The sequence below is a fragment of the Phocaeicola faecalis genome (genome assembly GCF_021730445.1).
GTDB lineage: Bacteria > Bacteroidota > Bacteroidia > Bacteroidales > Bacteroidaceae > Phocaeicola > Phocaeicola faecalis.
In genome coordinates, this window is the sequence record NZ_JADNRM010000015.1 from 57672 (window position 1) to 111337 (window position 53666).

At 43.9% G+C, this 53666-nt stretch carries 45 protein-coding genes and 1 pseudogene (1 of these 46 only partly in view); 17 read left to right on the forward strand and 29 right to left on the reverse strand.

What is annotated here, in order from left to right; translation table 11 throughout:
* Positions 1 to 2348: the 3' portion of a S41 family peptidase gene (locus IR173_RS13420; RefSeq protein ID WP_237040104.1), read on the forward strand. It extends 907 nt beyond the left edge of the window; only the last 2348 of its 3255 coding nucleotides appear in the window; its start codon lies beyond the left edge, outside the window; its stop codon occupies positions 2346 to 2348.
* 222 nt (positions 2349 to 2570) lie between these two features.
* On the opposite strand, the gene tyrS is transcribed toward IR173_RS13420, so the two are convergent.
* From tyrS to IR173_RS13465, 9 genes are all read right to left on the reverse strand, one after another.
* Positions 2571 to 3863: a tyrosine--tRNA ligase gene (tyrS, locus tag IR173_RS13425; protein ID WP_237040105.1), complete on the reverse strand. Its 1293-nt coding sequence runs from the start codon at positions 3861 to 3863 to the stop codon at positions 2571 to 2573.
* Positions 3864 to 3942: 79 nt separating this feature from the next.
* Entirely contained in the window at positions 3943 to 4572 is a 630-nt protein-coding gene (locus IR173_RS13430) for a TatD family hydrolase (protein WP_237040106.1), read from the reverse strand.
* A gap of 13 nt (positions 4573 to 4585) precedes the next feature.
* The gene (gene yidD, locus IR173_RS13435; RefSeq protein WP_005945203.1) at positions 4586 to 4807 is read right to left on the reverse strand and encodes a membrane protein insertion efficiency factor YidD; all 222 of its coding nucleotides are present in this window, start codon (positions 4805 to 4807) and stop codon (positions 4586 to 4588) included.
* Positions 4804 to 5193 carry a ribonuclease P protein component gene (gene rnpA, locus IR173_RS13440; protein ID WP_237040107.1) on the reverse strand — a complete coding sequence of 130 codons (390 nt, stop codon included), beginning with the start codon at positions 5191 to 5193 and terminating at the stop codon, positions 4804 to 4806. The genes yidD and rnpA overlap by 4 nt, the downstream gene beginning before the upstream one ends.
* Positions 5194 to 5293: 100 nt before the next feature.
* Positions 5294 to 6043, reverse strand: coding sequence for a uroporphyrinogen-III synthase (locus IR173_RS13445; RefSeq protein ID WP_237040108.1), 750 nt, complete (start codon positions 6041 to 6043; stop codon positions 5294 to 5296).
* 4 nt (positions 6044 to 6047) lie between these two features.
* Complete coding sequence (locus tag IR173_RS13450; RefSeq protein WP_237040109.1) at positions 6048 to 6860, reverse strand: DUF4271 domain-containing protein; 813 nt, start codon at positions 6858 to 6860, stop codon at positions 6048 to 6050.
* Positions 6857 to 7444 (reverse strand): LOG family protein, encoded by a 588-nt coding sequence (locus tag IR173_RS13455; protein ID WP_237040149.1) that lies wholly within the window; start codon positions 7442 to 7444, stop codon positions 6857 to 6859. The genes IR173_RS13450 and IR173_RS13455 overlap by 4 nt, the downstream gene beginning before the upstream one ends.
* A 114-nt stretch (positions 7445 to 7558) precedes the next feature.
* Entirely contained in the window at positions 7559 to 8851 is a 1293-nt protein-coding gene (metK, locus tag IR173_RS13460) for a methionine adenosyltransferase (protein ID WP_237040110.1), read from the reverse strand.
* A 298-nt stretch (positions 8852 to 9149) separates the two neighbouring features.
* Entirely contained in the window at positions 9150 to 10130 is a 981-nt protein-coding gene (locus IR173_RS13465) for a hypothetical protein (protein WP_237040111.1), read from the reverse strand.
* A gap of 162 nt (positions 10131 to 10292) precedes the next feature.
* Between IR173_RS13465 and IR173_RS13470 the strand changes: the two genes are divergently transcribed.
* Positions 10293 to 11669, forward strand: a complete 1377-nt coding sequence (locus IR173_RS13470; RefSeq protein ID WP_237040112.1) for an MFS transporter — start codon at positions 10293 to 10295, stop codon at positions 11667 to 11669.
* 248 nt (positions 11670 to 11917) lie between these two features.
* Here IR173_RS13470 and IR173_RS13475 read toward each other — a convergent pair whose 3' ends face one another.
* Positions 11918 to 12061 carry a hypothetical protein gene (locus IR173_RS13475; protein WP_237040113.1) on the reverse strand — a complete coding sequence of 48 codons (144 nt, stop codon included), beginning with the start codon at positions 12059 to 12061 and terminating at the stop codon, positions 11918 to 11920.
* Positions 12062 to 12535: 474 nt separating this feature from the next.
* Here IR173_RS13475 and IR173_RS13480 point away from each other — a divergent pair, with 474 nt between their 5' ends.
* Entirely contained in the window at positions 12536 to 14365 is a 1830-nt protein-coding gene (locus IR173_RS13480) for a metallophosphoesterase (protein ID WP_237040114.1), read from the forward strand.
* A 15-nt stretch (positions 14366 to 14380) separates the two neighbouring features.
* Complete coding sequence (locus IR173_RS13485) at positions 14381 to 15523, forward strand: acyltransferase (RefSeq protein ID WP_237040115.1); 1143 nt, start codon at positions 14381 to 14383, stop codon at positions 15521 to 15523.
* Here the strand turns inward: IR173_RS13485 and folK are convergent.
* The 7 genes from folK to IR173_RS13520 are packed head-to-tail and all read right to left on the reverse strand — an operon-like array spanning position 15466 to position 20611.
* On the reverse strand, positions 15466 to 15966 hold the full coding sequence (folK, locus tag IR173_RS13490) for a 2-amino-4-hydroxy-6-hydroxymethyldihydropteridine diphosphokinase (protein ID WP_237040116.1): 501 nt from the start codon (positions 15964 to 15966) through the stop codon (positions 15466 to 15468). The genes IR173_RS13485 and folK overlap by 58 nt on opposite strands.
* 23 nt (positions 15967 to 15989) lie before the next feature.
* Positions 15990 to 17045, reverse strand: a complete 1056-nt coding sequence (gene queA / locus IR173_RS13495) for a tRNA preQ1(34) S-adenosylmethionine ribosyltransferase-isomerase QueA (protein ID WP_237040117.1) — start codon at positions 17043 to 17045, stop codon at positions 15990 to 15992.
* A gap of 11 nt (positions 17046 to 17056) precedes the next feature.
* Positions 17057 to 17761: a tRNA pseudouridine(55) synthase TruB gene (truB, locus tag IR173_RS13500; protein WP_237040118.1), complete on the reverse strand. Its 705-nt coding sequence runs from the start codon at positions 17759 to 17761 to the stop codon at positions 17057 to 17059.
* Positions 17762 to 17779: 18 nt separating this feature from the next.
* Complete coding sequence (locus IR173_RS13505) at positions 17780 to 18583, reverse strand: undecaprenyl-diphosphate phosphatase (RefSeq protein WP_237040119.1); 804 nt, start codon at positions 18581 to 18583, stop codon at positions 17780 to 17782.
* Between the two features lie 14 nt (positions 18584 to 18597).
* Entirely contained in the window at positions 18598 to 18831 is a 234-nt protein-coding gene (locus IR173_RS13510; RefSeq protein WP_022506966.1) for a DUF3098 domain-containing protein, read from the reverse strand.
* An 11-nt stretch (positions 18832 to 18842) separates the two neighbouring features.
* Positions 18843 to 19712: a cell division protein FtsX gene (locus tag IR173_RS13515; protein WP_237040120.1), complete on the reverse strand. Its 870-nt coding sequence runs from the start codon at positions 19710 to 19712 to the stop codon at positions 18843 to 18845.
* A gap of 2 nt (positions 19713 to 19714) precedes the next feature.
* Entirely contained in the window at positions 19715 to 20611 is an 897-nt protein-coding gene (locus tag IR173_RS13520) for a class I SAM-dependent methyltransferase (protein ID WP_237040121.1), read from the reverse strand.
* A 136-nt stretch (positions 20612 to 20747) separates the two neighbouring features.
* Here IR173_RS13520 and IR173_RS13525 point away from each other — a divergent pair, with 136 nt between their 5' ends.
* Complete coding sequence (locus tag IR173_RS13525) at positions 20748 to 20984, forward strand: PspC domain-containing protein (RefSeq protein ID WP_237040122.1); 237 nt, start codon at positions 20748 to 20750, stop codon at positions 20982 to 20984.
* A gap of 11 nt (positions 20985 to 20995) precedes the next feature.
* Here IR173_RS13525 and IR173_RS13530 read toward each other — a convergent pair whose 3' ends face one another.
* Positions 20996 to 21397: an FKBP-type peptidyl-prolyl cis-trans isomerase gene (locus tag IR173_RS13530; protein WP_237040123.1), complete on the reverse strand. Its 402-nt coding sequence runs from the start codon at positions 21395 to 21397 to the stop codon at positions 20996 to 20998.
* Positions 21397 to 22767, reverse strand: coding sequence for a tRNA (N6-isopentenyl adenosine(37)-C2)-methylthiotransferase MiaB (gene miaB, locus IR173_RS13535; protein WP_237040150.1), 1371 nt, complete (start codon positions 22765 to 22767; stop codon positions 21397 to 21399). Before miaB ends, IR173_RS13530 begins: the two co-directional genes overlap by 1 nt.
* 378 nt (positions 22768 to 23145) lie before the next feature.
* On the opposite strand from miaB, the gene IR173_RS13540 reads away from it, so the two are divergent.
* The 4 genes and pseudogenes from IR173_RS13540 to IR173_RS18310 form a co-directional block, all read left to right on the forward strand.
* The gene (locus tag IR173_RS13540; RefSeq protein WP_237040124.1) at positions 23146 to 23505 is read left to right on the forward strand and encodes a hypothetical protein; all 360 of its coding nucleotides are present in this window, start codon (positions 23146 to 23148) and stop codon (positions 23503 to 23505) included.
* A 39-nt stretch (positions 23506 to 23544) separates the two neighbouring features.
* A complete protein-coding gene (locus IR173_RS13545; protein WP_237040125.1) occupies positions 23545 to 25038 on the forward strand; it encodes an acetyl-CoA hydrolase/transferase family protein in 1494 nt (497 codons plus the stop codon).
* A gap of 274 nt (positions 25039 to 25312) precedes the next feature.
* Positions 25313 to 25456, forward strand: a complete 144-nt coding sequence (locus IR173_RS13550; RefSeq protein WP_449580398.1) for an AAA family ATPase — start codon at positions 25313 to 25315, stop codon at positions 25454 to 25456.
* A pseudogene (locus IR173_RS18310) lies at positions 25452 to 26206 on the forward strand (PD-(D/E)XK nuclease domain-containing protein); the annotation flags it as partial. The gene IR173_RS13550 and the pseudogene IR173_RS18310, both read left to right, overlap by 5 nt.
* 32 nt (positions 26207 to 26238) lie before the next feature.
* On the opposite strand, the gene IR173_RS13565 reads toward IR173_RS18310, so the two are convergent.
* The 6 genes from IR173_RS13565 to IR173_RS13590 all read right to left on the reverse strand — a co-directional run bounded on the left by IR173_RS13565 (position 26239) and on the right by IR173_RS13590 (position 33790).
* On the reverse strand, positions 26239 to 27165 hold the full coding sequence (locus tag IR173_RS13565; RefSeq protein ID WP_237040129.1) for a hypothetical protein: 927 nt from the start codon (positions 27163 to 27165) through the stop codon (positions 26239 to 26241).
* 15 nt (positions 27166 to 27180) lie between these two features.
* Positions 27181 to 28410 (reverse strand): acyloxyacyl hydrolase, encoded by a 1230-nt coding sequence (locus IR173_RS13570; protein ID WP_394800674.1) that lies wholly within the window; start codon positions 28408 to 28410, stop codon positions 27181 to 27183.
* A 4-nt stretch (positions 28411 to 28414) separates the two neighbouring features.
* Positions 28415 to 29380 carry a hypothetical protein gene (locus IR173_RS13575; protein WP_237040130.1) on the reverse strand — a complete coding sequence of 322 codons (966 nt, stop codon included), beginning with the start codon at positions 29378 to 29380 and terminating at the stop codon, positions 28415 to 28417.
* A 124-nt stretch (positions 29381 to 29504) separates the two neighbouring features.
* Positions 29505 to 31103 carry an ABC-F family ATP-binding cassette domain-containing protein gene (locus IR173_RS13580; protein WP_237040131.1) on the reverse strand — a complete coding sequence of 533 codons (1599 nt, stop codon included), beginning with the start codon at positions 31101 to 31103 and terminating at the stop codon, positions 29505 to 29507.
* Positions 31104 to 31943: 840 nt separating this feature from the next.
* A complete protein-coding gene (locus tag IR173_RS13585; RefSeq protein ID WP_237040132.1) occupies positions 31944 to 32225 on the reverse strand; it encodes a putative quinol monooxygenase in 282 nt (93 codons plus the stop codon).
* A 32-nt stretch (positions 32226 to 32257) separates the two neighbouring features.
* Positions 32258 to 33790, reverse strand: a complete 1533-nt coding sequence (locus tag IR173_RS13590; RefSeq protein ID WP_237040133.1) for an arylsulfatase — start codon at positions 33788 to 33790, stop codon at positions 32258 to 32260.
* 164 nt (positions 33791 to 33954) lie between these two features.
* On the opposite strand from IR173_RS13590, the gene IR173_RS13595 reads away from it, so the two are divergent.
* The 5 genes from IR173_RS13595 to IR173_RS13615 all read left to right on the forward strand — a co-directional run bounded on the left by IR173_RS13595 (position 33955) and on the right by IR173_RS13615 (position 42806).
* Positions 33955 to 37191 carry a S41 family peptidase gene (locus IR173_RS13595; RefSeq protein WP_237040134.1) on the forward strand — a complete coding sequence of 1079 codons (3237 nt, stop codon included), beginning with the start codon at positions 33955 to 33957 and terminating at the stop codon, positions 37189 to 37191.
* A 169-nt stretch (positions 37192 to 37360) separates the two neighbouring features.
* Entirely contained in the window at positions 37361 to 37969 is a 609-nt protein-coding gene (locus IR173_RS13600) for a hypothetical protein (RefSeq protein ID WP_237040135.1), read from the forward strand.
* A gap of 143 nt (positions 37970 to 38112) precedes the next feature.
* Entirely contained in the window at positions 38113 to 40947 is a 2835-nt protein-coding gene (gene leuS / locus IR173_RS13605) for a leucine--tRNA ligase (RefSeq protein WP_237040136.1), read from the forward strand.
* Between the two features lie 99 nt (positions 40948 to 41046).
* Positions 41047 to 41943, forward strand: coding sequence for a YitT family protein (locus IR173_RS13610; RefSeq protein WP_237040137.1), 897 nt, complete (start codon positions 41047 to 41049; stop codon positions 41941 to 41943).
* 17 nt (positions 41944 to 41960) lie between these two features.
* A complete protein-coding gene (locus tag IR173_RS13615) occupies positions 41961 to 42806 on the forward strand; it encodes a BRO-N domain-containing protein (protein WP_237040138.1) in 846 nt (281 codons plus the stop codon).
* 159 nt (positions 42807 to 42965) lie between these two features.
* Here the strand turns inward: IR173_RS13615 and IR173_RS13620 are convergent, their stop codons facing one another.
* The 3 genes from IR173_RS13620 to IR173_RS13630 all read right to left on the reverse strand — a co-directional run bounded on the left by IR173_RS13620 (position 42966) and on the right by IR173_RS13630 (position 46990).
* Positions 42966 to 43238: a UPF0158 family protein gene (locus tag IR173_RS13620; RefSeq protein WP_237040139.1), complete on the reverse strand. Its 273-nt coding sequence runs from the start codon at positions 43236 to 43238 to the stop codon at positions 42966 to 42968.
* Between the two features lie 145 nt (positions 43239 to 43383).
* Entirely contained in the window at positions 43384 to 45861 is a 2478-nt protein-coding gene (locus IR173_RS13625; RefSeq protein ID WP_237040140.1) for a DEAD/DEAH box helicase, read from the reverse strand.
* A 244-nt stretch (positions 45862 to 46105) separates the two neighbouring features.
* Positions 46106 to 46990 carry a hypothetical protein gene (locus IR173_RS13630; RefSeq protein ID WP_237040141.1) on the reverse strand — a complete coding sequence of 295 codons (885 nt, stop codon included), beginning with the start codon at positions 46988 to 46990 and terminating at the stop codon, positions 46106 to 46108.
* 797 nt (positions 46991 to 47787) lie between these two features.
* On the opposite strand from IR173_RS13630, the gene IR173_RS13635 reads away from it, so the two are divergent.
* Both IR173_RS13635 and IR173_RS13640 read left to right on the forward strand, forming a co-directional pair.
* Positions 47788 to 48288: a helix-turn-helix domain-containing protein gene (locus tag IR173_RS13635; protein WP_237040142.1), complete on the forward strand. Its 501-nt coding sequence runs from the start codon at positions 47788 to 47790 to the stop codon at positions 48286 to 48288.
* A gap of 44 nt (positions 48289 to 48332) precedes the next feature.
* Positions 48333 to 51041 (forward strand): hypothetical protein, encoded by a 2709-nt coding sequence (locus IR173_RS13640; RefSeq protein ID WP_237040143.1) that lies wholly within the window; start codon positions 48333 to 48335, stop codon positions 51039 to 51041.
* Positions 51042 to 51360: 319 nt separating this feature from the next.
* Here the strand turns inward: IR173_RS13640 and IR173_RS13645 are convergent, their stop codons facing one another.
* Positions 51361 to 51525 carry a hypothetical protein gene (locus IR173_RS13645; RefSeq protein ID WP_237040144.1) on the reverse strand — a complete coding sequence of 55 codons (165 nt, stop codon included), beginning with the start codon at positions 51523 to 51525 and terminating at the stop codon, positions 51361 to 51363.
* Between the two features lie 580 nt (positions 51526 to 52105).
* Between IR173_RS13645 and IR173_RS13650 the strand changes: the two genes are divergently transcribed.
* The coding region (locus IR173_RS13650; protein WP_237040145.1) for an ATP-binding protein at positions 52106 to 53666 on the forward strand (1561 nt) is incomplete at its 3' end.

Sequence of the window (53666 nt, forward strand, 5' to 3'; positions counted from 1 at the left end):
GTGACGACCAGGACAAGATAGCTGATTTAAGCTTTACTAAAGGTGCTACTTCGGCCACGGCGTCACCCGATGGAAAACAGATTGCATTCATCGTACGCGGAGAAGTCTTTGTCACTTCGGCTGATTACACTACTACCAAACAGATTACCCACACCCCGGCACGCGAAGCAGGGGTAACCTTTGCACCCGATAACCGCACACTGGCATACGCCAGCGAGAGAAACGGTAACTGGGAATTGTATCTGGCTAAAATAGCACGCAAGGAAGAAGCAAACTTCCCGAATGCCACTCTTATCGAAGAGGAAGTGTTATTGCCGTCCGCCAAGGTGGAACGCGCCTATCCCCAGTTTTCACCGGACGGCAAGGAGTTGGCCTTTATCGAAGACCGCAACCGCTTGATGGTGATGAATCTCGATACTAAGAAGGTACGCCAAGTGACGGACGGCTCCACATGGTACAGCACCGGAGGAGGTTTTGACTATGCCTGGTCACCCGACGGCAAATGGTTTACATTGGAATTTATCGGGAACAGGCATGACCCGTATTCAGACATCGGCTTGGTTAATGCGCAAGGAGGAGATATCATTAATATTACCAATAGCGGTTACACCAGCGGTTCGCCCCGTTGGGTGCTCGATGGCAATGCCATCCTGTTTATCACCGAACGCTATGGTATGCGCAATCATGCTTCATGGGGCTCATTGAACGATGTCATGCTGGTGTTCCTCAATCAGGATGCATACGACAAGTTCCGCTTGAGCAAGGAAGATTATGAATTGCAGAAAGAACTGGAAAAGGAACAGGATAAGACCAAAGAAGACGAGTCGAAGAAAGACAAGAAAAAGGATAAGGATAAAAAAGAGGATACCAAAGAGGAGAAAATAAAGGATATTGTGGTCGAACTGAAGAATATGGAAGACCGCATTGTGCGCCTTACTCCCAATTCCTCGGACTTAAGCAGCGCCATCATCTCCAAAGACGGTGAGAAGCTTTATTATCTTTCTGCTTTTGAAGGCGGATTCGACCTGTGGAAACTGGACCTCAGAAAGAAGGATACCAAGTTGCTCCATAAGATGAATACCGGTTGGACAAACATGGAAATGGATAAGGAAGGAAAAGAAATCTTTGTCTTGGGCGGAAGCACCATGCAGAAGATGAATGCCGACTCCGAAACATTGAAGCCCATAAGCTATAAGGCGGATATGACGATGGACTTGGCAGCAGAACGCGAATATATGTTCAATCATGTCTATAAACAGCATCAGAAGCGTTTCTACAATCTCAATATGCATGGGATAGACTGGGATGCCATGAATGCCGCTTATCGCAAATTCCTGCCGCATATCAGCAATAACTATGACTTTGCCGAGATGCTGAGCGAATGGTTGGGCGAACTCAATGTGTCGCACACCGGAGGACGTTATTATTCCAATCTAAAGGGAGATGCCACAGCCAATCTGGGACTGCTGTACGACTGGAACTATGACGGCAAGGGGCTGCTCATTTCCGAAGTGGTGGAAAAAGGACCGTTCGACCATGCCCGCTCCAAAGTAAAAGCCGGAGACATTGTAGAGAAAATAAACGGAAAAGAAATTACTGCCGAAGCAGACTATGCGGCACTATTCAATAATTTAAGCCGGAAGAAGACGCTGGTTTCTCTTTATAATCCTCAGACCAAAGAACGCTGGGAAGAGGTGGTGGTTCCTATCAGCAACGGTGCTCTGAACGGATTGCTTTACACGCGCTGGGTGAAACAGCGTGCCGCTGATGTGGACAAATGGTCTGGCGGACGTTTGGGCTATGTACATATCCAGTCGATGGGTGATGACAGTTTCCGCTCTGTCTACTCGGACATCTTGGGCAAATACAATGACCGCGAAGGAATTGTAATCGACACTCGTTTCAACGGCGGAGGCCGCTTGCACGAGGATATAGAGATACTATTCAGCGGCAAGAAGTATTTCACTCAGGTGGTACGCGGACGTGAAGCGTGTGATATGCCGAGCCGTCGTTGGAACAAGCCGTCCATCATGCTGCAATGCGAAGCCAATTACAGTAATGCACACGGTACTCCGTGGGTTTACAGTCATCAAAAATTGGGCAAGCTGGTGGGTATGCCTGTACCGGGCACCATGACGAGTGTATCGTGGGAGACGCTTCAAGACCCCTCACTGGTATTCGGTATTCCTATCATCGGTTATCAATTGCCGGACGGAAGTTATCTGGAAAACAGTCAGTTGGAACCGGATATCAAGGTAGCCAATTCACCGGAAACAGTCGTTCAGGGCGAAGATACTCAGTTGAAAGTGGCTGTGGATGAATTGCTGAAGGAAATAGATGGGAAATAAAATACGAATATAGAGTTATAAGAAGGAACAAAAAAGCGGGAGTGTGTCAAAACTAAACCAGCCTATCCAATCGTCAGTTGTAGGGGCAGGGTTTGCCTGCCCGAAGACACAAAGTAAACTGTTTTCGGGCGAGTGAACCTCGCCCCTACGAACGAAACGACAGCATTATCCACGTTTTGACATACCCCCGTCTTATATCTATCAAAAAGAATCTCTCTTTCCTTACTTGGCAATCACCAGATAATAGTTCTTCTTACCGCGTTGAACCAGCAGGTATTTTTCATCCAGCAGGTCGGCAGTCGTAATCACTTGGTCAAAGGCATTTAGTTTCTCTTTATTCAGCGAAACGCCTCCACCTTGAACCAACTTACGCATCTCACCTTTTGAAGCGAAGACAGCAGCGTTATCGACGAATAAATCTACCGCTTTCACACCTTCTGCCAATGCATCACGTGATACCTCAAACTGGGGAACACCTTCGAATACGGCCAGCAACGTGTCTTCATCCAGTTTCTTCAATGCCTCCGAAGTAGCATTACCAAACAGAATGCCTGATGCCTCGACAGCCGCATTGTAGTCTTCTTCCGAATGAACCATAACAGTCACTTCCTTGGCCAGACGCTTCTGCAATACACGCAAATGTGGAGCTTCGGCATGTTCTGCGGTCAATGCTTCCACTTCTTCCTGACTCAGTGAAGTAAAGATTTTGATGTAGCGGGCAGCATCCTCATCACTTACATTCAACCAGAACTGATAGAATTTGTAAGGAGAAGTATAACGGGGTTCCAACCAGATGTTACCTGATTCAGTCTTACCGAACTTGCCACCATCGGCCTTTGTAATCAACGGACAAGTCAAAGCAAATACTTCGCCACCGTTGGTACGGCGAATCAACTCGGCACCGGTAGTAATATTACCCCATTGGTCAGAGCCACCCATCTGAAGTTTACAGCCTTTTGTTTCGTATAAGTGCAGGAAGTCATAACCCTGCAACAGCTGGTAAGTAAATTCTGTAAATGACAAACCGTCACGGGCTTCACCGTTCAAACGTTTCTGTACAGAATCCTTAGCCATCATATAGTTCACTGTGATATGCTTACCTACCTCACGGGCAAAATCAAGGAAAGTAAAATCCTTCATCCAATCATAGTTATTCACCAATTCGGCTTTGTTGGGAGCATCGCTCTCAAAGTCCAAGAACTTGGCCAGCTGCTTCTTGATGCAAGCTACGTTGTGACGCAAAGTCTCTTCTGTCAGCAGATTACGTTCCTGCGATTTACCGGAAGGGTCGCCAATCATACCGGTTGCACCACCTACAAGAGCCAACGGCTTATGGCCGCAACGCTGGAAATGACGCAGCATCATCACACCACACAAGTGGCCGATATGCAAAGAGTCAGCAGTAGGGTCGATACCCAGATATGCTGTAACTTGTTCTTTAGCCAATAACTCCTCGGTGCCCGGCATCATTGTATGCACCATTCCACGCCATGTTAATTCTTCTACAAAATTCATCGAATGATTAATCTATTTAATTGTTTGATTTATACTTTAATGCCACAAAAGTACGACTCTTTATCTGAAGAAACAACTCTTATCGCCGAAAAAAGATTTTTCCCGTATTTTCGGCTATCTGCATGGAAAGCTCTTCTACGGTCACCCGCCGCACTTCGGCAATGCCCTTTATGATGTCACGGACGGGCATCCGGCTTTCATCCGTCTCGGTCAGCAAGCACTCCAAAGGAATCTCCTGCAACACAGGTAGTTGATACTTCTCTCCTATCGAAAGACGAATGTCCTCGCGCAGCAACATCCGGGCTATATTCACATTATTACGGAAGCCGTGTACCACCCACGGCATGCTTGGACGGAATTTTCTTTTCAGCTCCACCAACTCGTTAAAGGCTTTCACACAATGAATGACCAACGGTTTGCCTATCTCTTCCGCCAACAAGATTTGTCGTTCAAATACTTCTTTCTGAAGCATCGGATTCGTCGAGGTCATTTTATCGAGCCCTGCCTCGCCAATAGCCAGCACAGCAGGATGTGTCACCGCTTTGCGCAGCAGTTCCCACTCTTCCTCCCACCTGCCTCCCACCCTCCACGGATGAATGCCCACAGAATAATAATTTCCCTCTATGGGACAGAAAGCGGCAGGTTCTACATTCCGAATGCTTTCGCCCGCTATCGGAGCCGCATAATGAGTATGGATATCAAGTAACATAAAATGCTATAGTTTAAGGGACAGGATCGTATCCCGAACCACCCCACGGGTGGCAACGCAACAAACGGCGGACGGCCAGATACAAACCCTTAAAAGGGCCATGTTTCTTAATCGCCTCGATAGCATATTCGGAACAAGTGGGAACAAAACGACAGGAAGGCGGAGTCATGGGAGAAATATAACCCCGGTAGAAATAAATAGGGAGTAGCAGAAGACGTGAAAGCAGCTTTTTCATTCTATTTTTTCTATTATATGAAACAGTAACCTCTTCACCTTCTCCTCTACCTCAGCCGAAGGATGGATTTCGTTGTCCAACCATATAAAGGCTAAAACCAGTCTTTTGTCCTTGGCAACCAGTGCATCTGTCAGTAGCCGTTTATTCTTGCGGTATGCTTCACGCACCTGGCGTTTCACCAAATTGCGTTTTACCGCCCGCTTGAAGCGTTTCTTAGGGACACTTATCAAGATAGAAGCAGGTGCCTCCCCCTCCGAAGCATCCAGCCACATATACACCACACGCAAGGGGAAAGCCGGAAAAGATTTGTTTCCACCGGCAAAAAGACGTTCTATCATCGCCTTGCTGTTCAATCGTTCCGCTTTGCTAAGTGTATATTCTGCCATAGTTTTACTTTTCCATATAAAAAGAAACCGAGGGTTTCGAATCACAAAGTTATAACTTTTTGATACAAAACCCCCGATTTCGGGCTATAAACTAAAAAAATTAATCTTTGTTACGTTCACGGATAAACATATCCAGTGCAGCCGTCATTGAAGGAGCTTCCACAGTAGGAGCTTCCAGGTCAAGACGCAAACCGGCTTCTTTGACCGCTTTAGCCGTTGCAGGACCAAAACATCCGATGGCAATCTCTTTTTGGTCGAACTCAGGGAAGTTTTTCATCAATGAGTTGATTCCGGCAGGACTGAAGAACAGCAACATATCGTAATCAAAATTTTCTTCGGGAGTGAAATCGTTGCTTACTGTGCGATACATCACTACCTCAGTGTGTTGAATCTTCTTGCCGTCCAATGCATTTCTAATCTCGTCATTGTGCACGTCCGACATCGGAACAAGATACTTCTCAGTGCCATGTTTAACAATGGATGGAAGCAAATCCGCAAATTTACCGGTCGCCCCAAAGAACACTTTGCGTTTACGATACTGCACATACTTCTGTATATACAAGGCAATTGTTTCGGAAGTACAGAAATACTTCATTGTCTCGGGTATGGTAACACGTAATTCAGCACATAGGCTGAAAAAGTGATCAATAGCGTGTCTTGAAGTAAATATCACTGCTGTATGATCAAGAATAGAGACTTTTTGTTGTCTGAACTCTTTGGCCGACAAGCTCTCAACTTTGATGAACGGGCGAAAATCAATTTTCACACCGTACTTCTCAGCTATATCGTAATAAGGCGACTTCTCAGAAGTCGGTTTCGGCTGAGATACGAGGACTTTTTTTATTTTCAATGTACTAAAAATTTAAAACCAAAATGTTGTTCGCTATAACTATCCCCTTCCACAGTATCAGGTCAGGGAGAATTTCTAGGGCACAAAAGTACAGAATTAAATGGAGAATGCCATGAATTCTGTTGAAAAAGTTATTAATGCACTTATAAAACAGCAGAATTTTAGCAATTATTATAACAAAACCGATAAAATAAGGCGCAAGTTGCGGTGATAAATCAAAATAGACAATCAAAAGGACAATGGGAAAAAGCAGAAAACCGGCTCCGATTATCACGTTAAAATACGATTCTATCCAAATCATATTCTTGATTTTGTTAAAAAATATCCAATTCACAAAGCTATATGCCAGCCACTTAAACAACAAGAAGACAACCACACATCCTATGAAAATACTCAATAACAGATAGTGGGGTACAACGCGGAATAAGAGCAAATCGTGGTCCGAAAAATAATCATATACACAGAAACCGGCAAGGATGCAGGTCTGGAAAATCAGGCCTAGTGTATAACGGACATCCGAGGCAGTGGTATCGTCAAACAAGCTGGCACGCTCTTTCGACAAGGAGAAATTCTTAAACTGTTGCTCCAGATGTTTCTTTCCGTGGGCAAGGACGTAGGACACCAGGATGAAACACAGAAACAAGACACTGGTCACCATCCAATCCGACCGAAGCTGATAAGGTATTTGTTCTCCTCTCATCCCTTCTTGTCTGGTGACATGATGTACCTTTTGCGTCAAAGTCGTATCCACACGGCTTTGTTCTTCGGCATATAGCTGAAGCAGGTATTCTATTCCGGGATGACAGTTTTCGCTCATATCGCTGCAAATTTACGGATTTCTTTGTTCCAGACAGGTGTTGTATAGAGTAAATTGACGGCCTCTTCGGGTTCAGAAGCTACTTTCCAGATAGCGCCATGCTCTTTTCGCATAAAGTTCTCGTCTACTGCCCTTTGCATCATATCCAACAGGGAGTCATAAAAGCCGTTGATATTCAAGATAATAATGGGATTGAGATAGAGTCCCAATTGCTTCCATGTAATGATTTCGAGTAGTTCTTCTAATGTTCCGCATCCGCCCGGCAAAGCAATCACTCCATCCGACAAATCGGCCATCATCCGTTTGCGTTCATGCATGGTCTCGGTTTCAATCAGTTTGGTCAGCCCGGTGTGATGCCATCCCTGTTCTACCATGAAATGCGGGATAACGCCTGTCACAGTACCACCGGCAGCCAATGCCGCATTGGAGGTTGCGGCCATCAGACCGATACAGCCTGCGCCATTAATCAGATTAATCCGCTTTTCCGCCAAAAGACGTCCCAGTTCTTCGGCAATATCGAAATATGCTTGGGCTATTTTTGTGCTGGACGCACTATATACACATACACTTTTTATATCGTTCATCATTGCAAATCCTAAGGAGAAACATATTCTATCCGCCTCTGCGGTGAGAGGGGGTTGTGTCAAAACGTGGATAATGCTGTCGTTTCGTTTTGACACACTCCCCATCTATTCTTTTTACAAGCCGAATGCTTCTTTCACCTTATCCACATAATCCAGCTTTTCCCAAGTAAACAACTCCACTTCCAGTGTCTTGGTCTCATGATACATAGATTCATAAGTCTTGGTCACCACCTTCGGTTCACGTCCCATGTGACCGTAAGAAGCTGTTTCTTCATAAATCGGGTTACGCAGTTTCAGACGTTCTTCGATAGCCTTCGGGCGGAGGTCGAACAACTCGTCTATTTTCCTGGCTATTTCGCCGTCGGTCATCTTCACATTGCTGCGACCGTAAGTGTTCACATAGATATTGATAGGACGGGCCACACCGATGGCATACGAAACCTGAACCAGCATTTCATCGGCTACACCGGCTGCCACCATATTCTTGGCAATGTGACGGGCGGCGTATGCAGCACTGCGGTCTACTTTACTGGGGTCTTTACCCGAGAAAGCACCACCACCGTGAGCGCCTTTTCCACCGTAAGTATCAACAATAATCTTACGTCCGGTCAGACCGGTATCTCCGTGAGGGCCACCGATAACGAATTTGCCGGTAGGATTCACATGATAGATTATCCGGTCATTGAACAGAGCCAGCACGTCTTCATTATGAATTTCTGCAATGACGCGGGGCATCAGGATTTCAATTACATCTTTCCGAATCTTCGCCAGCATCTCTTCATCAGCCTTCTGCTGGGCTTCTTTAGAGCCGTCGGCGGGAGTAACAAACTCGTCGTGTTGGGTAGAAACCACAATGGTATCGATACGGACAGGTTTTCCGTTATCGTCATATTCGATAGTCACCTGACTCTTCGCATCGGGACGGAGGTAAGTCATTACCTTTCCTTCGCGACGAATTTCAGCCAGAACCATCAGCAGTTTATGTGCCAGGTCGAGTGACAACGGCATATAATTTTCTGTTTCATTGGTAGCATAGCCGAACATCATTCCCTGGTCGCCGGCACCCTGATTCATCGGGTCTTCGCGTTCCACGCCACGGTTGATGTCTGCGCTCTGCTCGTGAATAGCCGAGAACACACCGCACGAATTTCCTTCGAACATATATTCGCTTTTGGTATAGCCGATGCGGTTAATCACTTCACGTGCAATACGTTGCAAGTCTACATACGCTTTTGTTTTCACTTCTCCAGCCAGCACCACCTGTCCGGTAGTTACCAGGGTTTCGCAAGCTACTTTCGAACTGGGGTCGAATGCCAACAGTTTGTCAAGCACAGCGTCCGATATTTGATCGGCCACTTTGTCGGGGTGTCCTTCTGACACCGATTCGGATGTGAATAAGTATCCCATTTTGAATATAAAATTAAGAATTTAAAACTAAAAGTTAATTCGTTATCAAACGAGGGAATTAAATCAGAGTAGAAATTATACGGAAGAAAGTCAATGTATTATTTTAGCATTTTTTTCTGTGGTTGCAAGCTACTCAAATCTCTCCACTGTTTTTAACGGCCGCAAAGATAAGCATTATTCTCCAAGCCGCATACTATTTAGCAACTCTTTAACACAGGTTCCTTAATTATTTAGAAGAAATTAATAGCTTTGTCCCTGTTCATCCGACACGTTCGAGGAAAATAAAAAAATGAAAGCCTTATTCATCTTCTAATTCAATCTTTTCGATAGCACAAGGATTATTACAAATCGCATATAGATAATCAGAAGAGACACAAATCGATTTATAGTGCTTCCCGGGCAATATAAAGTAACCAACAGGTTTCATCGTTTTGCCGGTTACGTCAATCTTCAATATGGTATTACAACGATAATAATCACCAAAAGACGGACACAATAAATATAAATAGCTTTCGGACAAATATGCATCTTCTATTTGTATAAAATAAGACTTAGGGTCAAGAGGCTTTGTAGCTGTATAGTCCAAATTCGCTTTTATAAAAGAAATATCGGACATATCAAGAGTTTCTAAATGTTTACCGGACTTTGCATCATATTTATCTATAAAAGGATAGCTCTCTGCTACGGTAAACAATACTCCATTATCATAAAACAGATGTTTATCATTTAAACGTATAGTTCTATCCGCATCTCCCTCCTTGACGACTTTTCCCCTAAAAAAATATTTTGCCGTATCAATTCTTGAAATATCCAAATAACAAGAGCTATCTGTCGGAAGAGACAAAAATAAAGAAGATTCACTAACGGCCATCCGCTTTTCATTGAATCTAAAGAGCCTGAAGTTGTCAACCAACTTTCCCTGAGTATATATTTTCAAGGAATTAACCGCACCTACATCACAAATATAAGCCGTATCCTGCCGGACAGTAAAGGAAATAGGCATAACCAAATCTATTTCAGAATGTCGTGCTACATAATCCATCTGCTTAAAGTCTTCGCTCACCCAAACAAGGTCTCTTCGTTCCGCATCCAACAAATAAAGTTTCCCATCTTCATATTCTGCATGCCGTATGTCGGAAAAGAAAGTAGAATCAGGATATTCTTCTAATTGCCCCACTACTTCATAAGGTATTTCCCGTAGCTCCTTTACTTGGGAAGTACAAGAACATAAGCTCAGCAAAAAGACAACCAAACTAAACGAAAAGATTATTTTTTTCATCTATTCCTCCACCATTTAATCTTGTGCAAAGAAAAATAAAAGAAATGGTTAAACAAAAAGAATCACAGGAAATCTTATATATTCTTTCCATCGCCACACCGATTGCTTAATTATTTAGAAGAAATTAAACCGAGTCTGCCCGATTTACGTTAATTTTGCAACATGAATAAAGAAAAGATTGCCTTTATACCACGACAATATTTAGCTGTAATAGCCGTATTGCTGGCTATTATGATGTCAGTTCTGGATGGGACGATTATGAATATCGCCCTGCCTACGCTAGCACACGATTTCGATGTAACACCCTCAACGGCCATTTGGATTGTCAATGCCTACCAATTGGTTATCACCATGACACTGCTTTCCTTCGCCTCATTGGGCGACATCTATGGATACAGGCGCATATTCCTTATCGGTATTTCTATATTTGTCGGTGCATCATTGGCTTGTGCCTTATCCGCTTCTTTCTGGATGCTGACGGCGGCACGCGTCATCCAAGGATTTGGAGCCGCATGTGTAATGAGTGTCAACACGGCACTTATCCGACTGATTTATCCGCCACAAATATTGGGACGCGGCATGGGAGTGAACGCCATGGTCGTTGCAGTTTCGGCAGCAGCCGGACCGTCCATCGCCGGCAGTATTCTGGCCTTGGGAAGCTGGCACTGGCTGTTTGTCATCAACATCCCGTTGGGACTGGCGGCACTCATCATCGGCCATCGCTTGCTACCGCACAATCCGCCTGCCGAAAAACGACATAAGTTCGATAAAATCAGTGCAATAGCCAATGCACTGACTTTCGGACTGCTGATTTATTCTTTGGAGGGCTTTGCACATTCCGAGAACCGCGACTTCATCGGACTGCAAATCGTGATGCTGGCCATCATAGGAACATTCTTCATCCGCCGGCAACTCAAACAAGAAGCCCCCATCCTGCCGGTCGACTTAATGCGTATCCCTATCTTTGCACTCTCCATCGGTACATCCATCACTTCATTCACGGCACAAATGTTGGCAATGGTGTCCTTGCCTTTCTTTATGCAGAATGTATTGCATTATAATGCCGTCGAAATCGGACTGTTGCTGACTCCCTGGCCTTTGGCCACGATATTGACAGCCCCTCTTGCCGGACGACTTGTAGAGCGTGTGCATCCGGGACTGTTGGGAGGAATGGGAATGGCCGTATTTGCAGCAGGACTTTTCTCACTCTATATTCTTCCCGAACATCCCGAAAGCTGGAATATTGTATGGCGGATGGCTCTCTGCGGTATGGGCTTCGGACTGTTTCAAACTCCCAATAATGTCACCATTGTTTCTTCCGCCCCTACCCGACGGAGCGGTGGCGCAAGCGGCATGCTGGGGACAGCCCGGTTACTGGGACAAACATTAGGCACTACATTGGTGGCGTTGCTTTTCCGAATATTCTCTGAAGGAGAACGTGCACAGGCTTGTTTGTTTCTAGCCATATTATTCGCTGTCGGAGCAGGGATAGTGAGCTGTATCCGAATGACACAGGCTTCGCCCGCAGGAAAGAAATGAAAGAACTCCCGAAAACCTGATACGGTATCAGGACAACCGTCAGGATATGACGGAGCCTGACACAATGACATATATACATGCAGGCTGATGCATACGTACGTGTAGCCCGATGCATATATACGTGTGGGCTTACGCGTATATACGTATAGGCTGATGCCACCGTATGTGTGAAGTGTACTGGATTTAGTTGACAACTTCGATGTGTGAGCAAAAAGACTTTGAGCTTTTCAAAAAAGACCTTGAGGTTTTCAAAAAAGATTAGGAGGTTTCTTAAAAACTTCACCATCTTTTTTAAAAAGCTCGGCATGTTTTTCATGTAGGGGCAGTTGGGAGTATCCCCTCATTAAGCCGGTCATTCCCTCTTCTCCCTTCATCCTTTCATTTTGATTCATACACACTGGTTATCAACCGGTTAAAGATGACAGCACATCCCCTCATCCTCCCTTCAGCCGCGCTTTCCAAGTCCCTTCACAATCTGCCTTCAGCAATTGTATGTCTACACATTTTTTAGCCCACCGGTTTCTGTAGGGGCAGACCCATGTGTCTGCCCGAGAACAGTCTGCTTTAAGTCATCGGGCGGACACATGGGTCCGCCCCTACCGTAAATGAAAGCGTTATAGAAAAAGTCAAGCCGGAAGAAATTCTACGAATGAAAGGAGGCTGAAAGGACAGTGACGGGATGTCCCTTCACTACCGAAACCCCCATCAGCAGAGCGTTTCAACGGTTAGTGAAAGGAGGAAGGAAGAAACAGCTTTTCGCTTGTAGGACGATAAGGCACAGTTGTTTTTAACACAAACGAGTGCCAAAATCATATTTTTTATCCTTACCTTTGAAGCGTTTCAATTTAAATAATACCGGATAAAACATGAAAAAGACACTCTTTCTGGCTGTTACAGCCCTACTGACACTCTCGGTCGCACAAGCTCAAAACACCTTAAAGTTAATGACTTACAACATCAAAAATGCCAACGGCATGGATAACGTACAGAATTTCCAGCGTGTGGCCAATGTGATAAATAATGCCTGCCCCGATGCCGTAGCCATCCAGGAACTGGACAGTATGACCAACCGCAGCGGAAAAACATACGTACTCGGCGAAATAGCTGAACGTACGCAAATGCACGCCTACTTTGCTCCTGCTATCGATTACGACGGAGGAAAATACGGCATCGGACTGCTCACCAAGCAAGTTCCTGTCTGTATCCGGACTATGGCACTGCCGGGCCGTGAAGAGGCCCGCGCACTCATTATGGCCGAATTTGAAGACTATATCTATTGTTGCACCCATCTCTCGCTGACGGAGGAAGACCGAATGACTTCACTGAACATGATAAAGGATTTTGCTGCTTCTGTCCAAAAGCCCTTCTTCCTGGCCGGAGACATGAATGCCGAACCTCAGTCCGATTTTATCAAAGGGCTCCAAAAGGACTTCCAGATACTTTCCAACCCGAAGGTGCCCACTTTCCCCGCCCCCAAACCGAAAGAAACACTCGACTATATTGTTACCCTGAAAAATAACGCCAAAGGATTTGCCGCCATCTCCTCCAAAGTGCTGGACGAACCGGTAGCATCCGACCATCGCCCGCTGGTGGTAACCCTCCGCACAGCAGAAAAAACAGAAAAGATATTCCGTACAAAACCTTATTTGCAGAATCCGGTAGGAAATGGAATCACCGTGATGTGGGAGACTACCGTTCCGGCCTACTGCTGGGTGGAATATGGAACCGACTCGACCCAACTGCAACGTGCGCGCACCATTATGGACGGACAAGCGGTGTGTAACAACAAACTGCATAAAATCCGCCTGGACGGTTTACAGCCGGGACAGAAATACTATTACCGCGTCTGCTCACAAGAAATTCTGCGCTATCAGGCTTATAACAAAGTATTCGGCAATACCGCCCAATCGGAATTCAGTGAATTCACCCTTCCTGCCCCCGACAGCGATAACTTCACTGCCGTAGTGTTCAATGACTTGCACCAACATCCCCAAACTTTCCGCGCCTTGTGCCAACAGATTCAGAATATCGACTACGATTTTGTAGTATTCAACGGTGATTGTGTAGACGATCCTGCCAGCCACGAACAGGCAACCACCTTTATCAGCGAACTGACGGAAGGAGTGCATAGCGACCGCGTACCTACTTTCTTCATGCGCGGCAACCACGAAATACGGAATGCTTATTCTATCGGCCTGCGCGACCATTATGACTATGTGGGCAACAAGACTTACGGCGCTTTCAACTGGGGTGATACACGTATCGTGATGCTGGACTGCGGTGAAGACAAACCGGATGACCACTGGGTATATTACGGTTTGAACGACTTTACCCAACTGCGTAATGAGCAGGTGGACTTCCTGAAAAAAGAACTGGCATCCAAAGAATTCAAGAAAGCCGGAAAACGAATCCTGATTCACCATATTCCCCTATATGGAAACGATTATAAGAACCTTTGCGAAGACTTATGGAAACCGTTGCTGAAAAAAGCCCCCTTCAACGTAAGCCTGAATGCGCATACGCACGAGTATGCCTATCATCCGAAAGGAAAACTGGACAATAACTTTCCTGTCGTTGTCGGCGGAGGATATGACATGGATAGTGCCACAGTGATGGTGATTGAGAAAAAGAAAGGCGAACTGAGAATAAAGGTGTTGAACACCAAGGGAGAAGTTCTACTTAATATTACCGTATAAAACGCTTGGCCACAGATGGAATTGAGAAGAAAAGAAACCATAGGTTGGATAGACCTGTTGCGCGTTATCGCCTGTTTTCTGGTCGTGTTTGCACATTGTTGCGACCCGTTTGTGGCGCGCTTTGATACAGACCGCAGCACTTTCCTGCAAGGGTGTGCTGCGGGAAGCGCGGTGCGAAGTTGTGTACCTCTGTTCGTCATGATGACCGGAGTCTTGCTGTTCCCCATACGCAGCGGCATGAGCGAGTTCTACCGGAAACGTATCGGGCGCATCGTGGTGCCCCTCATTTTCTGGTCGGTCATGCTGCCGGTGCTGTACTTCGTATATCTGAACTACATTGCCACCACCGACAACCCCACTATCGATATGTCCACCTTCACATGGCCAATGACAGTGACCAAGATATGTACCTTTATCTTTAATTTCAACTACGACACTACGCCCCTTTGGTATCTTTATATGCTGGTAGGGTTATATCTCGTTATCCCCATTTTCGGGGCATGGCTCGACCGCGCCTCGCAAAAAGACGTCAAACTGTTTCTTCGCATTTGGGGAGTATCCTTGTTTCTTCCCTATCTGAAGATGGCGGCTCCCGCACTGGGCTATATCGGCAATTGGGGGAATATGGATATTCTGGGTGTTTGTGACTGGAATGCTTTCGGTTCCTTTTACTATGTGTCAGGCTTCATCGGTTATCTGATATTAGCTTATTATCTGGTGAAATATCCCTTGCAATGGAGTTGGAGAAAAACTCTCTCCATCGGCATACCCATGTTTGCGGCAGGATATGCCATTACATTTGGAGGTTACCTTATCATGCAGGAATACTTTCCGGGCAATTATGCCTATCTGGAAATCGTATGGTTATTTGGCGGCATCAATGTATTTATGATGACCTTTCCTGTCTTTATCATTGTACAGAAAATCAAAGTTCCCTACTCTCCTGCCCTTTCCCGGCTGGCCTCGATGACCTTCGGCATCTACCTTTGCCACTTTGTCTTTGTACAAATGGGGTATGATATGTTTGCCGCATGGTTGCCTAAAGGAGTTCCGGCAGTGGTTCACATAATCTGCATAGCTGTGGTTGCCTTCTTCGTCAGTTATCTGATAGTCAGAATGATGTCGGCATCCAAGGTGACGCGACGACTGGTGGCATAAACTGAAAATATGGTTTGCTTCAATACCGGATGCACTACTTTCGGTGCTATCTCTGCCAACGGCTCCATCACAAAAAGCCGCTCATGCATAAGAGGATGAGGAAGAGTCAAAGTAGGTGTATTCAGTATTAAATCGCCATACAGCAAGATGTCAATATCAATCAAGCGGTCACTATAGTTACCGTCAACAGACTTCTTGGTACGGCCTAAGTCACGCTCTATTGACTGCGTTTCTTCTAAAACACCAAAGGGAGACAGAGAAGTCTCGACACAGCAGGCAGCATTCAGAAATGAATGTCCGGAAGAAAAGCCCCAAGGAGCAGTAACATAAAAAGCGGAAAGGGAAGTCACCTTCCCTATCCGCATATTTATCTGTTGCACAGCCGCATGCAGGTTGGCTTCCTTATCGCCCAAGTTGGTTCCAAGCCCTAAATAAACCTCCATACACAATGCTCTTTATCAATTACTTATTTATCTAAAATCAGCATGGCATCGCCATACGTTCCAAAACGATAATCTTCTTTCAAAGCGGTGTTATAGGCTTCCATAACCAAATCATAACCGCCATAGGCAGCTACCAGCATCAGCAATGTGGAAAGCGGCATGTGGAAGTTAGTAATCATGCTGTTGGCCACCGAGAAATCATAAGGAGGGAAGATAAACTTATTCGTCCAGCCTTCAAATTCTTTCAGGTGTCCGTCTGTGCCGACGGCTGTTTCAATTGCACGCATCACAGTGGTACCCACCGCACAGACACGTCTGTTCTCATCTTTTGCCTTATTGACAATGCTGCAGGCCGTAGAATCAACGAACATCTGTTCGGAATCCATCTTATGCTTGGTAAGGTCTTCCACATCAATCTCGCGGAAGTTACCCAATCCGGCATGCATGGTCACATAAGCAAAGTCTATTCCTTTGATTTCCATACGCTTCATCAGCTCACGGCTGAAATGAAGGCCCGCTGTCGGAGCCGTTACCGCACCTTCATTCTTGGCAAAGATAGTCTGAAAACGTTCTGCATCTTCTTCTTCTACCGGACGACGGATGAAACTGGGCAGCGGAGCTTCACCCAAAGCATAAAGAGCTTTCTTGAATTCATCGTGAGGCCCATCATAAAGGAATCGCAAAGTACGTCCGCGAGAAGTGGTATTGTCGATTACTTCGGCCACCATAGAGTCGTCATCACCAAAATACAGCTTATTACCGATACGGATTTTACGTGCCGGATCTACCAACACATCCCACAAGCGAAGTTCCTCATTCAGTTCACGCAACAGGAATACCTCTATACGTGCACCAGTCTTCTCTTTATTTCCATACAAACGCGCAGGAAAAACTTTCGTATCATTAAAGATAAACACATCTTTATCATCAAAATACTCCAAGATATCCTTAAATACCTTGTGCTCAATCCGTCCTGTTGCTTTGTTAACAACCATCAGACGCGACTCATCTCTGTACTTGGCCGGATGCAAAGCTATCTTCTCCTCCGGCAGTTTAAATTTAAATTGCGACAGTTTCATCTTATCTCTCCTTATTCGTTTATAACTTCTATTTCTTGTCGGTCAAGCCATTCGGGAAAATCTTCCACCTGCATACAGTCCTCCAGCTTTACTTTGCCCACACGGGTACGAACCAGACCGATGAGGTGTGCACCGCTATTCAGAGCTTCACCAATATCACGGGCCAGCGCACGGATATAAGTTCCCTTACTACACACTACCCTGATTTTTATCTCAGGAAGATTGCACTCCAATAACTCTATCTCGTCTATCACCAGCGTTTTAGGTTTCAGATTTACCTCCTCTCCCTTTCGCGCAAGATCGTAGGCACGCTCACCGTCAATCTTACAAGCCGAAAAAGCAGGCGGTATCTGCTCAATGCTGCCAATGAAACGTTTCAATGTTTCTTCCACCAACTCACGGGTGATATGCTCCGTAGGATAAGTGGCATCTATCTCTTTCTCCAAATCATAAGAAGGAGTGGTAGCACCCAATTGCAATGTAGCCACATACTCCTTAGTGTGATATTGAAATTCTTCAATCCGTTTTGTCGCTTTGCCCGTGCAAATAATCATCACCCCCGTAGCCAGAGGGTCCAACGTCCCTGCATGCCCTACCTTCAACTTCTTCACACCCAATTTGCGACAAATGTGATATCTTATCTTATTGACCACCGCAAAAGATGTCCACTTCAGCGGTTTATCGAAATATAATACTTCTCCTTCTTTAAAATTCATGCTTCTTGCCCCTACGGTTTATGCTGCCAATGAACAAGCTATCGTAATTGCCCCAACAACGGCACAATAGATAGCAAAATAAATCAACTTACCCTTCTTCACTATATTAATCATCCACTTGCAAGCAATGCAACCAGCAACAAAAGCAGCTACAAAACCTATTACCAGTGACAGAACCGAAATGTCCGTCGTTCCTGCCGCAGCTCCTTTTACTATCTTCATTCCATCCAGCAACGCTTCACCCAAAATGGGAGGAATCACCATCAAGAACGAGAACTGTGCCAGTTTAGCCTTATTGTCTCCCAGCAACAAACCGGTAGCAATGGTACTGCCCGAACGAGACAAGCCCGGCAACACGGCACAAGCCTGCGCCAAACCTATGATAAACGCATCACGCATACTAATGTTCTCTTTCACACGAGGCTTTGCATAATATGAGAAAGTAAGCAATAAAGCCGTTACCAACAGCATACAGCCTACAATCAACAGTCCCGACCCGAAAATTTCTTCTACATAGTCTTTAAAGAACACTCCTACGATTCCGATAGGTATCATAGAAACAAGGATATTCAATACATACTTTGTCTCCGCATTCATCTCACACTTAAACAGTCCACGGAAAATCCAGTCTATCTCTTTCCATAAAACAACCAGCGTACTTAATACAGTTGCCACATGTACTGCTATTGTAAATGTGAGATTGTCTTCACCTTGTATTCCAAACAAAGCCGATCCGATAGCCAAATGACCACTGCTGCTGACCGGCAAATACTCTGTCAATCCCTGGAGCAAACCAAGAATTAATGCCTCAAACCATTCCATACTCTTTTACCTCTTTATTCTTTCGTTACTTTCGGCTTTCGCACGATACCGTATATCATAAAAATAAAACCAAAGAAACAGACTGCAGGCGCTACCTTGATTCGGCGTACACTGAAAATATCCGGTTCAAAATATCCTTCTGTAGAACTAGGGCCTGTCATCAACAGGAAACCGATAATTACGACAGCCATGCCTATGGCCAGTAAGATAAAGTTTGTTTTATCAAAGGCAAATTTCTGTTTGTCCATATCCTTTTTAATTAGATGTAATAAAGCGCACCGGCTTTCATACGCAAATATTTGTTTATTGATATATAAGCACACATAAAAGTAATAATCACACCGAAAACAAAAACCGACGACATCACCAGCAACATCGTCATGGGAGTAATAATCTCTATCAATTCGGGTTCATATCTCACAAGTGCGTAAGCCATTCCGATTAATGCCGCATCAGCCATAACAGCCGCCAATACACCAATCCATATATTCCGGACCAAGAAAGGTTTCCGAATAAATCCCCAACTCGCTCCTACCAGTTTCATGGTGTGAATTAAAAAACGTTTAGAATATATAGCAAGACGTATGGTATTGTTTATCAATGCAAAGGAAATCAACGTAAGAAGTGCGGCAAGCCCCAGCAGCAAGAAACTGATTCGACGGATATTACTATTCACCGCATCCAGTAAATCTTGCGGATAATTAATCTCCATCACCTTCTTGTTGGTCATAATCTTCTCTTCAATCCAGGCTATACTATCCGAATTGGCATAATCGGCATTCAGTTTTATCTCAATGGAGGCAGTAAAAGGGTTATATCCCAAAAACTCAGCAGGGTCTGTTCCCATCGCCTCTGTTTGCTCTTTCAGGGCTTGTTCTTTAGAAATATAATAAGTTTCCTTAACGAAAGGCTCTGCATTCAGCTTCTTTTGAAACTTGATGGCATCCGCTTCCTTCATATCGTCACTGACAAGGACAGAAAAACTGATATTCTCACGAACGTACTTAGAAAGATTATTGGCTGATAACACAAAGAAGACCACCATACCCAACAAAAGCAACACCAACATAGTGCTAATGCTGGAAGTAATGAACTGCATATCGAAAAAAGACGTTGATTTCTTTCCCATAATTACTTCTTTCTGAATACATAAATCATTGAACTACTACGCCCTTTCCTGGCTAACGTGCTAAACCAAGCCAACAGTCCCGTCCACATTCCTTTCAGGAAAGAGAAACGGCTTCCTTTATATTTCTCTGTCAACATAGAAACATAAAAAGCATCAAATGGCATCGGATGTTGCTCGGCAAGCTTAAAACCATGTTTCACCCCGAATTGTTGCATAGCCGACGGTGTGAAATGCCATAAATGCCTGGGGACATCATACGCAGCCCACCATTCCTTATATTTCACCGCATCATACGAAGACGGATTGGGAACCGCAACTATCAGCACTCCCCTGTCTTTCAACAGAACCGCCAGCCTTTCCCAAGTTTCATTCAGATGTTCCAAATGTTCCATCACATGCCACAGGGTAATTGCATCAAACGAATGGTCGGCATATCCCGCCAAAGCATCTTCCGCATCTACCTCCAGTTCAAAATGCTCTTTGGCAAACGCACGTGCTTTAGCATTCTTCTCTATCGCCCGCACACGCCAGCCGCGTTCCTTCATGGCATTGCTGAAGTAGCCCGTACCTGTTCCGATATCCAACAGGCTGCCTTTACTCAGCCCAGACGTACGTTTAATCAGTTTGGCCTTGCGGGATAGCATATACTTGCGGACCTGATGATACACCCGGTTCATCAAGCCTTTATTGGTATCACTGTGTGAAATATAATCGGGAGTTTCATAATACCTGCCTATTTCCGCCTCTACCGGTGCTTCTTGTGTAAAAAGAAAGCCGCAATGGGTGCAACGCATCACCTCGAACTTTTCGCCCGAAGCATAATTATCTGTACAAGTTATTGCATGTTCTAACTGTTTTCCGCCGCACAACGGACAAGTATCTATCTTGAGTCTGTTCACTTTTAGCCCTAATTTGCTGCAAAATAACAAATAAAATGAATTACAAGAGCTTTCCTTTAAGTACTTTTAAGAGTATAAGTTAACTATACATTTGGTTTTTCCCTATTTTTGCATATAAAATTTTAATAGCTGAGAAATGGAAAACAAAAGACTGCTTCGTTCAAACAATAGAATACTCGCCGGCGTATGTGCAGGAATAGCCGAATATTTCGGCTGGGAGGTATCAACAGTACGCATCGTTTATGCTCTGGTAACCTTCTTTACCGCTTTTTCGGGAGGAATCATCTATCTAATCCTGTGGATTATAATGCCTGAAAAAAGATATCGTGACGGGTATGAAGACAGAGTAAACGAGAAGTTACACGGCAGATAACGTCAGCTGCTTCAGGCAATACCCAGCAACTCTACTTCAAATATCAAAGTGGAGAAAGCTGGAATCGGACCGCTGGTGCGGCTTCCGTATCCCAAGTGATAAGGAATATAGATAATCCATTTATCCCCTGTATGCATTTGTTGGAGTGCCAACTGCCATCCATCGATGACATCACAGAGGCGAAATGCTTCGGGACAGTTACGGCTATAAGAGTTATCAAACTCTTTCCCGGTTATCAGGCTGCCTTTATAATGAACGGTGACAATGCTGCGAACGTTGGGTGAAACCGTTCCGGTTCCTGTCTGCAACACTTTATAAAATATCCCACAGGGTAAAGAGCAGACATCTGCTTGAGTAGAAAGAACCTGCAAATACTGCAGATTCTTTTCTTTATATTCTTCTTTCTTTCCCATCAGAAAACTTCTTCTCCTTTCAGCGTGGCTGAACTGGCTTCTGTTATACGTACATTTACAAAATCGCCGATGCGGTGATTTCCACGGTCAAACACCACCACCTTATTTTGTTGCGTGCGTCCGAACAGTTGCTCTTTCGAACGTTTCGACACGCCTTCCACCATCACTTCAAATGTCTTTCCCACATCTTTGGCATTACTTTCGGCAGAAAGTTGGTTCTGCAACTCAATAATCTCGTTCAGACGACGAATCTTGACTTCTTCGGGCACATCATCCGGCAAATGTTTGGAAGCATACGTTCCGGGACGTTCCGAATATTTAAACATGAAAGCAGAATCGTACGCACACTCACGCATCAAAGACAAAGATTCCTGATGATCTTCCTCCGTCTCAGAATGATAGCCGGAAAAAATATCCGTGCTTAACCCACAATCGGGAATGATTCGGCGAATGGCCTCTACCCTGTCCAAATACCATTCACGCGTATATTTACGGTTCATCAACTTCAGTATGCGCGAACTTCCACTCTGCACGGGTAAATGAATATGTTTGCAAACGTTCGGTACTTCGGCTATCACCTGCAAGGTTTCGTCACTCATATCCTTAGGATGTGAAGTAGTAAAGCGGACACGCATTCCCGGAACAGCCTCAGCGACAGTGCGAAGCAACATCGGGAAAGTAATCACTTCATTCTCTTTCTCAAAGCGATAGGAATTAACGTTCTGTCCCAGCAAAGTCACTTCCTTGTAACCTTTATCAGCCAGGTCGCGCACCTCATTCAAGATACTCTCCACATCACGGCTGCGTTCCCGGCCGCGAGTATAAGGCACTATGCAATAATGGCAAAAATTATTGCAACCACGCATAATGCTGACAAAGCCCGAAATATGGTTTCCGCAAATACGTGAGGGAATCACGTCACGATACGTTTCCGTGGTCGACAAGTCTACATTAATCGCTTTCTCCCCCGCTTCGACAGCAGCAATCAGGTCGGGCAATGTGAGATAAGCATCCGGCCCCACTACCAAATCGACATGGTGATTCTCTATCAAATCTTCCTTTACACGCTCAGCCATACAGCCCAGCACGCCGACAATCAGGTTTCTCTTTTTGTTTTTCCTCATCGAATGGAAAAACTCCAATCGGTTCAGTATCTTCTGTTCTGCATTGTCACGAATGGAACAAGTATTCATAAACACCGCGTCCGCATCCTCCAAAGTATCACATACACTATAACCTGCCATCTGCATGATAGAAGCAATCACTTCACTATCCGCCACATTCATCTGGCAACCATACGTCTCAATAAACAGTTTCTTGTTTTCCTGTTCAGTTGCAGATTTAAAGTCTGCTCCTGTTGTTTCTTTCATCATATTCTCTTTTTATAAATTCGCTGCAAAGATATTGAGTTCCCACCAAATTCCCTCATATTCTGTTTGATTTTTGCATATTTATAGCTTGATATTCAGACAGAAAAAGGCAGAATGAAAGCCATTAAAAGCCCCAACCGTTAAATTATCATAACCAATGAACAAAAAACTCCGTTTGCGTTACCAACGTATTCAGATAATTTGCATCTTTGCTTCTGAAAAACATTAGATTTTTTCATAGTTAAGGTTTAGGTTAAAAAAATAAGGGAAGACAACTGTGAAGTTCTCTTCCTTTTTTTATGCCTTTTTGTTAGTAGGGAAAGAAATAAATTTCTAACTTTGACCGTTCGTTATCAAACCCTCTAAAAAGATAAGCCTATGGAAATTGTCCAAGTATTAATATTCGTGGTAATCATTGCAATTGCCATTGTGCAACAAATTACCAAGGCTAAAAAAGAAACAGCCACACCTTCTCCCCATGAAGTTCTTACTGATATGTTTCCCACAATCGAAGAAATAGAAGGAGAGGGGCAGACAGTTTCACCACGACCAGTGAAAAGTAAACCACAACCTGCTTATAAGAAAAAGAAAGAAACATTCAAATCGACACCGATTGTCGCTATGGATAGCAAAAATAAAGATAAGCCCTCGGACGAAAACACCCGTATCAAACTCAGTACACGTGAAGAAGCACGACGGGCCTTTATTTACTCGGAGATTTTCAATCGGAAATATTAATAACAACAATACTAACAACCAGAAAACACATTGAATATCATGGGATTTAATATCATTTCAGCAGCCGAAGCTGCCAGCTATGTAAAGCATGGCTATAACATCGGACTAAGTGGCTTTACCCCGGCAGGAACCCCCAAAGCCGTAACCCCTGAAATCGCAAAGATTGCAGAAGAAGAGCATGCCAAAGGTAATCCGTTCCAGATTGGTATCTTTACCGGCGCTTCTACAGGAGATGCAACCGACGGTATTCTGTCAAGAATAAAAGCCATCCGCTATCGCGCCCCTTATACCACAAACCCTGATTTCCGTAAAGCGGTAAACAATGGAGAAATAGCTTATAATGATATTCATTTGTCACAAATGGCACAGGAAGTCCGTTATGGCTTCATGGGCAAAGTGGACGTAGCTATTCTGGAAGCTTGCGAGATTACTCCCGATGGTAAAGTATATCTGACCGCTGCCGGAGGTATCGCTCCGACTATTGCACGTCTGGCAGATAAAGTGATTATCGAACTGAATGCCGCCCATAGCAAAAACGGTATGGGACTGCATGATGTGTACGAACCACTTGACCCGCCTTACCGTCGCGAGATACCCATCTTCAAACCGAGTGACCGCATCGGATTGCCTTATGTGCAAGTAGATCCGAAAAAGATTATCGGTGTAGTGGAAGTGAATACACCCGACCAGGCACGTTCATTTACGGCACCTGACCCCATCACCGACCAGATTGGACAAAATGTAGCCGACTTCCTGGCAGCTGATATGAAACGCGGTATCATCCCCGCCGGATTCCTGCCATTGCAAAGTGGGGTAGGTAACATTGCCAATGCCGTACTAGGTGCATTGGGACGTGACAAAACGATTCCTGCGTTCGAAATGTATACCGAAGTATTGCAGGACGCCGTAGTAGACCTGATTCGCCAAGGACGTGTCAAATTTGGAAGTACCTGTTCATTGACAGTGACCAATGACTGTCTGCAAGGTATTTATGATGATATCGATTTCTTCCGCGACAAGCTGGTCATGCGTCCGTCCGAAATATCAAACAGCCCGGAAATAATCCGCCGTCTCGGTGTTATCTCTATCAATACTGCCATCGAAGCAGATATTTATGGTAATGTCAATTCCACACATATCAGCGGAACGAAGATGATGAATGGTATCGGTGGCTCGGGCGACTTCACCCGCAATGCGTACATCTCCATTTTTACCTGTCCGTCTGTTGCCAAAGAAGGAAAAATCAGCGCCATCGTTCCTATGGTATCACATGAAGACCACAGTGAGCATGATGTAAATATCATTATTACCGAGCAAGGTGTTGCCGACCTCCGCGGAAAGAGTCCGGTGGAACGTTCACATGCCATTATCGAAAACTGTGCCCACCCGGATTACAAGAATATCCTGTGGGATTATGTAAAGATGGCTTCCAAAGGACAGACCCCTCATTGCATTTCGGCTGCATTGGCCATGCACGATACACTGGCCAAGAAAGGTGATATGCGCCTGATTGATTGGGCAGAATATAAATAACGAATTGCTGCCTTATCAAAGGCAGTTCGAACAGGGTTCAAACTACCCTAGGGTAATGGAACAATTACTATGCAGTAGTTGCCTGTTTACCCTAGGGTAGTTTAGCAATTACCGGGCAGAAATTAAATGAGACAAGAAACTTAAAAACATAATACCGCTGCAAACGTTGATTTATTGAACGGAATAAACCAACTTTGTCCTTACTGTTTTTATAAACGTTGTCAATATGAACCAAGTTAAAGGAATACCTTACGGAATATCCGATTTCAACCGTATGCGAAATGAAAACTTTTATTTCGTAGACAAGACTATGTATCTGCCGCTCATCGAAAAAATGCCAAGCTACCTTTTCCTTATCCGTCCCAGACGGTTCGGGAAGAGCCTGTTTCTGAGCATGATGCGCACTTACTATGACTGACTACAGCAAATTAAAAATGCTGGCACGCATAGACCATGACCAAACCCATGAAGGTAGTCGCATGAGCACCATCGAAGAAATTGCTGCAAAAGGAGAGATATTGGTAGACTTGCATACCTCTTTCCCATCCGAAAAGGTAACGGATATTGAAAATTTCCGCAGCCTGCTTTACTATTACGGACTACTCACCATTTGTGGCACAAGAGGAGACCGCCTGAGAATGTGCATTCCCAACAATTGCGTACGTGAACAATATTTCGGTTTCCTGCGGGATTATTATCAACAAACTCATTCGCTGAACCTTTCTCACCTGAAAGACCTGATAGACGATTTCGCCTACGACGGCCATTGGAAGCCGTTCTTTGAAACAATAGCTTGCGCTATTCTTCCATACGAAACGGTATGGAGGGCGAAAGAAATCTACAAGGCTTCTTGAAAGCTTACCTTGCACTCGCTTCTTATTATCTGGTAGAGCCTGAACTGGAAATGAATTATGGCTACTGTAATTTCTTTCTTTTACCGGATAAATCGCGTTACCCGGATGTGCAACACAGTTATATTCTGGAGTTAAAATATGCTCTCCGCACAGCTACCGATGCCGAACTCGGAGTACAAGCAGCGGAAGGACGACGCCAACTGATGCAATACAGTCCAGACAAAATAGTCACACAGCTGGCGGCAAAGACAACCCTGCACAAATTGTTGCTACAATTCAGAGGCTGGGATATGGTGAGATGTGAAGAAATATAATTGTGCAAGAAGTATATCCCGGGTATCATACATCAATCAGTGATATTTGTCAGTCCAAATAAATCCTTGTTCAAGGTGTATACAACTATTTTATCGCTTTTCAACTGCTTACCTACTTTGCTCAACCCTTTCAATGGAGTATCCCAACGACTATAGGATTTCAATATGGGATATAGAGTAGGAAGCACCATGGGAGCAAACCAACCATTCTTTGTATAAAACAAACCATTGCGATAGAACACGGCATGGATGATATGATTATAACCATTATAAAAGGCCAAAATACAGTTATTGGGAAAAACAGCCTCCTTTATCTCTTTATAACGACACGGATAAGAAGCTTCGAAGGTTAGAAAGTAATCGAAGAAAGCATTTAAATCCTCTTCACGCGTATAAGAAGCATTACGGGTAATCACCGGTTCGGTATAAATGCCATACGTTTGAAACAAAGCATCCAACGCATAAAAAATACAAGTCTGAGAATTATTCTTCAGCATAGGAAGAGGACACTCCATGCGCAACATGGAATTTTCCAACACTTCAATCATAGCCTCATCCAATCCCTCAATACAGGCAGAGAAACGGGCAAAAGGATATATTCTACTCTCTACCACTAAATTGCGTAATTTCTTTTTCAATTTATCATCATAATCATAGCCCCGATATATCTTCGGACGTACCCGATAGGTGAGTGTATCATTCTTCCAAACTGCCTGAAAAATGGAATCCGGTACAGAATTCTTCATCTGAGTTTCCACATAATATATTGTATCCAAATAATGAACAAGCGAATCTGCATAAAGGCCATTGCCAAATGTTTCAACACCATAGCGCAATGCTTCCTTCTCTCTTATAAAAATCAAACTGTCACTCATCCACTTTATCTCCGGGAATTTTATCTGAGAAGAAACAGTTGCACAGATACTTAAGATGACATATAATACACAGATTCTTTTCATAAGCCGATACGTCTATCATTTACCGTTTCCCTTGTAAAAGCGGTATCCAAATCCCAACATCAGGTTGTTGGGGTTCTTAAATTTATTCAACTGATAGCCGACATGCAAGAACAAGCGCGGTGTAATGGAAGCCTTGAGAGCCAGAACTTGATAAAAACCTTCCGTATCATCACCACTGTATATCAAATTCCGTCCGACACCGGCATTGATAGAAAAAATAGGCATGACCAGCTCTCCGCGTACAGACAGACCGACAGCAAACTGCTTGTGGAAAGGAGGGCGATGAAACTTCGCATCGCTTGATGAACTTCCTTCTACCCGATAGTCTTTGATATTGGCACTCTCATCATATTGTGCATCCATAGAGACACCGGCCCTAAAATACTTGTTGAAATTGTACATTGGATTAAAATTCAGCCCCACAACGCCAAAAGAGCCGGGCACCAGACAAACGTCATAGCCATCTACAAACCCTTTTTTACGAGTAGCACCATATACAACCAAATCATAACTGATATAAGGTTTGATGGATAACGGTTTAGCACCTTTCACAGCCACCGTCTCATCATTTCCAAAAGTACGCACAACACCTATTCTTCCGCCAATCGGATTCACTCCTGCATTGGGAAAATGTGTATTTCCATTAGAGTAATGAGTAAAATCCATACCTGCCGTCAAGCTCCATTGCGGATTAATCCGCCAATTCAGAAAAAATCCCAGATTGATATAGGCATTGATTTTTGACCCGATAACCTCATTCTGCGGATTATATATCTCATCATATTTTTTCCAGCCAAAAGAAGCACCGAAATTCCATTCATAGTCGAATGACAAACGGGGCGATAACTGCGCTATGCGTGACCCCTGAAAAGCATATACCGCTATGGGATTACCTAGTTCGGAAGGACAGAAGAACGTAGTGTAAGAAACTCCAATACCCTGATAGGCATGAGGATAGAGCCGGCCTAAAGTCGAATTCTTATCAAACTGAAAAGCATACTTCAGATGTACAGAAAGGGCCTGCCTGATGCGTTGTTGATGCATATTGTCACCATCAAAGAAATCATTGGTAGGAGTCACATAATTAGGACGTACATCCAGGCCGAGCCTATGAATCAGCTTATGGCTTGCTGTATCATTCTTTAATACATCCGGTTGCGTAGCCGTCTGAGCCATCAAATTTCCACCCATCGGACAAACAGCCAAAAGGCTGGCAATATATAATAAGAATACTTTCGCTTTCATTGTTCTAATTATTCAGCTTCTCGCACTTTATGAGGTATCTTTTAGGCATCTTGCTTTTCAAAGTACCGGTAATGACTTTCTCTTTTTTGGTTTTGGGATGAACGGCATAAAGAGTAAAATAAGTCTCAAACCATTCATATTCCAGCAGTACAGTGATACGTTGCGAAGTTTGGGCCGGAGTTATGACCGCCTTCTTTTCCGTATCAGGAAAAGGCAAAGGTAACCGTTGCATATCAGAAGCATATTGCACTCGTTCGCCGTTCATCACCAGATAACCGTCAACAATGCCGGGAATCTCAACCTCCGGTTTGCTTGCCAACAAATTAAAAGCCTCGGGATTATTACTGGTGAATTGTATCTGACGATACTCATTTTGGAAAGGAAAGATATAATTGGTTACGTTTCCATTTCCCCTGTTATCAATCACCATGCTCCTACGTTCTTCTATGTGTGTATCCGTATAACTATACATATCAAGCGAATAAGTGATATGGTCGAATATATATCTGTCGGAAGGTGTTATGGCTACATGTATTGCTTTCGTTTCATATTCATTACTTGCAATAATGGAAAACCGGAAAAGAGAAGAGCGCGCATTTTCGTTTACCGTTAACTTCACTTCCTGAGGATGAGTGCGCTCAATGGTAAAATCAACTATCTTATCTTCATAAATGACATCATCACAAACTATTTTGCCCAACCCTTCCAAAACAGGCGACTGATTCTGCGAAACTATATTACCGTCTTTATCATAAACTGAATAATATAATGAAGAGTTATCATAATAATCATACACATGCAACAGATTCCAGTTGGAAGACTTAAAATGAATAGTCACCGAGTCACCATTTCCATCCAAGGTAACATCAGAAACAGAAGGCTGAAAATCTTCAATGAAGACATCGCCATTACAACCGGATAATCCCAAGAAAATGAGAAGATATACTGCGATATGTAGGAAAGTTTTCATGTTGTTTTTGTGTTTGTCTTTTCACTACGACAAAAATAACACTTATTTCCGAATAATGACCATAAATACCGGTATATTTATCTGATACTCCGTAATATTGAAGATTTTCAGCCCTCACCACATGTCAAGAACAAGACAATGTTATCGTCTTCTCTATATTAATTTGCCGCACAAAACAGGCATCATGGCTCACAACTAATAATGTTCCCCGATACTCCTTCAAAGTATCAGTCAATATCTCCATATTCATAATATCAATATTGTTCGTCGGTTCGTCCACAATAAACAAATCAGGAGTTTGTGCACTCACCATCAAGCAACACAGGGAAAGTTTCATCTTCTCACCCCCGCTCAGACAACTGCATTTCTTATCCCAACTGGATATAGGGAAAAGAAAGCGGTTAAGAATGGTTTTAAGCTCATGGTCATAAAGTTTATTGTTAAAGAAGGAGAGTTGTTCCAGCACCGACAGCCCATTCTGTATAATGGAATATTCCTGGTCGAGATAAACATACGTCAACCCATCCGCCCTTATCAGTTCACCCGCCGTGGGAGTGAGAACACCCGCCAGCAACTTCAGTAAAGTGGTTTTGCCGCTACCGTTTCCACCTTTCAAATGGATACGGTCACCGCTTTTTATTACAAAATCAAGAGGGAGCGGCCATAACTCATCCGATTGATAAGCATAATTCATATTTCTGACTGTGATAAGTGTCTTGCCCGTATGCAAGGAAGAAGAATTGAAATCCACCTTCATCCCTTTCCTGTCCGGCAATGCCTTGCGAATATCCGTAGCGCTTTCTGCCAACGATTGTATTTTATCAGCATGAACATGGCTCAGGCGAACCGAACTTTTCTCCGCCTTGTCCTTAAAAGTATCCATTGCCATCTTGCCGACACCACTTTTTATATTTTGCTTCTTTCCGCGTACATCATGCTTCTGCTGACGCTCCATCACTTCACGTGCCTGTCTGCGTGCCTTCTGCAACTGCTTCCCATTCTCTTCCAACCGAGCTTGCAATGCTTGAACGGCCAACTCCTTCTGCTCTTTGTAAAAGTCATAATTCCCCGCATAATAAATTACTCCTTTTGCCGAGAGCTCATACGTGGACGAAAGCAAGTTGAGCAACGTCCGGTCATGACTGACTACCAACACACCAGACGAAGTAGAAGTGATAAAGTGATATAATTTCTCACGACTCACATCATCCAAATGATTGGTCGGCTCGTCCATCAGAATAAAAGACGGTGAGTGCAAAGCGATTCCTGCCAAAAAGACTTTTGTCTTTTCTCCTCCACTTAACAAATGCATGGGATGGGAGAGAGGCACTCCCGGCAATCCCCATTCATGTAAAGCGGCAACCGCCTTTTCTTCTATATCCCAATCATCATCCAATACCGTAAAATGCTCCACAGAAACATCTCCCTGCAAAATGGCATGAAGTGCTTGTATCTTTCCTTCAATCCGCAAAGCTCCGGCTATCGTCAGATGATTAAATTGTCCGAAGTGTTGAGGAATATAATAAGGTGGTTCCAAACAAATCACTTCACCTTCCGAAGGTGACAATTCTTTTGTTATCAGCTGCATCAAGGTCGATTTTCCTGATCCGTTATTCCCGATAAGCGCTGCTTTCTCACCTTTCCCCATAGAGAAACTAACGTTACTGAAGAGCACATCTTTATCAGGATGCATATAAGTAACTGACTGTATATGTATACACATACTGTTTCTATAAAATTAAAATGTTAATACTGAAATGTATATTGTGGGAATAGAGGACAACTATTACACAACAAACGAATTCACTTCGCCTGCCGTCCCAACATGAAATAAATAGTTGTTTGAAAAATAGATGTTTAGATTCTCATCGGAATGTTTTTAGATTTCGGGGACAAAGATAAGTGTTTTCAGTGATATACAAAAGCAAACGATAAATTTACTTATAATACATTATTCACCTGTCACCGGATGTTGTCTCCTCCGATTTTCAAACGCTGCATACGTTTTGAACTCCCTAAGTCGTTTCATTAGCCGGACTAAGCCTTTTCGTCCTTTCGATTATGCCCATCTGTCCGTCAGATTACTACAGTCTCCGGCAGTGGACTGTACAGTCTACCATAACGGACTATACAGTCCACTGTAACGGACTGTACGGTCTACGGCAACGGACTGTAATAATCTTCTGCTTAAAAAGCCTTGGCTGACCCTAAGAAACGGCTTACTCTTCCCTTTGTTTCTGAATGAGCTTTAAATCCCCATGAAAACAATGCGACCCCGTTATTCCACACTCCAATACCATAAAGAGAAGGAAGGTGTATCGAAACGCTCATAAATAAAAGGGGTGTGTCAAAACTAAACCTGCCTATCCAATCGTCAGCTGTAGGGGCAGGGTTTGCCTGCCCGAAAACACAAAGTAAACTGTTTTCGGGCGAGCGAACCTCGCCCCTACGAACGAAACGACAGCATTATCCACGTTTCGACACATTCGATAAAAGGGAAGTTTTGATACATCCCTCTAATTATATTAAATGTTCTTACTTGACCAAACTAATCACCAAACCATTAGAAAGATTCAATAATCAGTTCTGATGCCAACATTCCTTCAATAGCCTCACCAAAAGCCTTAAAGTGAGCCGATGCTGCATGCACCGCCATAGCCTGCTCGTCTTTATACTCCTCATAAAAAATAAAGAGAGTAGGGCAGAAAGGATTCTGATAAAGGTTGTAGCTGATATTACCTGCTTCGGCACGAGTACCTTCTATCAAGGCCGTAGCCGCAGTCATAAACTCTTTTTCTTTGCCGGCAAGTACCTCAGCACGTGCCACAATCGTTTTCTTTTCCATAATGTTTAATGTTTCGTATTTTGTTACTGATATTAATTAAAGTCGGGCAAAGTAACCGAGAAGTTAGGATTCGGTATATGCTGTGACTTGATTACTTCTTTCATCTGTTTTACAATTTCAGGATGTTCGGCTGCTACATCATGGTCTTCGTGAATATCCTCGGCAAGATTATAAAGGAACGGTTTGCCACTCTTCACTACCATCTTCCAATCACCCATGCGTACACCTATCTGGTCGGTTTCGTCAAATTCCCAATAAAGGAAATCGTGTTGCTTTTGTCCTTCCTGTCCGGTCAACGTTGGATAAATAGAAATTCCATCGAAATAATCAGTACCTTTTTTCTTTTTATTGGTATATTTCTTCACGTAGTTCTTCACACCTGCCACATCACAGAATGTCGGCATCAAATCATAAAATGCAAACTGATGGTCATTGACTTGTCCGGCTTCCACTTTACCCGGCCAACGAACAATAAACGGAATACGGATACCGCCTTCGTAGCATTGACGCTTCAAACCGCGCAACTTACCGTCACGTCCAAAGAATGTAGGATCTGCACCACCTTCCTCGTGAGGGCCATTATCACTGGTAAAGATAACCAATGTATTTTCATCCATTCCTTTTTCTTTCAGTTTCTTCAGCACTTCGCCCACATAATAATCCAGACGGGTAATCATACCGGCAAACTGTGCATGCGTATGGACAGAAGCATTGTAACGCGAACCTTCCGAACCTCCCCATGTCTTGTCATGGAAGAACTTCTTCTGATATCCTTCCAGGATAGAATCCTCAGGTTGAACTAATTCCGCATGAGGCAATGTATAAGTAAATACACCGAAGAACGGTTGTTTGCCGTCTTGCTTATCAAGCCACTTCATGGCTTCCTGATGAATCATATCGGCAGAATATTGCGGACGTTTATAGTATTCTTTGCCGTACATGGGATATTTGATATTTTCATCCATTATCACACGCACCACAGCTGTGTCGCCCATTGATTTGCTATAACGGTTTAAGAAGTTCGGATAGTAAAGATGGGCCTGGAACTGACATATAAAACCATAAAACTCGTCGATACCCCGTTTGTCGGGAGTAGAAACGGAACCTTCATAGCCTCCTGCCCACTTACCGAACATACCGGTGGTATAACCGTTATCTTTCATTATCTCAGGGATGATTATGTGTTCGGGGTCATAAGGATGCTGCCCCACCACTGAATATTCTTTGTTATTACCATACATCACGATGGGAGCGTCACGCCAATACTCTTTATTTCCACGCACTTCACAGTGACCGGTATGCTGTCCTGTCATAAACGAAGCACGGGAAGGGGCACTTACCGGACTTCCTGAATAAGCCTGAGTAAAGCGCATGCCCTCTTTGGCCATATTATCAATATTAGGAGTACTGATATATGATTGGCCGTAACAGCCCAAGTCGCCATATCCCATATCATCACACATAATGTATATGATATTTGGCTTCACGTCATGACTCTTTTGTGCATAAGCACCCAACGAAGTAAGGGCAAGTCCACTGCCCAGCCATAAAAGTTTTTTGTTCATTCTATATATCTATTAAAGGTTATACGCAAAGGTATACAAAAGCAACTAATATTATTGATAAACAATGCAATTTATGAATTATATTTTAGACAACAAAGAACATGAATAAAAAAATAGTCTTAACTTTGCTCCTATAAGCAACAATATTACAAACAGCAAGTAAAATGAATAAAAAACTATTATTCACCCTGTTACTGGCAGGGAGTGCCGCTGTCGGACATGCTACCGATGAGGCCAGATTATTACGCTTTCCTGCTACAAACGGACAGGAAGTCGTGTTCTCCTATGCAGGCGATTTGTACAAAGCTCCCCTGAAAGGTGGAGAGGCACAACGTCTCACTTCCCATATCGGCTATGAAATGTTTGCCCGTTTCTCGCCCGATGGCAAATCAATCGCCTTCACCGGACAATATGACGGAAACACGGAAGTGTATCTGATGTCTGCCGATGGTGGAGAACCCACCCGACTGACTTACACCGCTACTAACAGTCGTGACGATTTGGGTGACCGTATGGGTCCGAACAATATCGTAATGACGTGGAGCCCCGACGGTAAGAACATTGTCTATCGTAACCGTATCAGCGACGGATTCGACGGAAAGCTCTGGACAATATCCAAAGAAGGAGGTATGTCCCAACTCATTCCATTACCCGAAGGCGGATTCTGTTCTTACTCTCCCGATGGCAAGAAACTGGCTTACAACCGTGTGATGCGTGAGTTCCGTAACTGGAAATACTATCGTGGCGGAATGGCAGACGATATCTGGATTTACAATCCTGCAAGCAAAAAAGTGGAAAACATTACTAATAATGTAGCGCAAGATATTGTCCCCATGTGGATAGGCGACGAAATTTTCTTTATCTCCGACCGTGACATGACCATGAATATCTTTGTCTACAATACCCAAACGAAACAGACAGAGAAAGTAACCAATTATACAGACTACGATGTCAAATTCCCCAGTTCGAACGGTGAAATCATTGTATATGAAAACGGAGGATACCTCTATAAACTCGACCCGAAGACACGCCGGACCGAAAAAATATCCATTACTCTAAAATCAGATAATATCCTTGCCCGCAAAGAAATGAAGAAAGTGGCAGGCAACCTGACCGCAGCCAGTCTTTCTGCCGACGGACACCGAGTAGCGATAACTGCCCGCGGCGAAGTGTTTGATGTTCCGGCAGACAAAGGTGTGACCCGCAACATCACCCGTACTCCGGGAGCCAATGAACGCGATGCCGCCTGGAGCCCGGACGGAAAATACATTGCCTATATCAGCGACCGAACCGGAGAAACCGAAATCTGGCTGCAACCCTCCGAAGGCGGAGAAGCTATTCAACTGACCAAAAACAATGATACCTACATTCGCCAACTGATGTGGAGCCCGAACAGCAAAAAGGTGCTCTACACCGACCGCAAAAACCGTATCGTAGAAGTGGATATAACTTCAAAATCCAAGAAGACTGTCATGCAAAACCCCGAAGGAGAGTTTTACTCAGTCAATTACTCACCCGACAGCCAATGGATTACTTATACCAAACCGGGCAAGAACAATATGGATGTGGTGTATGTATACCATCTCACCTCGGGCAAAGAATATCCCGTAACAGAGAAATGGTACAACTCTTCATCTCCACATTTCAGTACCGACGGCAAATACCTTATCTTTACTTCCGAACGCGATTTCAATCCCATCTACAGCCAAACGGAGTGGAATCATGCTTACAACCGCATGGGCGGAGTATATATCGCTTTATTGTCTAAAGACACCCCGTCGCCTTTCCTGCCATCGGACGAAAAAATAAGCATCGAAGACAACACCCCCGAAAGCAAATCCGCAGCCAAAGACAATAAAGCGGACGACAAAGCAACCGGCGTAACCATTGATGCTGAAGGATTGCCCGGACGCTTGCTCAAACTTCCTCTTCCGGCAGGCTATTATTACCAGCTTTATTCTGACGGAAAGAAAGTATGGTACTCCAACTCAGGAAATACCAAAGTATTCGACCTGGCGGAACAGAAAGAAGAAACCGTGGCCGAAGGAGCTAACATGAGCGTAGCCGAAAGCAATAAAAAAGCAATATTCTACAAAGGCGGCGACCTGTATGTATGCGATTTCCCTTGCAGCAAAGCCGCTTTAGACAAGAAGGTAAATCTGGACAATATGATTGCCCCGATAGACTATCCACAAGAATGGGCACAAATCTTTGACGAGACCTGGCGTGCCTTCCGTGATGGTTTCTATCTGGAGAATATGCACGGAGTAGACTGGAAAGCCATTAAAACAAAATATGCCGCCCTGCTTCCTTATGCTAAAACCCGGTTAGACCTCAATTACATTATCGGTGAGATGATTGCCGAATTAGCCTGTGGACATGCTTACGTGAATCCGGGAGAAATCAAAGGGCCCGAACGCATCAAGATGGGTTTGCTGGGTGCAGAATTGAGTCGCGACAAGAGTGGATTCTACCGTATCGAGAAGATTTTACCGGGAGCTGTTTACAGCCAAAAGCTCCGTTCCCCGCTTACCGAACCGGGCCTCGGCGTAAAAGAAGGTGATTACATCACTGCTGTCGACGGTATCCCGACTACCACCGTAGACAATATCTACAGTCTACTGACAGGCAAAGCAGGTGTACTGACCGAATTAAGCATCAACAGCACTGCCTCTGCCAAAGGTGCGCGCAAAGTAGTGGTCAGCCCGATTGACAATGAATATCCATTGTACCACTACAATTGGGTACAAAACAATATCAAGAAAGTGGAAGAAGCCACCAACGGACGTGTAGGTTATATCTATATCCCCGATATGGGTCCTGACGGACTGAACGAATTTGCCCGTTACTTCTATCCTCAGTTGGACAAGGAAGCACTCATCATCGACGACCGTGCCAATGGCGGCGGCAATGTCTCACCTATGATTATCGAACGCTTGCTTCGCCAGCCTTACCGTCTGACCATGAGCCGCACGTCTACCAAAGTCGGAACCATTCCCGATGCCACGTTAGTAGGCCCGAAGGTATTGCTCATCAATAAATATTCGGCTTCGGACGGTGACTTGTTCCCTTGGAGTTTCAAAGCAAACAAAATCGGTAAAGTAATCGGTACCCGTACCTGGGGCGGCATTGTCGGAATCAGCGGCCCGCTGCCTTATATGGACGATACGGACGTACGTGTTCCGTTCTTTACCAACTTCGACGCCAAGACCGGTCAGTGGATTGTGGAAAATCACGGTGTAGACCCTGATATCCTGATTGACAATGATCCGGTGAAAGAACAAATGGGAGAGGACCAGCAACTGAATAAAGCCATAGAGGTCATTATGCAAGAGCTGAAAGACCGCAAACCATTACCTAAAGTTCCGGCTCCGAGAACATTCAAGGATTTGGGATTATAATAAATCATTCAAAATATATCGGGTGTCCGACTTTGGTCATCCGATATATTTTTTTAATTTTATCCAACAAACGTCAATTCATTCACTTTCTTCGGCTAAATATTTGAAGATGTTATCGTTATCACTATCTTTGAACTCAATAATCACTAAAAACTAAAACTAACACAACATGAAACGCTACTCTTATTTATTCTTGGCAGCACTTGCACTCAGTTCTTGCCAAAACGATGATAATAATGCCATCTACAACGATTTTGGAGGTATGTATAAAATTACTTCCATGCAATCAGAGAATCCCCTCGATCTGAACAATGACGGAATACAATCTTTCGATCTTTACGAAGAAATAGCCGCCCCGGTTTATTCGTCCAAAAACACATCAAATCAAGAAGCAATCCCATTCTATCATTTCGACGAATGGTCAAACTATGCAGAAGTCAGGCCCGCATTTCATGACCAACCGGATTATCCCCTGCTTCTATTAAAACTTCCTTTGCAAAAAATAAGCAATGAAGGAAGCGATGAACCTTTTTTGAGTCTTTACGACCACGACTTGAGTGACTATGAATACACGCTCACGGATAACTCCCGCGTCGATTTGAAACTCATTACTCCCAGTGCTGTCCGTTTGGGAGTGGTGGAACGATTGGAAAGAACGGACAAAGATAATTTTGTGGTTTCAATGACGGCACGCTTCTTTGATTTTTCTACCCGCAAATGGATATATACTCCTATCACTGTCACTTACAAAAGAGTAACGGACAGCAGTAGTCTATAAAGAACCGTACTCCCGCCCATCGCAGGAAGTGCCCCATGTCTGTCCGAATGTATTTTCTTCGCCTGTTATTTCTGTTATCTCCCCGACTTTCATTATCTTTGCAACCGCTTAATAACAAAGATATTAAATAACAAAAATAAATCATGGAATACAATTTCAGAGAGATTGAGAAGAAATGGCAGCAGCGATGGGTGGAAAACCACACCTATCAGGTGACTGAAGACGAATCGAAAAAGAAATTCTACGTGCTCAATATGTTCCCTTATCCATCAGGGGCAGGATTGCACGTGGGACATCCGCTGGGATATATCGCCAGCGATATTTATGCACGTTACAAACGCTTGCAGGGATTTAACGTCCTCAACCCGATGGGTTACGATGCTTACGGACTTCCTGCCGAACAATATGCTATCCAGACCGGACAGCACCCCGCCATCACTACCGTCAACAATATCAACCGCTACCGCGAACAGTTGGATAAAATCGGTTTCTGCTTTGACTGGGACCGTGAAGTCCGCACTTGCGAACCGGGCTATTATCATTGGACTCAATGGGCCTTCCAGCAGATGTTCAATAGTTTCTATTGCAATGCGTGTTCATCGGCACAGCCCATCAGCAAACTGATAGAGCACTTCGCACAAAAAGGAACCGAAGGACTGGATGTAGCTTGCAGCGAAGAACTCAGCTTTACTGCCGAAGAATGGAACGCCAAGAGCGAAAAGGAACAACAGGAAATCCTGATGAACTACCGCATCGCTTACTTGGGCGAAACAATGGTAAACTGGTGCCCGCAACTGGGAACTGTCCTTGCCAATGATGAAGTGGTGGACGGAGTTTCGGAACGTGGCGGTTTCCCCGTGGTACAGAAAAAGATGCGCCAGTGGTGCTTGCGCGTTTCGGCATACGCTCAACGTTTGCTCGAAGGACTGGACAATGTGGACTGGACAGACTCTCTGAAAGAAACACAACGCAACTGGATAGGCCGTTCGGAAGGTACGGAAGTACAGTTCAAGGTGAAAGACAGTGATATCGAATTCACCATCTTTACCACCCGCGCAGATACCATGTTCGGTGTAACCTTCATGGTTCTGGCTCCCGAAAGTGAATTGGTGGCACAGCTTACCACTCCCGAACAAAAAGAGGAAGTGGACGCTTATCTGGACCGCACCAAGAAACGTACCGAACGTGAACGTATCGCCGACCGCCGTGTGACCGGTGTATTCAGCGGTTCGTATGCCATCAATCCGTTTACAGGCGATGCCGTTCCCGTATGGATTAGTGATTATGTACTGGCAGGTTATGGTACAGGCGCTATCATGGCGGTTCCTGCCCACGACAGCCGTGACTATGCTTTTGCCAAGCATTTCAATCTGCCCATCGTTCCGTTGGTGGAAGGTTGTGATGTAAGCGAAGAAAGTTTCGATGCCAAAGAAGGTATTGTTTGCAACTCACCCCGTCAGGATGTCACTCCTTACTGCGATCTTTCTTTGAACGGTCTGACTATCAAAGAAGCTATCGCCGCAACTAAAGAATATGTAAAAGCTCATAATCTGGGACGTGTGAAAGTGAATTATCGTCTTCGCGACGCCATCTTCTCACGCCAGCGTTACTGGGGCGAACCGTTCCCCGTATATTACAAAGACGGTATGCCTTACATGATTGATTCCTCTAAATTGCCGCTCGAACTTCCCGAAGTCGCCAAGTTCCTGCCGACCGAGACAGGCGAACCTCCCTTGGGACATGCTACCAAGTGGGCTTGGGATGTAGAAAAGGGCGAAGTAGTGGAAAACGCTTTGATTGACCATGTAAATGTATTCCCGCTGGAACTGAATACCATGCCGGGCTTTGCCGGTTCATCCGCATACTATCTGCGCTATATGGACCCGCACAACAATCAGGCTTTGGTATCGGAAAAGGCAGACCACTACTGGCAGAATGTAGACCTTTATGTGGGAGGTACCGAGCACGCTACCGGCCACTTGATTTACTCTCGTTTCTGGAACAAGTTCCTGCACGATCTGGGTATAAGCATCAAGGAAGAACCGTTCCAGAAGTTGGTGAACCAAGGAATGATTCAGGGACGAAGCAACTTTGTATATCGTATCAAAGATACCAATACCTTTGTATCACTGAACCTGAAAGACCAGTATGAAACGACTCCGCTGCATGTGGATGTGAACATTGTTTCAAATGACATTCTGGATACCGAAGCATTCAAGGCATGGCGCCCCGAATACAACGATGCAGAGTTTATCCTCGAAGATGGAAAGTACATCTGCGGATGGGCGGTAGAGAAGATGAGTAAATCCATGTACAACGTGGTTAATCCCGATATGATTGTCGAGAAATATGGTGCCGACACTTTGCGTATGTACGAAATGTTCCTCGGCCCGGTGGAACAGTCCAAGCCTTGGGATACCAATGGTATTGACGGTGTTCACCGTTTCTTGAAGAAACTGTGGAATCTGTTCTATAGCCGCACCGACGAGTTCTTGCCTGTAGAAAGTGAACCGACTAAAGAAGAGTTGAAAGCTATTCATAAGCTGATTAAAAAGGTAACCGGAGATATTGAAACTTTCTCCTACAACACCTCTATCAGTGCATTCATGATTTGTGTAAACGAACTGTCTTCATTAAAATGCCGCAACAAGGCAATATTGAGCAACCTCATCATCTTGTTGGCTCCGTTTGCCCCCCACTTCGCTGAAGAACTTTGGGAAGCTTTGGGCAACACCACCAGCGTATGCGATGCACAGTGGCCTGCATTCAATGAAGATTACTTGAAAGAGGATAGCGTGAAATATACCATCTCGTTCAATGGTAAGGCACGTTTCACTATGGAGTTCCCAGCCGATGCTGACAACGATACCATTCAGGCAACTGTTATGGCAGACGAACAGGCACAGAAATGGATTGAAGGCAAGACTCCGAAGAAGGTAATTATCGTTCCGAAGAAGATTGTAAACATTGTATTATAATCGCTACTGTATTTTACAGTGTGTCAAAAGCAATACGATAACAAAAATTGCTTTTGACACACCTTCCTACTTCACACTAAAACCAATCCTCATTATCACATGGACAAAATATTAAAAATAAAACTCGGCAGAGAGGTAAAAGACTATTTAGCCATTACCTTCGGGCTGATATGCTATGCACTGGGATGGGCAGCTTTTTTATTACCTTATCAAATTACGACAGGTGGAGTAACAGGTATTGCTGCCATTATCTATTATGCTACAGGCATTGAAATCCAAGTCTCTTACTTTGTCATCAATGCTGTGTTCTTAGGATTCGCGCTGAAAATATTAGGACCTAAATTCAGTCTTAAAACCATCTACGCCATTTTCATGCTGACTTTCCTGTTATGGTTCTTCCAAGTATTGTTAAAAGGTCCCAATGGTGAACTTCCACAATTATTAGGTCCGGGGCAAGAATTTATGGCTTGCGTAGTAGGTGCAGGATTGTTAGGATTCGGCATCGGTATCGTATTCTGTAACAACGGAAGCACGGGAGGAACAGATATCATCGCCTGGATTATCAACAAATATAAGGATGTAACGTTAGGACGTATGATGATGTATTGTGACATCGTCATTATCTCTTCCTGTTATTTTATTTTCCATGACTGGAAACGCGTATTATTTGGCTTCTGCGTACTTTTTATCATGAGCATTGTTATCGATTATGTGATAAACAGTACCCGCCAATCTGTTCAATTCCTCATTTTCTCGCGAAAACACGATGAAATAGCCGAAGGCATCACCAAGCAAATAGACCGTGGAGTAACTTTACTGGATGGTACCGGATGGTATAGCAAACAAGGAATCAAGGTCGTAGTGGTCTTGGCAAAGAAAAGCCAATCACTGGATATATTCCGATTGGTGAAAGATATTGACCCCAATGCATTTATATCACAAAGCAATGTGGTGGGAGTGTATGGTGAAGGATTCGATAAACTAAAAATAAAGTAACTAAAAGACAAAGAACGATGACACAGAAAAATGCCATTAAAATCTTCGAAGAGAAAAAGGTACGTACTGTTTGGGACGATGAAACCGAAACATGGTATTTTTCCATCATCGATGTAATTGCCGCTTTGACGGAAAGTGTTGACCCCAGAAAATACTGGAACAAGTTAAAACAACGTCTAAAAGAAGAAGGAAATGAAACGGTGACAAATTGTCACCAGTTGAAAATGAAAGCCTCGGATGGTAAGATGCGTCTTACTGATGTAGCTGATACTGAGCAACTTTTCCGTCTTATCCAGTCCATTCCCTCTCCCAAGGCCGAGCCTTTCAAATTATGGATTGCTCAAATAGCCCGTGAACGTTTGGACCAACTGCAAGACCCGGAGTTGTCCATCAATCAAGCCCTGATGGATTATAAACGTTTAGGCTATTCCGATAACTGGATTAACCAACGTTTGAAAAGCATTGAAATCCGCAAGGATTTGACAGACGAATGGAAGCGCTGTGGTTTGGAAGAAGGCGTGCAGTTTGCTACTTTGACCGATATTATTTATCAGACATGGGCAGGCAAAACCGCCAAAGAATACAAACAGTTCAAAGGCTTGAAGAAAGAGAATCTGCGCGACAACATGACGAATAAGGAACTGGTATTGAATATGCTTGCCGAACTATCCACCAAGGAAATATCCGAAGCGCGCAATCCTGATTCTTTTGAAGAACACGCAGATGTTGCCCAACGTGGGGGACAGGTTGCATTGGAAGCCCGCTTGAAACTGGAACAAGAAACAGGAAAAGCTGTTGTTTCACCTCTCAATGCTAAAAACGGAATGCTATTGAACAAGAAAGAAGAAACAAAAGAGGAATAAGTTCTATCCATTGGCTTCACCGTTCCTGTATTTGGAAACAGGACGATGAAACAATGGTAGGATGATTTATTCTTCAGCTGTCCTTATCCATAAGTATTTTGCAAAGAATCTCATAAAGTTAAAAATTATCTTTATCCTCTCTTTCTTCCATATTATATTTTAATACACTGCTGCTGTTGCAACTGGCATGGTTGTCTTTATAAACCACCTCATTATCGGCCCTATTTCTTTCATCCGTTTCTCTTTATAAGCAAACCATTTCTCTCTTTGACCGATATAATGCAACATCTCTTTAAATGCAGAAAAAGGATGCCGCTGGTTCAAAGCCATCGCCAATTTATCCCAATCCACTTCATTATCCACACCATTGACAAAATCCTCCATTATATCAAAACTTTTCCACGAAGACATCGGTTCTATAGGCAATCCCATGACCATTTACCGGATAACAACCCACATCTTCTATAGCCGGTAAGTGGTCTGCTCATCAAAATCAAAGTACCATTTAGTGCCAAATGAATGGTCTTCCAAAGCACAACTCACAGCATCAATAAAAACCTCATACTGGGTTTTCATCTTATTTCCCTCCAAATAATTTTCCTACCATGGCTAATATATTCGCCACACTCTCCTTATCCTGAACAGGAATGTGAATTGAAGTTTCCCCCGTTTTCTCATCCACCTTTACAATAGAATCCACCAATTGCCTGGTAGCTTCAGGAGATTGCAAGGTGCGGGCCAAACCGCTGAAGAAAGACAGACCTTGGCGTACAAGTTCTTGCGGATTATCCTCTTTGCTTTGAATGTCTGCCGGTTCTTCCTTCTTTATATTGTCATCCGTAAAGGTATCTTCTTCAAATGGCAGAGTAGGTTCATCCTCCCTTTCCACTCCTTTCTTATTCCGGTATGTTTTAGCAGCCGAATCAGCAATCTTCTCTTCCGTATCTTCGGCAGATATCACATTCGTCGCTGTATCGTTTTCCTCCACAGACGGCTCGGTCATTGCCTTGATAGACTCCATTATCTTATCCAACTTGCTGTCTTCCAAGAAAATAGTATCTTCTCCATTGTCCAGAATACCACCGAATAGAGATGATTTGAAATTCAGCGTGCCCAGCATGCGTTCTTCGATGGTCTGGCTGGCAACCAAGTTGATAACTTGTATGTTGCGTTGTTGTCCGATGCGGTAAATACGGGCTATGCGTTGTTCCAGGACGGCAGGATTCCACGGCAAATCCAGATTAATCAAAATAGAAGCCACCTGCAAGTTCAGTCCCGTACTGCCTGCATCCGTAGAGATGAACACACGGCTTTCAGGATTCTCGGTAAAACTCTCAGTCAAGCGTCCCCGTTGCTCGGAAGGCACGCCACCATGCAGGTATTCATACTTCACACCCAACTTTTCCAACTCGGCGGCCACCAGTCTTGTCATCCTTTCCCATTGGCTGAAAATCACTACCTTTTCATCGCCACCCTCGAACACATTGCGAAGAATATTCATGGTTTCCTCTATCTTTGTTTCGCACCGGGTCTTCTGGTCAAGGATGTAGGTACTGTCGCACACCATACGCATCTGGCTCATAAAAAGCAGCAGCCGCTTGCGGTCTGTCTCACTCAGGAACCGGTTGCGTGTCCACTTTTGGACCAATTGGGCCACGGACAACTGAAATTCATCGTGAATGCCACGCTGTTCCTCGGTCATGGGGACAAACAGAATCTTATCCATGCGCTGAGGCAACTGCAGGGCCACATCCCGCTTCCTGCGCCTTATCAGCACGGATTTCAGCTGCTCGCCTATCACATTCAGGTTCTTATATCCAATGACTTTTCCGGTATCCGATGTGACCACCGTGCGGTCCATAAACTGATAATAAGGCCCCAGACAAAATTGGTCCACAAACTGCATGATGGAATACAATTCCTCCAACTTGTTTTCCAAGGGTGTGCCGGACAACACCACCGCATATTCCGACTCGATGTGACGTGCCGATTGCGAAATCTGCGTCTTCCAATTCTTCAGCCGCTGCACTTCATCCATTATGAGTAAATCCGTGCGCAAAGAGCGTAGCAGTTTTATATCATTGCTCATGCTGTTGTATGAGACAATTTTATAAAAACAATCTGAGTTGTATAACTTTTTACGCACCAAGGGGTTTCCTTCCACCACCACTGCCGCAGAGTTCGTGAAACGTTCTATCTCCTTTTTCCATTGATACTTCAACGAAGTGGGACATACCACCAATACAGAAGAAATCAGCTTTTCCTTTTTCATCAGTTCGGCAGTTCCTATAGCCTGAATGGTTTTTCCAAGTCCCATCTCATCGGCTATAATCGATTTCCCGGCAGTAAAAGCAAAGCGGACGCCTTCTTTCTGGTAAGGATAAAGAGGGACTTTGAGCAATGTATCCAGACTCTTTTCAGACAAAGACTTCACCAGCTGCTGTCTGTAAAGATTATCCCGCTTCTCGACTATAAAGCTGAATGCATCGGGATACCATCGGAACGTATTATCCAACCGGATGGCTTCACGTAAGAATTCCATGATACTGCCCATGGCCTCGGGGCGGATCACTCCTGCGGGAGTAAAATAAGGAGCAGCCAATTGGCGGAATTCCTCCGCATGGTCTGTCCCGATACGGAGTCGGACCTGGCGTTCTCCTTTATAGGACAAATACATGGAAGTATAAGAAGGTATTTCCCGGCAAACGCGCTTATGATGTGCTTCTATCCATAACTTAACCGCCTCAATGTGCTTGCAAGTACCCAACTGACTGGTTTTGAAATCCATGCACGAGCAGTAATTCCATTCGCTTCCTTCTCCCCGATAAACCACAGTATATTCATTTCTGGATACATAATTCTTTACTGTGTAATATCCCGGATAGTCTTTCATACCCTGCTCGGTAATAGTAAATGTTTCTTTCGCTGCCACTTGCCGGCGTAAGGCTATTTGCCATTGTTCCAAAGTCATGTTGTCCGGCTTATAATAATAAGAGACTTTCTGAGTTTGCTTGTCGGTTTTAGCTTTACCGCCTGTCTTGGTTTTGTTATTCATAATAGATAGAAGATTTATTCAATTAATGAATTTACAAAATTAATTAAATAGGATACTTCACAAATAAATACCCGATAATTATTTCATGCTATTACAAGAATATAAAAAATAACTTGATATTTTATAGGTGATACACTGTATGAATATAAATCCCCGCTTCTTTCAGCCATCAGAATAACAAATGTTACCAAATTATTTCTTCACCTTACAAAATGGAATACTAAAAGAGCAAGAAGCCTCTTGTTTACCTCCCTTGCATCTGGAAATGGGCCGGAGGTCCCATAGTCGGATTCCCCATCTTCATCCGGTTCTTGTCAATGACCACTTTGTGAAAAATCTCATAAATCAAACCACCTACATCTATCCCTAAATTAAACTTATTGAACTTATAACTAGGAACCAGTACCGGAACCGTTTCCCAGCCTCCACGCAAAGGATTGTAATAGCGCTGCACTCCCATCTCCACACTGAACCGCTCGCTCATATCCACCGTCATGCTGGCACCATAGCTGTGCGATTCCATACCATACGTCTGACCTCTATAATAAGAACCGAATACTTTAAAGGCGACACGGTCTGAAGCCCGATACATCACTGCGCCCGAAGTGCCGAAAGACTGTCCAACAGCAAAAGGCATATTCATTTTCATGGCATCGATACCCACCTGTACACTCCATCGGGGATTGAATTGATACATATATCCCAATGAAGCCTTATTCATCAGCCCGATACCCGGCAAGGAGGTCTGCTCTCCCGAACCATAAAACACTCCATTTTCAAATCCTTTTATGATTCCTCCGGTGCTGTAATCTCCTCTGAACATCAGCGAAGGATTCGTATAATAAGGAAGAACATGCGGCTTCTTTAAAGAAAGATGAAGTAAAGAATCGGCATTGGAAGGTCGGGGCAGGGGAGAGCCCAAACTCTTTCCATCCGGTGCAACAAAGTCTTCGTGCAAAGAAGAAGCAGACAAAGAATTTCCTTCCTGCATTTCGGACACTGTCCGCACACTGTCACGAACCGTGTGTTTCACATCCTCTTGAGCAGTCATGTCCAATGAAATGCCCCAAAGCAGCAAATACATCCCTATACGGAGTATATGGTGAAATAAATCCGGTTTCCATTTCATAAGCCCTTCTGTTTTAAATATACCACAAATGCAAATTTAATAAAATCCATTGCTTGGCAATCATTTCGGACTGTTATTTTCTTAAAACAATCTATATAAATAAGCACATGCCAACGGTCTATCAAAAAAGATGGAAGTGTTTTTGAAAAACTCCAAGGTCTTTTTGATGAAGAATTCTCGTCCGTTCACTCCCATCACAAGAAAGCAAAATTAATCCGGTAGAAAGCTTATTGCATATCTCCTTTCACACATAACAACTGTTGAAACCGCCTGTTGATGGGAAATTTGTGTGAAAGCAACATTTACCAACTTCCTTTTTTAAGGCCTGCCCGAAAAAGTTTATTGAAAAACCCTTAACTCCTGCTTGGAAACAAGTATGCCTTTTCAAGGATATCCGGACTTTGCCCTTTATAATATGTTGACATCCGTTAAGACTTGCAAGTCGGGAGTGAAACGGCTGAAGGATGAGCTTCAATTATCTGGGAATGTGGCAAATAAGGTTTTAGAAGAAAGAAGAAAAAAAGTGCATCTCTTAGTAAGAGATACACTTTTCGATGCAAATTTACACAAAGTTTTGATAATTAAAACTTTTTGAGAAGAAAAATCACAAGGCAAGTGCAAAAATATCTTTAGTCTTAAGTTTTAGGACACTTTTTTATCGGCTTAAATAATTAATAATAAAGCGGTTATGTGCGTTCGGTGTATCTCTTACTAAGAGATGCACCGAACGCAACCCTTTTTTAAGGGTTTGAAAAATGTGTAATTATCTGAAAAAGAGACGATAAAAAGAGAGTACAATGGACTACCTGTTCCTACATCGCGACAAGCGCACCTTTACTTCCGAAAGGCAGAAGAATCTGCTCTTCAGGGCGGCCCATATCTATTGGGAGCAGAAGTTTGCAGGTCGTAACGTGAAGCAGGCAAGGAAAGTCGATTGTGAGCTATATAAATATGTATTATACTATTTGGAAGTGCGCCAGGTGTTCCTTGACCCGAAGCTCTCACTGAATAAGTTGAGCGATATGATTGAAACGAACCAGACTTATCTGTCCAATGTAGTGAACCGCTACTTCGGTTGCCACCTGAAAGATTTGGTGAACACATACCGCGTGGAATATGCCAAGGAACTGCTCCGTTCAGGCAAGTGTCCGTTGGAGGAGCTGCCCCAACGATGCGGGTTTCTGTCGCGAAGTACATTTTATACCTCTTTTAAGAAGGTAGCAGGCGTCTCTCCAAAAAGATATATGAAACAAGAACAGAGAGTGCCACAGCTCTCGGAACCAATAGAATATGTATAACCAATTTTAGTTTTTTAAATTTATAAATTTAAAGTTTTTCTATTATGAACAAAAAGTTTTTAAGTGCAATCCTGTTCGGAGCCTTAATGGTTACCTCGACAGGAACATTTGTGTCTTGTAAAGACTATGACGACGACATAGACAATTTGCAGGAACAAATTAACAAACTGGCGACCAAAGAAGACATGACTTCTCAAATCGCTACTTTGCAGGCTGCTTTGACTGCTGCGCAAACAGAAGCTGCTGCTGCAAAGTCTTCAGCTGAACAAGCTTTGGCAAAAGCAAACAGTGCAGAGTCTGCTGCAACAGAAGCAGAGAAAGCTGCTGCTCAAGCTGCTTTGGATGCAGCCAATGCAAAAGCTGAAGCTATCAAGGCTGCACAAGATGAAGTAGCTAAAGTAAAAGCTTCTTTGGAAGCTACTATCGACACCAAATTCAACGAAGCAAAGGATGAATTTGCAAAAACCATCACCGATTTGACTGAAAAGGTTGAAAAGTTGACAGGTCTGACTACTGAAATGATTACCAGCATTAGCTTGCAGGGTGGTTATGGCGATGAAGGTGGTCACGATACTTATTATAACGATAGTTGGATAAATATAGCCTACAATCAGATGCCTGATTCATGGACTGTAGATGGTAAGGAAGTGAAAACTATTAAATTTGGCGAGGGATTGTCAGGCGAATTGACACTTAACGCTAAAGAACTGTTCTCCAAATCTACAACATTCTTGATTTCTGTAGCGCCTGCTAATGCAGCTGTGGCACCTGAAATGCTTTCTTTAATCAATTCTAAAGGTGAATCTTTGGACGCTTATTTGGACTTACAGGTAAAAGATTATAATGGTTTGTTAGTTCGTTCTGCTGCTGGAACCGGATTGCATGCCGTTACTGCAAGTTTGAAGAAAGATGTGGATTTGAAAGCTTTCGCAAAAGCTGTGAACGGTGACGAATATACATGGAATGGTACAGACAGTGAAGGTAATGAAATAAGCGGTACTGATAACTATAAAGTACGTTTTGCTATTGTCGCTACCAAAGAAGGCCGTACTGTAACTTCTACATACGATTTAGGTGTTCAGGCATATAGAAATTACGAAGGTCTTTGTAATCTAGCAGAAAAGTCTACAATCAAATCTCCTATTGAAACTAAAGCTGCTTTGTCTGATTATCCGGGTTCAAGACCAGGAGAAGAGTTTGCCAATGACGAATACTGTTATCCTGTAGCAATCGGCGAAGCATTCCAAATTAATGTAGCTTCCGGATGTGGAAATGTTCTTGCCAGCTATATTGCAGTTGACTATAACAACTCTCATCTTACAACAACAGATAAGGCTGCTTTAAAAGGTATGACATTTGCAGGTGTTGATGCTGTAAGCCAAACAAACGCATTCAATATTACAATTAATGGTGCTAATGCCAAAGGCGTAGTTGTGCCTTTGAAGGTAACTGCTATCGGTTTCAATGGATACAGTTCAAGCACTGTCGTTTGGGTTAAGGCAGGTGGAAGTTCAGACGTTGCTCAGACCGCTTCTTATGTAATCACTCCGACTGAAAAAGTGGATGCTCCGACTACTTATGCTTATTCAGGTAAGGCAAACTTCACAGTTCCGACGAATGCAGCTAAATTTGATTTGGCGGTTTATGCTAAGGATGAAATCAATATCAGTGTATCTAAGCAAAATGTATTGAACAACGCTACATTCAAATTCTTGAAGAGTGATGGTAAGACAGTTGCAACAGCTATTAAGGACATTGCAATTGCTCAGTTAAATGCAACTGTAAACTTGCAGACAATGATAGACAGCAAGGTATACGAAGGTACTGTTAAGTTCTTCGACAAAGAAGGTACATTCTTGTCACAGAGCACAATCAAGGTTCAGAAAGTATTGCCGAATACATTACCTGCCGGATTCTCTATCAAGACCAACCAGCTGGATGCACAGGGCGTTTACAACTGTTACTTAGTTCCGAATTCTTGGGCTGCAAGTAATGCTAATCCTAATACCAATTATGGTACGATGGCAATGAGCCATGTATTCAATTATGGTGAAGCAGACGGAGCAGATTACGAAATCACATTTGCTGAAGCTCTTAAAGATGGTGATAAGGATAAAGACAACGTTGTAACAGGTGATGAAAAATTGACTGTGGCAAACGGTTATATTGACAATAAGAAACAGCATACTACAACAGTAGTTTATAACTATGGTGCTATCTCTTCTGAAAAGAAGGATGATAAGTTTATAGATTGTACAGTAGATGCAACTTCATTCCCGACAGTATTCAACTGTATCTATAACTATGAAACTCCGACTTACTCTTGGAGATGGGCTGACCAAACTGATTTGGGCTTGAAAGCAACAGATAAGCTACCTTATAAGACTACTTTGACTTATGGTACTAACAGCTATGAAACATTGGGTGACGACGCCTTTGCTAAGTACATCAAGGGTGTAAGCTCTCGCGATGGTAAGTACAGCGCATTCTTAAGTGCACCTTATGAAAAGAGCTTGAAGATTAAAGAAGCTCACCTGGTAAGTAATGCCAATAAGGAAGTAGATGAATACTTCAAGGTAGAGGTAGAAATTACTAAAGATGGTAATAATGCTATCAAGGGCTTCACTGCTACAACTATTTCTGATGAAACCAACCCGACAGCTGCTGTTGCTTCAACATTGAAGGTTACAGTATATGATATGTACGGACACGAATATGTTATCGAATTGCCGATGACTGTCAATCCGCGCTAATCAGCCGAAAGGTTAACATAAATAAGAGGAGTTCGTAAAGACTTCCTCTTATTTCAAACTCTTCCAAGCGGGGAAAGGAAACGCATCCGACAACGGGCGGCTCTTTCCCCGCTTTATTTAATCTTTTGTAGTGCTGGAACTTTCATAAAAGATGGTACACGGAGCCTGTCACAATGACATATATACGTATGGTCTTATGCGTACGTCCGTGTAGGCCGATGCGTATATACGTGTAGGCTTATGCGTACGTCCATGTAGGCTTGTGTCACCGTATGTGTGAAGTCTAATGCGTACATACTGCAAAAAGACCTTGAGGTTTTCAAAAAAGATCGGGAAGTTTTTTAAAAACATCGGGAAGTTTTTTAAAAACATCACCATCTTTTTTAAAAAGCTCGGCATCTTTTTCATGAAGGGGCAGATGGGAGTATCCCCTCATTAAGCTGGTCATTTCCTCTTCTCCCTTCATCCTTTCATTTTGATTCATACACACTGGTTATCAACCGGTTAAAGATGACAGCACATCCCCTCATCCTCCCTTCAGCCGCGCTTCCCAAGTCCCTTCACAACCTGCCTTCAGCAATTGTGTGTGTACTCCTCTTTTTAGCCCACCGGTTTCTGTAGGGGCAGACCCGTGTGTCTGCCTGAGAACAGTTCATTTTAAGCCATTGGCGCTATTGGGCGGACACATGGGTCCGCCCCTACCGTAAAGCGTTATCGAAAAAGTTCAAAAACCGAAAGAAGAAAGTTTACGAATGAAAGGAGGCTGAAAGGGTGGTGACGGGATGTCCCTTCACTACCGGAACTCCCATCGGCAGGGCGTTTCAACGACTAATGAAAGGAGGAAGGAAGAGACCGGTTTTCCGTTTGTAGGGCGAGAAAATACAGTTGGTTTTGGTGGATTCAGTCATTGTATGACAAGACCTGTATGACAAAAGCCGAGAGCCGGCATTACACCCGATACTTGTCACGGACTACACATTTTATTTTCCTTTTCCTGCCCAATATCCGGTTGAAAAAACTATCTTTGTCTATCGGTTGTTTTAAACTCAAAAGGAGAATAGATTATGAAAGCAACAAAAGGCATACCTTACGGAATGTCAAACTTCAGGAATGTGGTGGAACAGAACTGCTATTATGTGGACAAGACGATGTATCTGCCCTTATTGGAAAATCAGGCGCACTACCTCATTTTTACCCGTCCCCGACGTTTCGGAAAGAGCCTTTTTCTGGATATGCTCCGCAGTTATTATGACCTTTCCCAAAAAAATAACTTCCAAAAGCTGTTCGGTGAGTTATGGATAGGAAAGAACCCCACTCCCCTGCAGGGAAAATACCAGATGCTCTATCTGGACTTCTCAAAGATAGGGGGAAGCATAGACGAGCTTTCCCAGAAGTTTGACGCCTACAGCGCCGTACAGTTGGATGAGCTTTTAATGCGTTATCGAGAATATTATGACGATGAGTTTGTTGCACGTTTTCTGTCTACTAAGACAGGGCTTGACAAACTGCACATGCTGGACGATGAAGCCCGCCGCCTGAGATATCCCCTTTATCTTATAATAGATGAATATGACAACTTTACGAATGTGGTGCTCAATGAGCAGGGAAATGAGATTTATCATGCCATCACCCACGCCAGCGGTTTCTATAGGGATGCATTCAAGAACTACAAGGGAATGTTCGACCGGATTTTCATGACTGGAGTAAGCCCGGTAACACTGGACGACCTGACCAGCGGCTTCAATATCGGATGGAGTATCAGTACCAGTCCGTTTTTCAACGGAATGCTGGGATTTTCGGAAGAGGACGTACGTGCCATGCTCCGCTATTATCAGGAAGCGGGAAAGCTGCAAGGCGATGTGGAGGACATGATTCAGGAGATGAAGCCGTGGTACGACAATTATTGCTTTGCTGAGGAAAGCCTGGACTGTGAGCCCAAGATGTTCAATTGCGACATGGTGCTTTACTACCTTCGTAACCGCATCCAGTTGGGGAAGTCTCCCAAGCAGATGATTGACCCCAATACCAAGACGGACTACAGCAAGATGAAGAGACTGATTCAGCTGGACCGGCTGGACGGCAACCGAAAAGGGGTGCTCCGGAAGATTACCGAGGAGGGAAAGATACTGACCAACCTGTTTCCCTCTTTCTCTGCCGACGAACTCACCAAGCCCGAGATTTTCCCCAGCCTGCTGTTCTATTACGGTATGCTGACCATTATAGGAACCCGCGGCAACTTGGTTGTTTTGGGGATTCCCAACAATAATGTACGCAAACAATATTATGAATACCTGCTGGAGGATTATCAAAAGCATGAATATATTAATCTGGTAGATGTGGAAATCCTTTTTAATGATATGGCCTTCGACGGGGATTGGCGTCCGGCCCTTGATTTTATAGCCCATGCTTATAAGGACAACTCATCGGTACGCAGCAGCATAGAGGGCGAAAGGAACATTCAAGGTTTCTTCACCGCCTACCTGAGTATCAATGCCTATTACCTGACCATGCCCGAAGTGGAGCTGAACCACGGTTTCTGCGACATGTTCCTCATGCCGGACCTGCAGCGATATCCGGAGGTGGAGCACAGCTACATTCTGGAACTGAAATATCTCCCGAAAGACA

Excerpts from the sequence above, each read along its gene's own strand:
- tyrS (WP_237040105.1), bottom strand. The coding sequence starts at position 3,863 with ATGAATTTTGTAGAAGAATTAACATGGCGTGGAATGGTGCATACAATG.
- IR173_RS13430 (WP_237040106.1), bottom strand. The coding sequence starts at position 4,572 with ATGTTACTTGATATCCATACTCATTATGCGGCTCCGATAGCGGGCGAA.
- yidD (WP_005945203.1), bottom strand. The coding sequence starts at position 4,807 with ATGAAAAAGCTGCTTTCACGTCTTCTGCTACTCCCTATTTATTTCTAC.
- rnpA (WP_237040107.1), bottom strand. The coding sequence starts at position 5,193 with ATGGCAGAATATACACTTAGCAAAGCGGAACGATTGAACAGCAAGGCG.
- IR173_RS13450 (WP_237040109.1), bottom strand. The coding sequence starts at position 6,860 with ATGAGCGAAAACTGTCATCCCGGAATAGAATACCTGCTTCAGCTATAT.
- IR173_RS13455 (WP_237040149.1), bottom strand. The coding sequence starts at position 7,444 with ATGAACGATATAAAAAGTGTATGTGTATATAGTGCGTCCAGCACAAAA.
- metK (WP_237040110.1), bottom strand. The coding sequence starts at position 8,851 with ATGGGATACTTATTCACATCCGAATCGGTGTCAGAAGGACACCCCGAC.
- IR173_RS13465 (WP_237040111.1), bottom strand. The coding sequence starts at position 10,130 with ATGAAAAAAATAATCTTTTCGTTTAGTTTGGTTGTCTTTTTGCTGAGC.
- IR173_RS13470 (WP_237040112.1), top strand. The coding sequence starts at position 10,293 with ATGAATAAAGAAAAGATTGCCTTTATACCACGACAATATTTAGCTGTA.
- IR173_RS13475 (WP_237040113.1), bottom strand. The coding sequence starts at position 12,061 with ATGAATCAAAATGAAAGGATGAAGGGAGAAGAGGGAATGACCGGCTTA.
- IR173_RS13480 (WP_237040114.1), top strand. The coding sequence starts at position 12,536 with ATGAAAAAGACACTCTTTCTGGCTGTTACAGCCCTACTGACACTCTCG.
- IR173_RS13485 (WP_237040115.1), top strand. The coding sequence starts at position 14,381 with ATGGAATTGAGAAGAAAAGAAACCATAGGTTGGATAGACCTGTTGCGC.
- folK (WP_237040116.1), bottom strand. The coding sequence starts at position 15,966 with ATGGAGGTTTATTTAGGGCTTGGAACCAACTTGGGCGATAAGGAAGCC.
- queA (WP_237040117.1), bottom strand. The coding sequence starts at position 17,045 with ATGAAACTGTCGCAATTTAAATTTAAACTGCCGGAGGAGAAGATAGCT.
- truB (WP_237040118.1), bottom strand. The coding sequence starts at position 17,761 with ATGAATTTTAAAGAAGGAGAAGTATTATATTTCGATAAACCGCTGAAG.
- IR173_RS13505 (WP_237040119.1), bottom strand. The coding sequence starts at position 18,583 with ATGGAATGGTTTGAGGCATTAATTCTTGGTTTGCTCCAGGGATTGACA.
- IR173_RS13510 (WP_022506966.1), bottom strand. The coding sequence starts at position 18,831 with ATGGACAAACAGAAATTTGCCTTTGATAAAACAAACTTTATCTTACTG.
- IR173_RS13515 (WP_237040120.1), bottom strand. The coding sequence starts at position 19,712 with ATGGGAAAGAAATCAACGTCTTTTTTCGATATGCAGTTCATTACTTCC.
- IR173_RS13525 (WP_237040122.1), top strand. The coding sequence starts at position 20,748 with ATGGAAAACAAAAGACTGCTTCGTTCAAACAATAGAATACTCGCCGGC.
- IR173_RS13530 (WP_237040123.1), bottom strand. The coding sequence starts at position 21,397 with ATGGGAAAGAAAGAAGAATATAAAGAAAAGAATCTGCAGTATTTGCAG.
- miaB (WP_237040150.1), bottom strand. The coding sequence starts at position 22,767 with ATGAAAGAAACAACAGGAGCAGACTTTAAATCTGCAACTGAACAGGAA.
- IR173_RS13540 (WP_237040124.1), top strand. The coding sequence starts at position 23,146 with ATGGAAATTGTCCAAGTATTAATATTCGTGGTAATCATTGCAATTGCC.
- IR173_RS13545 (WP_237040125.1), top strand. The coding sequence starts at position 23,545 with ATGGGATTTAATATCATTTCAGCAGCCGAAGCTGCCAGCTATGTAAAG.
- IR173_RS13550 (WP_449580398.1), top strand. The coding sequence starts at position 25,313 with ATGCGAAATGAAAACTTTTATTTCGTAGACAAGACTATGTATCTGCCG.
- IR173_RS13565 (WP_237040129.1), bottom strand. The coding sequence starts at position 27,165 with ATGAAAAGAATCTGTGTATTATATGTCATCTTAAGTATCTGTGCAACT.
- IR173_RS13570 (WP_394800674.1), bottom strand. The coding sequence starts at position 28,410 with ATGAAAGCGAAAGTATTCTTATTATATATTGCCAGCCTTTTGGCTGTT.
- IR173_RS13575 (WP_237040130.1), bottom strand. The coding sequence starts at position 29,380 with ATGAAAACTTTCCTACATATCGCAGTATATCTTCTCATTTTCTTGGGA.
- IR173_RS13580 (WP_237040131.1), bottom strand. The coding sequence starts at position 31,103 with ATGTGTATACATATACAGTCAGTTACTTATATGCATCCTGATAAAGAT.
- IR173_RS13585 (WP_237040132.1), bottom strand. The coding sequence starts at position 32,225 with ATGGAAAAGAAAACGATTGTGGCACGTGCTGAGGTACTTGCCGGCAAA.
- IR173_RS13590 (WP_237040133.1), bottom strand. The coding sequence starts at position 33,790 with ATGAACAAAAAACTTTTATGGCTGGGCAGTGGACTTGCCCTTACTTCG.
- IR173_RS13595 (WP_237040134.1), top strand. The coding sequence starts at position 33,955 with ATGAATAAAAAACTATTATTCACCCTGTTACTGGCAGGGAGTGCCGCT.
- IR173_RS13600 (WP_237040135.1), top strand. The coding sequence starts at position 37,361 with ATGAAACGCTACTCTTATTTATTCTTGGCAGCACTTGCACTCAGTTCT.
- leuS (WP_237040136.1), top strand. The coding sequence starts at position 38,113 with ATGGAATACAATTTCAGAGAGATTGAGAAGAAATGGCAGCAGCGATGG.
- IR173_RS13610 (WP_237040137.1), top strand. The coding sequence starts at position 41,047 with ATGGACAAAATATTAAAAATAAAACTCGGCAGAGAGGTAAAAGACTAT.
- IR173_RS13615 (WP_237040138.1), top strand. The coding sequence starts at position 41,961 with ATGACACAGAAAAATGCCATTAAAATCTTCGAAGAGAAAAAGGTACGT.
- IR173_RS13620 (WP_237040139.1), bottom strand. The coding sequence starts at position 43,238 with ATGGGATTGCCTATAGAACCGATGTCTTCGTGGAAAAGTTTTGATATA.
- IR173_RS13625 (WP_237040140.1), bottom strand. The coding sequence starts at position 45,861 with ATGAATAACAAAACCAAGACAGGCGGTAAAGCTAAAACCGACAAGCAA.
- IR173_RS13630 (WP_237040141.1), bottom strand. The coding sequence starts at position 46,990 with ATGAAATGGAAACCGGATTTATTTCACCATATACTCCGTATAGGGATG.
- IR173_RS13635 (WP_237040142.1), top strand. The coding sequence starts at position 47,788 with ATGGACTACCTGTTCCTACATCGCGACAAGCGCACCTTTACTTCCGAA.
- IR173_RS13640 (WP_237040143.1), top strand. The coding sequence starts at position 48,333 with ATGAACAAAAAGTTTTTAAGTGCAATCCTGTTCGGAGCCTTAATGGTT.
- IR173_RS13645 (WP_237040144.1), bottom strand. The coding sequence starts at position 51,525 with ATGAATCAAAATGAAAGGATGAAGGGAGAAGAGGAAATGACCAGCTTA.